The following is a 50,771-nucleotide window of genomic DNA, read 5'->3' on the forward strand; positions in this document are numbered from 1 at the left end:
CGCCCGCAGAGCGCCCCGCACGAGCGCCTGATCAGCTTCGTCACCGACCGCCCCGGGCATGACTGGCGCTACGCCATCGACGCCCGCAAGATGCGTGAACGCTTGAGCTGGGGACCGCAGGAGACCTTCGATACCGGTATCGTTAAAACCGTCGATTGGTATCTGAGTCGTGCATGATGGACAAAGCGGCGGTTGTTCTCACGGCGCTTGAAACCGCAAAGACGGCCTTAGCTGTCCAGGCCTCCGCCGTCCAGGCGCTGGTTCCGCGTATTGCCGAGCCTTTTGAGGCTGTGGTCGAACTGCTGCTGCACTGCGATGGCCGGCTGGTCGTGTCGGGAATGGGCAAGTCGGGACTGGTGGGGCGCAAAATCTCAGCAACGCTGGCCTCGACGGGCACGCCGAGTTTTTTCCTGCACCCGGCAGAAGCCCTGCACGGTGATCTGGGCATGATCTGTCCGGGTGATGTGATTCTGCTGATCAGCAACAGTGGTGAGACAGACGAGGTGCTGCGCTTGCTGCCGGCGCTGCGTCATTTCGGCAACACCGTGATTGCCATGACGGGGCATCTGGATTCGACGCTGGCGAAAGCCGCCCGCTGGACGCTGGATATTTCCGTCGAGCGCGAAGCCTGCCCGCTTAATCTCGCGCCGACGACATCGACGTTGGTGACGATGGCGATGGGCGATGCCTTGGCCGTCGCGCTGATGCAGGCACGTGATTTTCAGCCGCAGGATTTCGCCCGTTTCCATCCGGGCGGCAGTCTCGGTCGTCGTCTGCTGACCCGCGTCAGTGATGTCATGCATCGTGAATTGCCGTGCGTGCCGCTTGGCACCACGCTGCGCGATACGATGCTGACAATGACGGCAGGGCGGTTGGGGGTTGCACTTGTGCTGGATGAGCCCGGTCACCTGGCGGGAATCCTCACCGATGGTGATCTGCGGCGGGCATTCACCGAAAAAGCCGCCGAGCTCGAAGGGCATGTGGAGCGCTACATGACAAGCTCGCCAAAAATCATCGGGGCGGATGAGATGTGGTTCGATGCCGAGCAGCTGATGCATCAGCGCAAGATTAAATGCCTCGTGGTCGTGGACGATCAGCGTAAGCCGGTCGGGATCGTCGATATATTTGACCATTGAAACTGATATTCTGCGCTATTCATGCTGCAGCACAGTCTGTATCAAGTATCGAGGTCTCTGCTATGCCCACGGTTATCAAAGTCTGCGAATTAAGTATTTCCAACGATGCGCCGCTGGTGTTTATCGCAGGTCCGTGCGTGATTGAGGGCAGGGCCTTCGCGCTTGAAACGGCATCTCGTCTGGCCGAGATATTTGCTGGCCTAGGTGTGGGATGGATCTATAAATCATCTTTCGACAAAGCCAATCGCAGTTCCGCTGATTCATTTCGCGGGGTCGGTTTGGCCGAAGGTCTGGATATTCTTGCTGAAGTTCGCGATCGTGTCGGTGTTCCTGTTCTGACGGATGTACACGAGAAAGAGCAGGTAGCAGACGTAGCGCGGGTGGTCGATATGTTGCAGACGCCTGCATTTCTTTGTCGACAGACTGACTTTATTCAGTGCGTTGCTGGTGCAGGTAAACCTGTCAATATAAAAAAAGGGCAGTTTCTATCACCTTGGGATATGCGCAATGTGCTGGCAAAAGCTGTAGCGACCGGCAATGATCAAATCGCTCTGTGTGAGCGAGGAGCGAGTTTCGGTTACGGCAATCTCGTTGTTGACATGCGTGGTTTGCCCATCATGGCAGCAACTGGGCACCCAGTCGTCTTTGATGCTACGCATTCAGTTCAATTGCCTGGAGCCCAGGGTAATGCCAGTGGTGGGCAGCGCGAATTCGTACCCGCGCTTGCCCGGGCTGCAGTCGCAACCGGGGTTGCGGCGGTGTTCATGGAAACACATCCATCGCCGGATGAGGCTCCGTGCGACGGCCCGAATATGGTGCCATTCTCAGAGTTAGCACCCTTGGTGAAACAGTTGCAGTCAATTGATCGTGTGATCAAGATGGGTAGTTAGTTGTGTTTTATAGCGTATTGTAAATGTTGGGTTTGCAGATGAATGCGTTTTTTATTACTGTCTGTAAGGCAGTATAACTAAGCATGCTGTTTATTTATCTATAAAGGTCGAGTGAAATAGTCCTTGATCTAGATTCAGTGCGATGTTCTCCGTATCTAAACCGTTGACTAAATCGAATGCTATGCTGACGTTAATGCCTCGTCGGTCAGACGAGTTATGAATAAAACGGGGTTTTAAGTGGAAATAAAATATATTTTTAAATTTAAAAAACAAAATCTGAACGCAATAGCTTGGGGTTTTTGATGTTGGTTTTTATATAAATTGATGGCTTGTGCGCTATTGTAGTTAGAGTCGATGTGCTCGCTATTTTAAATGGCGCTGTAATGATGAATTTCCCAGTTGAATTGAGCGAGTGATTTGAAATGAGTGTCGTTTTTCGCGACTTTGCGAATTCTTTGCGTTCTTGGCTGCGTGCAAATGGGCGGCGTATTTATCGGGCGATGCCGTTGTCAGAAGGGGCCAAGTTGCATTTGGTCGGTATCCTGTATCGGATAGCTGGTCCATTGTTTGAAGGAACAGTTCATTATGCTGCTTGGAAACGACGGAGAGATGGAGCTGCGCAGCTAGATGAAAGCATTGCCTTGGGTGTGGTGCGGGCTGAAGATATTGACTCAATTATCGCAGAACTTCATTTTGATGAAGTGTCTGATCCGATAGTGACGATCGCTATTCCTGCTTATGGTAATCTTCCTGTTACTTTAACTTGTCTGCGGTCTATTTTTAGACACCGGCCGGCAGTGTCTATAGAAGTGCTTGTTATAGAGGACTGCTCCGGGGATACAGAGATAGACAGGCTGTCAGAAATTCGTGGGTTGCGTTTTGAAAAAAACCCGCACAATCTCGGTTTCTTGTTGTCGTGCAATCGAGTTGCTGAATTGTCTCGTGGCCGTTACCTGTATTTTTTGAACAACGATACCGAAGTTACTAGTGGCTGGTTAGATGCGTTAGTCTCTGTTTTCGATAATCATGAGACGTGCGGTTTAGTTGGGTCTAAATTAATATATCCGGATGGCCGCTTGCAGGAAGCGGGTGGAATTGTATGGAAAGATGGTTCCGCGTGGAATTATGGGAGGTTGCAGGATCGGGACTTTCCAGAGTTTAATTATTTGCGACAGGTCGATTATTGCTCTGGTGCGTCAATTATGATTCCGCTGGAGCTGTTTAAGCAGCTGGGCGGTTTCGATGTGCGTTTTGTTCCGGCTTATTATGAAGATACGGACCTGGCCTTTTCAGTGCGGCACTTAGGTTACGATGTTTATTATCAGCCAGATTCCGTGGTGGTGCATTATGAAGGGGTTTCCCACGGCACTGACGTGGAACATGGTATTAAGGCCCATCAAACTGTAAATCAAGAACGATTTAAAGAGAAATGGAAAGAAGTGCTGGATGCTTTTCATTTTAATAATGCTGATAATGTTTTTTTGGCAAGAGATCGTTCAGGTTCAAAAAAAATTATTTTGATGCTTGATCATTACGTACCTCAGCCGGATCGCGATGCGGGTTCACGGTCAATGATGGCTATTATTCGTGAGCTGCTTTGCATGGGATATGTCGTAAAGTTTTGGCCGCATAATCATTGGTATGATCCTGTTTATACGCCAAAGCTTCAAGCCCTTGGAGTGGAGGTTGAGTATGGTGCCCGTTATATGGGGCAGTTTGATAAATGGATGCAAGAGCACGCTAAATATCTAAGTGCAGTGTTACTTTCACGTCCGGATGTGGCACTGGATCATATTAAAAGTGTCTTGAAATATAAAAATTTGCGAATCATGTATTATGGCCATGATATTCATTATTTGAGGCTAATTGAGCAGCTAAAGTACGAGCCAGATAATAGTACTGTTGCTAAAGAAGCAAAAAGGCTTGAGTTTGTTGAAAAAAAAATATGGAAAGAAGTCGATGTCGTTTTCTATCCATCTAATTTGGAGACAGAAGAAGTTACTAATTTTTTACGCCAGGAAAAGCATCCAGCTAAAGCAATAACGCTTCCTGTTTTTGCTTTCTCGACGTTCTCAGACGACGCTTGCGCTAATCTTGTGAATCGAGAAGGTGTCTTGTTTGTGGCTGGTTTTGGTCATCCACCAAATTCTACAGCAGCACGCTGGTTGGTAGAGACGATTATGCCGATGGTGTGGAGTGAATTGCCGGATATAAAACTCAAATTGGTTGGCTCCAATCCGTCGGAAGAGGTTCTTTTGTTGGCTGGTGAGCGTGTCGAGGTTGTCGGGTTCGTTTCTGATGAAGTGCTCGCGCAATATTATAAAAATGCTAGGGTTGCCACTGCGCCGTTATTATTTGGCGGGGGAATGAAAGGAAAGGTTATTGAGGCAATGAGGTTCGGATTGCCCATGGTAACTACATCGGTGGGTGCTCAGGGTTTGTCCGATGCCGGCAATGCATTATCAGTATCTGATGATGCAGAACGTATTGCTCAGGAAATTATCAAGCTTGCTGCAAGGGATGAGGACTGGAGTGTGCAATCTAAAGCAGGGCTTGCGTACGTTAAGAGGAATTTCTCTTTAGATGCAATGCACCGCGCATTGGTTGCTGGTCTTGCCGACTAGTTATTCAGCTATCTGAAAAGTTGATATTTTTTTATTCGTATTCGCTTGGGGCAAATGCTCTAGGTGGCGATGGTTGATAGGTGCCTGCTTCTATCATGCACGGGGTTAAACTGAGCGTTTCTGTTGTAGAGTATTTTTCGGCGCCGGATATTTTGGTGGAAACTTTGCGTCGGCTTGAGTCTGCAGTATTTTTTGCAAAAACAAGCGCGATTTTATATGTCATTAACAACCGGCCGAATCAAAGTTTGTCGCTGCCAGATTTGCAGAGCGACGTTTTTATGGAGTTGAGAGTAAAAAGTGGGCAGGGAAACGTAGGTTTTGGTCGAGGGCATAACATCGCTATCTCCGAGGTGGTGTCCGAGTATCATTTAATCCTTAACCCCGATGCCTTTTTGGAAGTGGATGCGATAGAAAAAGCTATAGCTTTTTTGGATGAGCATCCGGACGTTGGGTTGGTCGTTCCGGATGCGCTCGCTCCCAATGGGAACCGGCAGTATTTATGCAAACGTTACCCGACGTTATTGGATTTGATGCTGAGAGGGTTTGCACCTGCAGTGCTGCATCGGCTGTTTAGAAAGCGCTTGAATCGCTACGAAATGCAGGATGTCGTCGGGAGTGATGTTTTATTGGATCCTCCGATAGTTTCGGGCTGTTGTATGTTGTTTCGAACGGATGTATTAAAAAAACTGAACGGTTTCGATCCTCGTTACTTTCTTTATTTTGAAGACTTTGATCTAAGTTTGCGAACGGCACGCGTGACACATATTGCGTATTTGCCGAGTATGAAAATTATTCACTATGGCGGATATGCCGCGCGTAAAGGCTGGCGGCATGTGTATCTTTTTATGCGCTCTGCTATGACCTTCTTTCGTACTTATGGATGGAAGTTCTGGTGAGCGTTCTTGTTACAGGTGCGAGCGGTTTTATTGGCTCTCGGCTATTTAACGCTTTAGAGCGCGAGGGGGGGGATGTCGTTGCCTTGGTGCGGAATAATGGTGGCCAGAGTATCCGCGCGCGCATAGGTGACTTGACCCAGCCGCACACATTGGAAACAGCCTGTGCGGGGGTCGACACGCTTTATCATTGTGCAGGTTTTGCTCATGCCTGGGCAGGAGATGAGGCGCGGCTATCAGCGCGGCATTGGGCTGTGAACTTCGAGGGGACGAGAAATTTATTCGAGGCTGCCGGTCGCGTAGGCGTGCGACGCGCGGTGTTTCTTTCCAGCGTCAAGGCAATGGGGGAGCCAGGGGATCGTTGTGTTGACGAGGACTGGCCTGTAGAGCCGATGACGGCTTATGGCCAAGCAAAACGTGCTGCGGAGGAAGCGGTCTTATCTGCGGGGCATCGCTATGACATGCATGTCGTCAATCTGCGTTTGGCCATGGTTTACGGTCCTGGTGGGCGGGGTAATCTGGAGCGCATGGCTGCAATGATTCGCCGCGGCTTTTTCCCTGCTTTGCCGGAAACGGGCAATCGGCGTTCACTTGTGCATGTCGACGATGTCGTGGCTGCTGTTTGTCTCGTTGCTGAAGCTGCGGCGGCGGCTGGTCGAACCTATATTGTCGCGGATGAGCGGGCTTATTCAGGACAGGAGCTTTATGCTGCTTTGAGGTCAGTGCTCGGAATGCCGAAAGCGCGCTCGAATATTCCTAAAGTTGTTTTGCAAGGGCTTGCGCGGACTGGGGATTGCATTGAGAAGGTTTTAGCGCGGCGTTTACCATTTAATACGGAAGTGCTGGATAAACTGCTTGGATCTGCATGTTATTCACCGCAACGAATTCATCAGGAGCTGGGGTGGAAGGCGAGCGTTACTTTGCTGGACGGGTTGCGCAGCATGCTGGAGTGTGATGCTTCCCATTGAAGACTTCGTTCTGAGAATGCCTCAATGCAGAGATGTTGCGGTAGATTAAGCGGTCTCTTTGCTGCGATTCGAGGCATGCCCACCAGTGGCTCTGTTCCCCTTTCTGGTCGCGTTCGTGGTTGCTTTGTGGCTAACGCGTAGCCTGTGTGATCCGGCCTCCCGTTTTCGTTTACGCCTGATCGACCATCCCAACGAGCGTTCTTTGCACACTCTGCCCACACCGCGCAGTGGCGGCGTTGCCGTGCTCGGAGGGGTGGGGGCTGGATTGTCGATAGCGTTCATCCAGCAGCCAATTTTGCGGGCGGAAGATTTGTTCTGGTTGATTTTGCCTGCTGCATTGATTGCGGTGATCTCACTGCTTGACGATCGGAAAAGCATTGCTGCCCGTTGGCGTTTGCTTGTCCATTTTGTGGCAGCGATCGCATTTTTGCTGCTTGGTCCAGCTCCAGCTGATATCGGCATGCCGGGTGGAGGGGGGCTTTCCGCAGAGGGCTTGATGGTTGTATTTGTTATAATATTTTTAGTCTGGATGACTAATTTATATAATTTTATGGATGGAATGGATGGTTTTGCTGGTGGCATGGCGGCGATCGGGTTTGGCGCGTTTGCGTTGCTGGGGATGATGGCGGGTGCAGACGGCTTTTCCGTAGTAGCCGGTGTTATCGCCGCAGCGGCAACAGGTTTTTTATGCTTGAATTTCCCACCCGCACGAATCTTCATGGGCGATACCGGTTCTGCAACCCTGGGCTTCCTTGCGGGAGGCATGATCTTATGGGCCCAGCATGATGGCGTTTTTCCGTTCTGGATCGGCGTGCTGGTGTTTTCCCCATTTGCCGTGGATGCGACGGTTACGCTCATCAGGCGGGCAGTGCAGGGCGAGCGTGTCTGGGAACCACATCGCACCCATTTCTATCAGCGCTTGGTGCAACTTGGTTGGGGGCACCGCAAAACGGTGCTGGCCGAGTACACACTCATGTTGGCATGCGCAATAGCGGCATTTGTGGCTGGCAGGCTCGGTGTACTTGGACAGCAGCTTTTGGTTTTTGCAGTGGTCATTGTCTACGGGGTTCTGATGATTGTCGTGACGCGACTCGAACGTCGTGTAGGGGCGCATCAATGAAAATCTGGCTGCGTCGCTGGCAGCATCCGTTGACGGCATTTCTTTACGATCTGGCTGTGACACCGCTGGCGTGGTACGGGGCGCACTGGCTGCGTTTCAACTTTGAGCAGATCCCTCCCATTTACGTTTACAGAGCGACCTTGCTGCTGCCGCTGGTTTTGCTGGTGCATTCCGTCTGCTATTGGAGTTTCGGGCTTTATCGTGGCGTGTGGCGCTTTGCGTCGATGCCCGACTTCGTACGTATCGCGCAGGCCGTCTTTGCCGCAGGGACAAGCTGTTGGCTCAGCGTGGCGTTACTGGCTTACGCCGAGCTGCTGCCCCCCGTTCCGGTTCCACGCTCATCTTTTGCTTTGACGGCGTTGCTGCTGCTGGCATTTCTGGGGGGCGGGCGTTTTATCTACCGATGGGTGAAAGACCACCAGCTGTATGTAAAGCGCGGACATCGAGTTCTGGTTGTCGGGGCGGGGCGGGCAGGGGAAATGCTCGTGCGTGACCTGCTGCGTGATCCTGCCGCGGACTATTTGCCGGTGGCGTTCGTCGATGATGATCCAGCCAAGCGCGGGCGCGACATTCACGGCATCCGCGTTGCGGGAGACAGTCGCCACGTACGTAACATTGCTGACAGATTCAAAGCTGATTTGATCTTTATCGCCATGCCTTCCGCAAGCGGCAGTCAGATGCGCCGACTGGTCGCGGCTTGCGAAGCCAGCGGGCGCCCGTTCCGCACTCTGCCCAACCTGCAGGAGCTGCTCGACGGGAAGGCAGCGATCAAGCTGATGCGTGAAGTGGCGCTGGAAGATCTGCTTGGTCGGGATCCGGTTTCGCTCGACTGGGAGGCGATTCGTTCCGCACTGACTGCCCGCAGCGTACTGGTCAGTGGCGGCGGTGGTTCCATCGGTTCCGAGTTATGCCGACAGATAGCCCGACTTGGGCCGCGGCGATTGGATATCGTCGACGCCTGTGAATTCAATCTGTACCGGATCGATATGGAGCTGCGTCGGGAGTGGCCGTCGCTTGATCTGCAGGTGCATCTGCTCGATGTGCGCGATGCAGATGGTTTGAATCGCCTTTTTGGTGACTTGCATCCAGAACTGGTGTTTCACGCTGCTGCTTACAAGCATGTGCCGATGCTGGAGGCACAGCCCTGTGCCGCAGTCGGCAATAACGTGTTTGGCACGATGGAGCTGGCGCGTGCAGCCGATCGCTACGGTGCCCAGGTCTGTGTGCTGATTTCGACGGACAAAGCGGTCAATCCGACCAATGTGATGGGGGCGAGCAAGCGGTTGGCGGAAATGTTCTGCCAGAACTTCGCGGCGCGTAGCAGCACCCGTTTCATCACGGTTCGTTTCGGGAACGTGCTGGGTTCGGCGGGCAGTGTGGTGCCTTTATTCCGTGAACAGATCGCACGTGGTGGCCCGGTGACCGTCACGCATCCGGACATGGAACGTTACTTCATGACGATTCCGGAAGCCGCACAGCTGATTTTGCAGGCTGCCGCAGTCGGACAGGGGGGCGAAATCTTCGTCCTGGACATGGGGGAGCCGGTGCAGATCCGTTATCTGGCAGAACAGATGATCCGGTTGTCTGGCCAGGAGCCGGGGCGAGATATCGAGATCGTGTATACCGGGCTGCGGCCCGGAGAAAAGCTCTACGAAGAGCTGTTTCACGAGCGCGAGCGTTTAAGGCCAACCTCGCATGCCAAGTTGTTGCTTGCACAGGCGCGTCTGGTGCATTGGGCGGCTTTCCTTGAGGCGCTGGAAGTCTTGCGTGCCGATTGTCTGGCACACCGCGATGCGGTCGTGCTGACCAGAATGCACGAGCTTGTCCCGGAGTTCAGGCAGGACGGTGTGGCGGCGCTGACGCAGGAAAATCAAGCACCGCCTTCCCAGGCTGCTGCATCCTGATCGGGAACTGGCAGCGAGGACGTGGTTTGCTAGCTGTTCAGACGCGCGCCGACCCGCGCCGTTTTGACCCGGTTGCCAGCGACTTTGACGATCTCGACCGGGTGGCCGGCGATCAGCACGCTGGTTCCGGGCTCTGGAATGCTGTCGAGCGATTCCATGATCAGGCCGTTCAGCGTCTTCGGGCCGTCGGTCGGCAATTCCCAGCCGAGTTTGCGATTGATCTTGCGCACGGTGGCGACGCCATCGATCAGGTAGCCACCATCGGCGGTCGGCGTCATGCCGCGGCTGCCGGCGGTCGGGTCGGTGGTGAACTCGCCGACGATTTCTTCAAGGATGTCTTCCAGCGTCACCAGGCCGAGTAGATCACCGTATTCATCGACGACCAGACCGATGCGACGCTGCTCGCTTTGAAACGCGAGGAGCTGTGCATTCAGCGGGGTGCCCTCAGGAATGAAGTACGCCTCCCGCACCAGCGCTTCGAGGCCCTCACGATTCAGTCCCCCGGGCTGCTGCAGGAATGGCAGTACCTTGCGCAGATGCAAAAAACCGATGACGTGGTCGACGTCGCCGCGAAAGACCAGCAGTTTGGTGTACTGGCTGTGTGTGATCTGTTTGACGATGGTGTCCCAGTCGTCGTCGAGATCGATGCCGACGATTTCATTACGCGGCACCATGATGTCTTCGACGGTGACTTCCTCCAGTTCCAGAATGGAGAGCAGCATGCGCTGGTGCCGGCGTGGAATCACTTTGCCGGACTCAAGTACGACGCTGCGCAATTCTTCAGAGCTGAGCGCCTGGGCTGGCACTTCGGTATCGCGTATGCCCAGGGGGCGCAGTAGTACACTGGCCATCGCATTGATCAGCCAGACCAGCGGATAGAGCAGGCGCAGCAAAGGCGTCAGCACGAGTGTTGCCGGCAGCGCGATACGTTCAGGATGCAGTGCACCCAGTGTCTTAGGCGTGACCTCGGCAAACAGCAGAAAGACCAGCGTGATGACGGCGGTGGCGACGGCAACACCGGCTTCCCCCATCAATTCGACTGCCAGTACGGTCGCGAGTGAAGCGCCGAGGTTATTGACGAAATTGTTGCCGAGCAGAATGAGACCGAGCAGGCGATCAGGGCGCTTGAGCAGCTCAAGGGTACGGATCGCCCTCCGGTCCCCGCTGCGGGCGCGATGCGCCAGGCGGTAGCGATTCAGGCTCATCAGGCCTGTTTCTGCGCCGGAAAAGAAAGCTGAGCAGGCGACGAGCACGACGATGGCGATGATCAGAATCGCCAGGCGGGAATCATCCAAGTGGGGCGGCCCGGGTGTGACAGGAGCACTTCTTGTACGAAGCACCGCGCGGATGTGTCAAGTTCGACTTAGCCGCGCTGGAGGACCAGTTCGAGAACCAGCTTCGATCCGAAGTACGCGAGTACCAGTACGCCGAAACCGGCCAGCGTCCAGCGAATGGCGATGCGTCCGCGCCAGCCGAAGCGTGCACGTCCCCACAGCAGAATGCCGAATACGCCCCATGCAGCGATCGACAGCACGGTCTTGTGCACCAGGTGCTGGGCAAAAATATCGTCGAGAAACAGAAAGCCCGATAGCAGTGCCAGCGTCAGGGCGGTGAAACCTGCGGTAATCATCTGAAACAGAAGGGTTTCCATCGTGACCAGCGGTGGGATGCCGCGCAGAAATCCTCCTGGATGACGCCGGCGCAGGCGCCGGTCCTGAACGGCGAGCAGTATTGCCTGGACGGCGGCAAGAGCCAGCAGTGCGTACGCCGTCATGGAAATCAGGATGTGCAGTTCGAGTCGCCAGCGAGCGGCATCGGTCACGATGCGTGATGAAGGGAAGATAAGCGCCAGCACGACCGTGGTGGCGGCAAACGGCAGCAGTACGATGCCGAGATTTTCGACGGGTCGCACCAGCGAGCACAGCAGCAGCAGCACGGCGATCAGCCAGCCTGTGAACGACAGTGCATTGAAAAATCCCAGATTCATGCCGTCCGGCTGCACGATGCTCGTGCCAAGCACTGCGCCGTGCAGCGCAATGGCAACGAGGATCAAGGCGAGTATCGTGGCCTTCCCCGGGAGATTCGTCTGGCCTGCGCGCGCAAGCCGTATGCCGAGAAATGCGCCGGTAAGCAGGTAGAGGCAGGCGGCAAGACCGCCAGACGCTGCGCTGTACATAGAAAGTCGATCCGCGGAAATTGGCACGGGCAATGATCGCACATGCCGCCTTGGCCGGCAGGGCGCCGCTCAGCGATCGCGGCTGCGCCTCGATATACTGACGGCCTGATCGCACTGCCTTACCGGGAATCCCCATGTTCGAGAATCTCAGCGAGCGTCTGCTACGCACCGTCAAGCACTTACGCGGGCAGGCTCGCCTCACCGACGACAATATCAAGGATGCACTGCGCGAGGTGCGCATGGCACTGCTCGAGGCGGACGTCGCCTTGCCGGTCGTGCGCACATTCATTGAGCATATTCGTGAGCGCGCTGTTGGTCAGGAGGTCATGACTGCGCTGTCGCCGGGGCAGGTGCTGGTCAAGATCGTCAATGAGGAGCTCGTGCGCCTGATGGGCGAGGCCAATGCAGCGCTCGATCTGCGCGCGCAACCACCCGCCGTGGTGCTGATGGCAGGTCTGCAGGGCTCCGGCAAAACCACCAGTACGGCAAAGCTCGCTCGTTTCCTGCGTGAGCGGGAAAAGAAGAAGGTGATGGTCGTCAGTTGCGACGTGTACCGTCCGGCGGCGATCAAGCAGCTTGAGACGCTTGCCCGCGAGGTCCAGGTCGAGTGGTTTCCGAGCACGCCGGATCAGGCGCCCGTGGCCATCGCCCGTGCGGCGCTGGATCTCGCGCGCAAGCAGTTCTTCGATGTGCTGCTGATCGATACGGCAGGCCGCCTGCACGTCGACGCCGAAATGATGGATGAGATCCGCGCGCTGCATGCGGCGGTCGATCCGGTCGAGACCTTATTCGTCGTTGACGCGATGACCGGTCAGGATGCGGCGAACACGGCCAAGGCGTTCCATGATGCCTTGCCGCTGACAGGCGTGATTCTGACCAAGGCTGATGGTGATGCTCGCGGCGGCGCGGCTCTGTCGATTCGTGAAATCACCGGTAAACCGATCAAATTCCTTGGCGTCGGCGAAAAGACCAGCGCCCTTGAGCCTTTTCATCCGGACCGTGTGGCCTCGCGCATACTCGGTATGGGCGATGTGCTCAGTCTGATCGAGGAAGTCGAAAGCAAGGTTGACAAGGAAAAGGCCTTGAAGCTCGCGGAAAAGGTCAAGGCTGGAAAAAACTTTGATTTTTATGATTTTCGTGAGCAGATGGAGCAAATGATGGCGATGGGCGGCATGGCGGGCCTGCTCGATAAATTGCCGGGCATGGGCAATGTGCCTGATGACGTCAAAAAGCAGGTCAACGACAAGCAGGTCAAACGGCTGATCGCAATCGTCAATTCGATGACGCCACAGGAGCGGCGTTTTCCGGATCTGATCAAGGGTTCCCGCAAGCGGCGCATTGCCCTCGGTGCCGGCGTTCAGGTGCAGGAAGTCAACCGTTTGCTCAAGCAGTTCGATGAAATGCGTCGGATGATGAAAAAAATGTCCGGCGGTGGCCTCAACAAGCTGATGCGTGCGATGAAAGGCAAGCTGCCGCTCGGTGGTATGGGCGGCGGAATGCCGCCTTTGCGCTGAGGATGCGCCGACAGGCTTGAGAGCGCTGTATTTTCGCGTACAATCCGCGGTTTTCTCAGGCCGTGCCCGGGACTGTGGGCGCGGTCTTTTCGTCACTGCATGACCTTATACTGAATTCAACGAGGACTGTTATGGTCACCATTCGCCTGGCTCGTGGCGGCGCGAAGAAGCGTCCTTTTTACCATGTGATCGTCGCTGATAGCCGCAACCGCCGCGATGGTCGTTACATCGAGCGCTTGGGGTTCTTCAATCCGATCGCGAAGGGCGGTGAGCAGCGCTTGTCGCTGAACATCGAGCGTATCGGTTACTGGCAGGGCACCGGCGCCCAGGTCTCCGACCGTGTTGCTGCTCTGCTGAAAGAGCAGGCTAAATTGCAGCAGGCTGCCTGATTTAGAGTCTGGTTCGCGTGGAACAGGCGGCGGCGTCAAGTGACTGGGTCGTGCTCGGCCAGGCGACAGGGCATTACGGTGTCCGCGGCTGGATCAAAGTCTATTCGTACACGTCGCCACTCGACGGTATTGCTCGTTATTCGCCGCTTTACCTCAACTTCGGTGGTGAGTGGCGTTCCTGCCGTCTAGAAGGCGGACGGATGCAGGGCAAGGGCGTCGTCCTCAAATTCGAAGGGGTCGACGACCGTGATGCTGCGGCCGCTCTGATCGGTTGCGAAATCGGTATTCAGCGCGAGCAGTTACCGCCTCCCTCGCCCGGAGAGTACTACTGGACGGATCTGGAAGGCTTGCGGGTGCTGACGCTCGACGGAGTTGATCTGGGACGTGTGGATCATCTGTTTGAAACCGGGGCCAACGATGTGCTGGTCGTCCGCGGTGAGCGGGAGCGCCTGATCCCGTTTCTGCGGGAGCGGGTGGTCCGGGAAATTGATCTGGATGCCGGGCTGATGCGAGTCGACTGGGACCCTGATTTCTGAGTCGTACCACCATGCGGATTGATGTCGTCACGCTGTTTCCCGCTTTCTTCGAGGCGTTTCTTGCTGAAGGTGTGACGGGGCGTGGTGTACAGCGCGGGCTGCTGGAAGTGCATACCTGGAACCCGCGTGACCATGCACGCGATCGTCACGCCAGCGTGGATGATCGGCCGTATGGTGGCGGGCCGGGAATGCTGATGAAGCTGCAGACTTTGCGTGATGCCATTGGGCAGGCCCGCACGGCGGCAGGCAGTCGGGGGCGCACGATTTACCTGAGTCCGCAAGGTCGCAGGCTGGATCAGGCGGGTGTTGCGGAGCTTGCATCGGAACAGCATCTGCTGCTGGTGTGCGGTCGTTACGAGGGTATCGACGAGCGCATCGTCCTCAGCGAGATCGATGAGGAATGGTCGATCGGTGATTATGTGCTGTCGGGTGGTGAGCTGGCCGCCGCAGTGATGATCGATGCGGTTAGTCGACTGGAGCCGGGTGTGTTGGGGAACGAGGCTTCTCATCAGCAGGACTCGTTCATGGATGGTCTGCTGGATTGTCCGCATTACACGCGACCGGAAGAGATTGACGGATTGAGAGTGCCGCCAGTGTTGTTGTCGGGCGACCACGCGGCCATTGCGCGCTGGCGTCGGCAGCAGGCGCTGGGGCGTACATGGCTGCGCCGTCCCGATCTGCTGGCAGGTCGGGTTCTCGACAGTCAGGAGCGAACGTTGCTGGATGAGTTCATTCGGCAGCATGAACTTGAATCACAGGGTGTCGGCGCTGCGGCTCCGGACCCGACGGAACCGTAGGGGAGCATTCATATGAGCAACATCATTGATCAGTTGGAGCAGGAGCAGATCGCCGGCAAGGAAATCCCGGCGTTCGGACCGGGAGACACCGTAGTGGTGCAGGTCAAGGTCAAGGAAGGTAACCGTGAGCGTCTGCAGGCTTTTGAAGGCGTCTGCATCGCCCGCCGTAACCGCGGCCTGAACTCCGCTTTTACCGTGCGCAAGATCTCGCACGGTGAGGGCGTGGAGCGTGTTTTCCAGACCTACAGCCCGGCCATCGCCTCAATCAGCGTCAAGCGTCGCGGCGATGTCCGTCGTGCGAAGCTCTACTTCCTGCGCGGGCTCGAAGGCAAGGCTGCACGCATCAAGGAGAAGCTGGTGCGTTCGTCGTCCTGATTCGGGATGGCGGGGCTCTGCTCGCACAAACGTGTTTAGCGTAAAAAGGCGTCTCTCGGAGTGAGGGACGCCTTTTTCATTGTGTGTGCCTCCAGGGAGACTATGCGTGTTGCAATGCAGCGATGGCTGTATTGCAATGTTGTAAACCGCATATGAAAGAGGAAGCCTGCCGATGAGGTCTGATCCCGAACGCTGGCTGCAGCCCGTCCGGACGATTGCTGCCGCGGCGGCCGCGCAGATTCTGGCGATTTACGCCGATGAAATGAGTGTTGACGTCGATATCAAAGACGATGCGACACCTTTGACCCGGGCCGATCGTGTCGCTCATGAAGCTATTGTCGCGGGGCTGTGTGCGCTGACGCCTGATATTCCGGTGATCTCGGAAGAATCCGTGGCGCTGCCTTTTGCCCAGCGGCAGTCGTGGCCACGCTACTGGCTGATCGATCCGCTGGATGGCACCAAAGAGTTCATCAAGCACAACGGCGAATTCACCGTTAACATCGCATTGATCGAGCAGCATCAGCCGGTGCTCGGTGTCGTGCATGTACCCGTTACCGGTGCCAGCTACTTCGCGGTACGCGGCCGAGGTGCCTGGCGCGCGGATGCGGATGGTGTGGTGCAGCGCATTCGCGTGCGCAGCCAGTGCGGAGCGGTCGTGCGCGTGGTCAGCAGTCGCTCGCACGGCACGCCGGAGGTGGATGCCTTTATTCACCAGCTCGGCGATCACGCCTTCCTTGCTGTTGGCAGTTCGCTGAAATTCTGCCGGGTCGCCGAAGGTCAGGCAGATGTCTACCCGCGCCTGGGGCACACCTCGGAATGGGACACGGCCGCTGCCCAGTGCATCGTCGAGGCGGCCGGTGGGCATGTCATGCAGCTGGATGGCAGCCCGCTTGTCTACAACACGCGGGAATCGTTCATCAACCCGTATTTCATCGCCGTGGGGGATGGGTCGAGGGATTGGATGTCATTTGTTCCGGCCGAGGTCTGAAAATACCGCGCCTCGCAGACAACGGGCCTTGATGTGGCAAGGGTGATGCTGGCTCGATTTCATGAAATGGGCCGGGCATCCCGCTGCGAAGTTTCCTGCCCCTCGCGTGCTGGCGGGTGCTTGAAATCATCCTGAAGAGCCCCCATCTCGCGGCAGTCCGTATTTTCCGCGATGGAGCTTTTCCCACTATGACCGTCGATACGCACAAGGAAACCCTTGGCTTTCAAGCTGAAGTGAAACAGCTGCTTCAGCTGATGATCCATTCCTTGTATTCAAACAAGGAAATCTTTCTGCGTGAGTTGATTTCCAATGCCTCCGATGCCTGCGACAAGCTGCGTTTCGCGGCCTTGTCGGACAACTCGCTGTATGGAGACGATGGCGAGCTGAAGATTCACGTGAGCTACGATCCGGCCGCGCGCACGATCACCGTGCGTGACAATGGCGTCGGTATGGATCGTCAGGAAGTCATCGACAATATCGGCACCATCGCGCGCTCCGGCACGCGGGCGTTCTTCGAGCAGTTGAGCGGCGATCAGCAGCAGGATGCCCGCCTGATCGGCCAATTCGGTGTCGGTTTTTATTCGGCGTTCATCGTCGCCGATCGGGTGACGCTGAGTACGCGTCGCGCCGGTCTCGGTACCGAGCATGGCGTGCGCTGGGAATCCGCCGGCGCGGGCGATTACACGCTCGAAAACATTGAGCGTGCGGAGCGCGGCACGGAAATCGTCTTGCATCTGCGCGAGGGTGAAGACGAGCTGCTGAACGACTGGCGCCTGCGTTCGATCATTACCAAGTACTCGGACCATATCCAGCTGCCGGTCCTGCTCGACGTGCGCAAGCCGGCCAAGGACGATGAGCCGGAAACCATCGATGCCGAGCAGGTGAACAAGGGGTCTGCCTTGTGGGCGCGGCCCAAGAGCGAAGTCAGCGACGAGGAGTACCAGGCGTTCTACAAGCACGTCGCTCATGATTTCGAAGAGCCGCTGGCGTGGACGCACAACCGTGTCGAGGGCAAGCTCGAATACACGTCGCTGCTGTATGTGCCGGGTCGTGCACCGTTCGATCTCTGGGATCGTGATACACACCACGGCGTGAAGCTCTATGTGCAGCGTGTGTTCATCATGGATGATGCTGAACACCTGATGCCGCGTTATCTGCGCTTCGTGCGTGGCGTCATCGACTCGAATGACCTGCCGCTGAACGTCTCTCGTGAAATCCTGCAGTCGAACAAGGTCATCGATTCGATCCGGGCCGGCTCGGTCAAGAAAGTGCTGGGTCTGCTGGAGGATCTCGCCAAGAACTCCGCGGACAAGTACACCAGCTTCTGGGAAGCCTTTGGCCGCGTGCTGAAAGAAGGGCCGGCAGAAGACTTCGCCAATCGCGAACAAATTGCGGGCTTGCTGCGCTTTGCCAGCACGCAGACCGATACGCCGGAGCAGACGGTCAGCCTCAGCGACTACATCGCGCGGATGAAAGACGGCCAGGAGGCCATCTACTACATCACGGCCGATGGTTTTGCGGCGGCCAAGAACAGTCCGCACCTCGAAGTGTTCCGCAAGAAGGGCATCGAGGTGCTGTTGATGTCGGATCGGGTCGACGAGTGGCTGATGTCCCATCTCGAAGACTTCGAAGGCAAGCGCTTTGTCTCGGTCGCCAAAGGCGATCTCGATCTGGGGGCGATCGAATCCGAGGAGGACAAGGCTCAGCAGAAGGCGGTTGAGGACCGCTGCAAAGGCTTGGTCGAGCGGGTCAAGACAGCCCTCGGTGATGCGGTGCAGGAGGTTCGTGTATCACATCGCCTGACCGATTCACCGGCGTGCCTGGTGGTCTCCGAGCATGCGCTCAGTCCGCATTTCGAGCGCCTGCTGCGCGAGGCGGGGCAGGACGTGCCGGGCACCAAGCCGTCTCTGGAGCTTAACCCGGAGCACCCGCTGATCGCGCGGCTGGATGCTGAAGCCAACGATGCCCGTTTCTCGGATCTTGCCCAGCTGCTGCTGGGGCAGGCCATGCTGGCAGAAGGCGGACAGCTTGATGACCCTGCTGGTTTTGTCCGGCGCCTCAATGGCTTGCTGCTCGATCTGGCAGCCTGACACAATCGCTGTACGTAGCTGCCGTGGCATTGGTCAGCCCGCTTCGTGGTTGCTATCCTGCGGCGCATGGGTTTCGCCACGCATCGCTTTGGTGCGTGGCTGGCGCCAAGACGGAAGACCAAAAGGGGGTAGCACAATGACACTGAAGGATTTGCTGGCTGCAAAGAATGGCCGCACCATCACCGTTTCAGCGAGCGCATCGGTGGCTGAGGCGATTCGGGTGATGCACGACAACAAGGTTGGTGCGGTGCTGATCCCTGATGCGGGCGGCTGTCCGGTGGGTATCTTCACTGAACGTGACGTCGTCCGTGTCTACGCCGAAGGCGATGACCTGGCCGTGGTGCGGGTCGAAGAGCGCATGACCTGCTCGGTCGTGGTGGGCAAGCCTGAAGACACCGTGGACGAAGTGATGGCCCTGATGACCGAGCGCCGTTTCCGGCATCTGCCGGTCCTCGACAAGGGCAAGCTGATCGGTCTGGTATCGATCGGCGACGTGGTCAAGGCAAAGCTCGACGAAGCGGCCCGTGAAGCACAGACGCTGCGTGAGTACATCCATTCCTGATCGTGGTCTTGAGAACCAGGGCGCAGCGGATCATTCCGCTGCGCCCGCGTTCGTTTTGAGGAGCAAGCGATGACGGCGCCTTTCTGGCAGCACAAGAGGCTCGCCGACATGAGCGCCGCGGAATGGGAGTCGCTGTGTGATGGCTGCGGGCGTTGTTGCCTGCACAAGCTGGAAGACGAGAACACCGGGGCCCTGCATTTCACGCGGGTCGCCTGTCGCCTGCTCGATGTACACAGCTGCCGTTGCAAGCGCTACGCAAATCGCCGGCGCTGGGTCCGCGATTGCGTTCGCCTGACACCTCAGGACGTCGGGCGTTTCCGCTGGCTGCCGGAGACCTGCGCCTATCGTCGGCTGTCCGAGGGGCGCGAGCTGCCGTCCTGGCATCCGCTGATCAGCGGTGATCCGGAGTCCGTGCATCGCGCAGGCGTTTCGGTCAGAGGGTGGGCCATCAGTGAAGAACAGGTCGGCGATCTGCAGGATCACATCATCGATACCTGATCCTCAGGTGTGTGATGGGACGCTTTCATAAGCCTTGCCAGGACACGCAACATCATGAACGTACGTTGTTTCACCGTCGGCCAGTTTCAGGTGAATGCGTGGCTGATCGAAGATGTCGTCAGCCATGCGACCGTGCTTATCGATACCGGCGAGGATGATCAGCTCGCAACTCACCTGGAGCAGCTGAATCCGCCGCCGGCGCTGGATGCCATTCTGCTGACCCACGCGCATTTCGATCATGCTGGTGGACTGGTGCCCCTGCAGCGGCTGTTTCCAGCGGCGGTAACCGTATTGCCTGCACTGGAGCGGCCGATGTTTGACGTTTTACCGCGGCAGGGTGCGATGTTCGGCATGCCGCGTTTCTCGCGGCCTTGCGGCCGCATCGATCGCGAAGTGCATGAGGGCGATCGCGTCGATATCAACGGGCTGCAGGCCGAATTCGTGTCGACGCCCGGCCATACGCCGGGGCAGGGGTGCTGGCGCATCGGCTCCCATCTGTTTGTCGGTGACACCCTGTTCGCCGGCAGTGTGGGGCGCACGGATTTTCCGATGAGCGATCACGCGCAGGCGCAGCGCAGCCTGAGCCGGCTGCTCGAACTGCCCGGCGATCTGATCGTGCATCCGGGGCATGGCCCCGACACCACGCTGGCTGCCGAGTTGGCCACGAACCCGTATCTGGCGCATGTGCGCCGTGCGAAAGGTATTCCCGAGCCATCCGATGTCTATGGGGCGAGCGGTCGCTGGGGGTGAGCGATGTGCGAATTGCTCGGCATGAGCGCCAATGTGCCGACCGACATCTGCTTCAGCTTTACCGGTCTGATGCAGCGTGGCGGACGTACCGGGCCGCATCGTGACGGTTGGGGCATTGCCTTTTACGAAGGGCGGGGGGCACGCAGTTTCCATGACCCGCAGCCGAGCTGCGAGTCGGAAATCGCTGCGCTGGTGCAGCGTTATTCAATCAAGAGCCGCATCGTCATCAGCCATATCCGCCGCGCGAACCGCGGACGTGTCTGTCTCGAAAACACTCACCCGTTTGGTCGGGAACTCTGGGGGCGGCACTGGATGTTCGCACACAATGGTGAGCTCAAGGGTATCAAGCGGCGCACCACCGAGTTTTATACGCCGATCGGCAGCACTGACAGTGAACATGCTTTTTGCTGGCTGCTCGACAACATCCGCCGGCGTTTTCCGCTGGCGCCGCGCGATCCGAAAACCTTGTGGCGCTTCATTGCCGGCCTTGCTGAAGAACTCAACGCCCTGGGCATCTTCAACTTTCTGCTTTCCGACAGCCGTTATCTGTATGCGCACTGCAGCACCAGGCTGGCGTGGTTGACCCGGCGTGCACCCTTCGGCGAGGCACACCTGCAGGACGCGGACATGACGGTCGACTTCGTGCGCGAGACCTCACCGAACGACGTCGTCACCGTCATCGCCACTCAGCCCCTGACAGTGAATGAGGTGTGGCAGGTGATGGCACCGGGTGAGTTGGTGGTCTTCGAGGGCGGCGAACTGGCCTGGCAGGCGCTGAACGCTCAGCCGCCGATGTAGGACACACTGCCGAGCAGGTGTCTTTGCCAGTACGGCGTGCGCACATTGGTGCGAATGACGGCGCCGCGGTTGCTGGAGGCGTGAATCATCTGGTCATCGCCGGCGTAGATGCCGACATGCGAGGCCTGATGGGGATCGCTCCCCGAGAACACCAGCAGATCGCCGATTTCGGCATGGTCGCGCAGTTGCCCGTAGCGGAGCAGATCGGCGGCAGTGCGCGGAACTCTCAGCCCGGCCTGGGCATAGCTGATGTTCACCAGGCCGCTGCAGTCGAGCCCGCGTGACGAATTGCCGCCGAGGACATAGGGGGTTCCCAGCAGACGTTCTGCCGAGCGCACGACCTGCTGGCGCGTACCCTGATCCCCAACCGGCGCACTCGCACAGCCGGCCAGGAGGGTGAGCAGTAAGGCGGAGAGCACTGTCAGTATGCGCATGGCCGTCAGAACCTGGCAGAAAGGTGCATCGAAGGCACGAGTATATGTTGTGATGAGGCCAGTCGACGAAGTCGCCATGGTGGTTGGTTTTATTGGTTTGATTTTGATTGGAAATTTTGAATGCTGGATTTGAGCCACACGTACAGCCTTGCTCTCAATGCGTGATGCGGTTTATCGAAGGCTTTTAATTCAGCAACTTGACGCATTGAGTGCCGCGTGCCGTTGAGCGAAGAGGACGATGGCGACCGGAGTGTGACTGCTCTGCGTCAGGTGTTGGGCATGCTCATTCCGCGCAGTGTCAGCAGGATTGCCGCCCAGCCGTCGCGGGTGATCAGTGCCGCTCTTGGCCACGCGGCGGCGATGGCGGCCAAGGCTTGCCAGTCCTCGGGCTGGACTTCCAAGGCGGTATGCAGCGCGGTGCTGTTGGCCAGATCACGCAGACCGGCAGGTGCGGCGCACTGCTTGAGCAGGCCGGAGGGGCTGTGGCAGTCCGCGATGTCGAGGACCGGCGGCGGTTCGCGCAGATTGGGGCCAAGCAGTTCATGCAGCGGCACGTTGACTGCTTCGGCGATTGAGCTGAGTTGTCCGAGCGACGGTTCACGCTCGGCAGTCTCGAAGCGCTGTATGTACGACTGGCTGATACCTACCGCATCGGCCAGTGCCTGCTGGGTTAGGCGGGCATGCTGTCGCGCCTGACGAATACGGGCACCGATGAGCTGCTGATCCATTACAGAGTTCTCTGATGACTGGATGGCTTTACAGGCTGGGTCAGCACATCCGCGTGCTGTTCAGTCACTCATCCGCGGCAGTAGGCCCGCTGGTTGGGGCTATACGTCGTTGATGGCGTGTGCGGCTGGTTCATGGGGGCGATACTGGTTACGGCTGCAGATATAGGCTGCTCAGCGGTGTGCGCGTGCCTCAGATCTGTATCGGCGCCTGCCCGCGATCCGGAGAAGCGATGGGAACCGCCACGCGATGTCTGCCAAGTCTGCAAGGCTCGTACCCCGAAACCGCGCGCGCTGCGATCGCTCGCATCCCCGATGTGTCACATTCTGGGCACACTACTGCCGAGCCGCTTGAATGTGGAGTACAGGGGGTGATGGTATCTGTTTGATTTAAGTGTATAAATTTGGCGCCCCGGATACGATTCGAACGTACGACCTTCCCCTTAGGAGGGGGACGCTCTATCCAACTGAGCTACCGGGGCACGGGGTGAAAAAGCGCGTTGCGCGCCGGGGCGCATGGTAGCAGAGCAACGCTTGTCCGTGACACCCGCCGCAGCCCTCCATGGCCACGGCCAAGCGCCTCTCGGGAACACGGTCAGACGGCGTTGGTCGCCATTGCTGCGCGCAGTTCGGCGATCCAGCGCTTTTGCACCTGCTGCGCGCGCTCGCGGTTCAGTGCCAGGCGGATGCGCCCGGCGAGCGCCTCGAAGCTCGGCTCGTGGCCGGGCTCGATCTCTTCGCAGTAGATCAGGTGCAGGCCGAACGGTGATTCGAGCACCGGGCTCAGTGCGCCGGGTGTCAGGCTGAACAGCGCGGTGTCGAGTTCGGCATAGAGCTGGCCTGCCGGCAGGCTGCCGAGTTTGCCGCCTTCGAGTGCACTCGGACATTCCGAGTGACGCAGCGCGCATTCGGCGAAGCGTTCCACCTCAGGCTGTGGGCCGAGTTCGGCTGCGATCGCTTCCAGACGCGCACGGGCGGCCTGTGCGGTGTTTTCCGGGTAATCCGGATTGATCGTGATCAGAATCTGCCGGGCGACGCGTTTTTCCGGTCGTACCAGCTTGTCGCGGTTGGCGTCATACCAGGCGCGCACGTCCTGGTCTTCGACCGCGTCGGCCCGCGCACCGACGCGAGCCAGCACGGCTTCGACGCGCAATGCGTGGCGGATAGCGACGCTCAGGCCCGGCGGATCGAGGCCGATCTGCGCCAGCGCCAGGCGGTAGCTGTCACGATCCTCGTAGCGTTCGGCGATCTGCGCGCAGGCGCGGTCGATATCGGCCTGCTGCACGGTGACGCCGGTGGCTTCGGCCGTTTCCAGAATACGGCGTTCGAGCGCATAGCGGCGGCGTGCCGTTTCCTCGACCTTAGAGCGCTGCTCCACGTCCAGCTGCTCCGGACCGCACTGGTAGCGGGCCTGGGCGGTTTCGAGGGCGAGATAGGCGAGGATGGCCTGGCTCATGCCGGCGTCTCCGTATCGTCGGTCGTCGCATCCGCCTCAGCTTTTTTGTCGTGCGCGGTAAGCACGTCCTCGGGCACCTGCAGGAAGCCGCCGGGGAAGCTGACGTGGTAGATCGGCCCGGATTCGTGGCGCACGATCTTGATGACTTCACCGATGTCACCGACGCGCACGCGGATTTCGCCACCGACGGCGAGCGTGCAGGTGCAGCGCACTTTCTCGCGACTTTCGAACTTGCTCGGCGTCCACGGTGCATCGGCATCGATCAGTTCTTCCTCGCGACAGCCGACCATCAGGCCGCCGTTATCGAAGAAGTGCACGGTGTAGATGATCTGGTCCTGCAGGAAAGTGCCGATGTTGCGCACGTAACCGGTCGAGCCGCGACGGATCAGCAGCTCACCGACGTCCATGCCGGGAAAAGTGCCGTCGTTGCGGACGTTGCGGGTGACGCGCACGGTCTGGCCGATTTCGAATTGAGGCAGCATGGCGGATACCTGACGCGGGCGGGGAGGGCGGGCCATGATCTTGCGCCCGCCGCGGGGCGGGCGCCGGTTTCAGTTCGCGGGCTTGCCGAGATTGGAGGTGCCGAGCAGTGACTCCAGCGAGACGAAACCGTCGCCGGGATTCTCCGGCTTCTTGAATACCGCGAAGACCTTTTCCTTCAGCGCGTTGCTTTCAACGAAGTCCTGATAGGCTCGGTTGAGCAGCGACTGGCGATGGACGAAGGCCGCGCTGGATTCCTCCGGGCCCGGATTGCGTCCGAGGTAGTCGTGGAAGCGCTGCAGGATGTGCAGGCGGTTGACGTGCACCACGCTCGGCTCGTATGGCACACCGAAGAAGTCGAGGAAGTCCTCGGCGCTGGAGAGATCTTCGAGTGCGTCCTGCCAGTCGTCGGCGAGAGGGACCATGGTGTTTCTCCTGGGGCTGGGGGCTTGCGGGCGAGCGGAATTCAGGCGGTGGCGATGAGCGGCTCGGCGTCGTCTTCGGGATTGCAGGATTCGCGGGCGATCGCCAGCAGCGCCTGGGCACCGATGCGATCCTGCGGGTCGAGCTCGATCAGCTTTTCCAGCATGGCGATGGCTTCCAGCGGGTCGCCGCGGCGCAGCGTGAGAAAAGCCGCGGCCTTCAGGGCGAACAGATAGAAGCGGGTCAGGCCCATCGAGCGCATCACACCGAAACCGAGGTGCTGCGCGGTGAGCTGGCGCCACTGTTCAGGGAAGCCGAGGCGGGCACCGGAGACGCTCAGCGCGCGGCCGGCGACCAGGTTCGCCTCTTCCCAGCGGTGCTGATAGAAGTAAAAACGGTAGATGGCGACCAGCACCGTCAGATGTTCCGGCGCGAGGAAGTAGGCGCGCAGCAGGCTGTGCTCGGCGACGTCTTCGCCGTAGGTGGTGGCGGCAGTCAGCAGCAGCCCCTGTACCGTATTGGAGGTGGGTTGTTCGAAGTACAGCGGTGCATCGTCGATTTCCAGCAGGTCCATGGTTCAATCCTCCTCGGTCACGGCAACGGCGGTATTGCGAGCGGCTTCTTCTTCTGCACCGACACAGGCGCAGTTGGGGCCGCATTCCTTGGTGGTGATATCGACATGCCGCACTTCGGCGAGCTGGCTTTCCAATGAGCGGACCCGGTCGATCAGGCAGGCGATGGCGCGCCCGACCGGGTCTGGAATCAGGTGATGATCGAGATCGATGCCGTCCGGACCGGGGTCGCGCTCGACTTTGACGATGCGTGCCGGGATGCCGACGACGGTGCGCTCGGCCGGCACATCACGCACGACCACCGAGTTGGCGCCGACGCGGGCGCGATTGCCGACTTCGATCGGACCGAGCACTTTGGCGCCGGCGCCGACGACGACGCCGTGGCCGAGCGTCGGATGACGCTTGCCGCGCGTCCAGCGGGTGCCGCCGAGGGTGACGCCGTGATACAGCGTGCAGTCGTCACCGACCACGGCGGTCTCACCGATGACCACGCCGGTGGCGTGATCGATGAACAGCCGCCGGCCGATGGTCGCTGCCGGATGGATATCGACACCGGTGAACATCCGTGCGAGGAAGCCGAGCAGGCGGGCCGGGTAGCGCAGGTGGGCGTGCCACAGGCGGTGGGCAAAGCGATGCGTGATGACCGCATGCACGCCCGGGTAGGTGGTCAGTACCTCGAAGCGCGAGCGCGCCGCCGGGTCGCGGGCGAAGACGCAGTCGATATCCTCGCGGATCTGGCCGAACAGGCCGGGACGCTGCGTGTCGGTGACCGGCATCAGACTCTCCGTGGTGGCGTTCATCGGGCGGCTCCTGCGGTTCATGCACACAACGCCGAGGCGGAGGCGAGCAGCGCCAGCAGCGTGGCGGCGTCCGGCGTCTGCTTGCGTTCGGCGACATAGAGACGAATGGCGGTGAGCAGCTGCTCGGCGCGCGCGCGATCGAGCGTGATGCCCAGCTCGGCATAGGCGGCGATGACGCCGCGCGAGCCGGAATGCTTGCCGAGCACGATGCGGTGGCTGCGACCGACCCGGGCCGGATCGAGCCCCTGGTAGTTGCGCGGGTCCTTGAGCAGGCCGTCGACGTGGATGCCGGCCTCGTGGGTGAACACCCCTTCGCCGACGACACTCTTCTGCCAGCCGACCGGCCGGCCGGCGGCGCGAGCGACGTTTTCCGACAGCAGCGGCAGTCCGGTCAGCTCGATGCCCGTGCTGTAGCCGTAGAGCAGGTCGATGGCGACCGCGACTTCTTCCAGTGGCGCATTGCCGGCGCGTTCGCCGAGGCCGTTGACCGTGGTGTTGGCGTGCGTTGCGCCGGCACGGATCGCCGCCAGCGTGTTGGCGGTGGCCAGGCCGAGGTCGTCGTGGGCATGGATTTCCAGATCGATGTCGACGGCGCGGCGCAGGGCGCCGATCGCGTCATAGACGCCGAACGGTTCCATGATGCCGAGCGTGTCGGCCCAGCGCAGGCGGTCGGCGCCGGCGCTCTGGGCGATCTCGGCCACCTGCCGCATGAATGCGGGATCGGCGCGCGAGGCATCCTCGCAGCCGAGCGTGATCGCATAGCCGGCATCGCGGGCCTGCGGGATCAGCCGTCCGATTTCCGCCAGCGCCCAGGCGCGGCTGCGCCCGAGCTTGTGCGTCAGCATCTGGTCGGAGACCGGCATGGACAGGTTCAAGCGCGTCACGGCCAGGTGGCGGCTGGCGGCGAGATCGGTCTCGCATAGCCGGCCCCAGGCAACCAGCGCACAGGGCAGGCCGAGCGCGGCGATCGAAGCGATCGACTCGCGTTCCTCGGCGCCCATCGCCGGAATGCCGACTTCCAGCTCCGGTACACCCAGGCCGGCCAGGGCCTGGGCGATCGCGAGGCGTTCGTCGCGGGTGAAAGCCACTCCCGCCGACTGTTCGCCGTCGCGCAGCGTCGTGTCGTGGATCGTGACGCGCATGGCGGCAGCCTCAGGCGTAGACCGGGGCGAAGGCCTGATCCGGATTCTCGACCGGCCCGTTCTCTCCCCAGTACGGCGAGAGCTTGCGCAGGCGGGCGACGATCGGCGGCACGGCCTCGATGACGCGCTCGATGTCCTCGGCGGTGGTCTCGCGTGACAGCGAGAAGCGCACCGTGCCGTGAGCGGCGGTGTAGGGGATGCCCATCGCCTTCATCACGTGCGAGGGCTCCAGCGAGCCGGAGGTGCAGGCCGAACCGGACGAGGCAGCGATGCCGAGCTTGTTGAGCTGCAGCAGGATGCCCTCACCCTCGATGTACTCGAAGGCGATGTTGGCCGTGTTGGGCAGACGATCGTCCGGGTTGCCGGTGACGAAGCAGTTCGGCACCGCGGCGAGGATGCCGGCTTCGAGGCGGTCGCGCAGTGCCTTGACCGCGGTGTTCTCGTGCTCCATGTACTGCTGCGCGAGTTCGCAGGCGACGCCGAGGCCGATGATCGAGGCGACGTTCTCGGTGCCGGCACGCCGGCCGCGCTCCTGGTGGCCGCCGCGCAGCAGCGGGCGGTAGCGCACACCGCGCTTGAGGTAGAGCACACCGACGCCCTTGGGCGCATGCAGCTTGTGTCCGGAGATCGACAGCATGTCGATGGCGGTGTTCTTCAGATCGATCGCCACCTTGCCGACCGCCTGCACGGCGTCGGTGTGGAACATCGCACCGACTTCCTGCGCCATCGCCGCCATCTCGACGACCGGGAACAGCGTGCCGGTTTCGTTGTTGGCCCACATCACCGAGACCACCGCGGTATTTTCCGACAGCAGCGCTTTGTAGGCGTCGAGGTCGAGGCGGCCCTTGCCGTCGACCGCCAGGCGGTGGACGGTGTAGCCCTTCTTTTCCAGATGACCGACCAGCGTCAGCACCGCCGGGTGCTCGACCGCCGTGGTGATGATTTCCTTGCGCTCGGGCTGGCACTCCAGCGCCGAGAGGATCGCCGTCGAGTCGGACTCGGTGCCGCAGGAGGTGAAGATGATCTCCGAGTCATGCGCCGCACCGATCAACGCCGCCACCTGCTCGCGGGCCTTCTTCAGGGCCGCGCCGACCTTGTTGCCGAAGGCGTGCAGCGACGAGGGGTTGCCGAACTGCTCGGTGAAGTAGGGAAGCATCGCCTCCACGACGAGCGGATCGACGCGGGTGGTGGCGTTGTTGTCGAGGTAGACGGGCTGCATCGCGTTATCTCCCGGTTCAGGCGTGCGCGGCGGCGTGCACGGGCACGAGACGGATGAATTCGCCGGTGGCTTCCATCAGCTTCTGTTGCACGCCGGCCAGCGTGACGGCTTCCATCTGGCAGCCGCTGCAGGCGCCGACCAGGCGTACCTTGACAGTCTTGCCTTCGATGTCGAGCACCTCGATGTCGCCGTGGTCACGACGCAGGTTCGGGCGGATCGCCTCGATCGCGGCGAGGATCGTCTGCATGCGCTTGGCGGCGGCGAGCTTCTCCGGATCGGTGGTCAGCACCGGCGCGTTCGCGGCGGCCTTGCCGGCGGCATAGGCTTCGCCACGCTCGGCCATCACGCGGGTGAGGATTTCCTCGATGCCTTCATGGCAGGCGGCGCAGCCGCCGCCGGCCTTGGTGAAGTGGGTGACTTCCTGCACCGTGCTCAGGTTGTTGGCGCGGATGGTGTCTTCGATCAGCACGGCGTCGACGGCAAAGCACTTGCAGACCAGCGCGCCTTCTTCGTGATCGTCCTTCCACTCCTCACCGCGGTAGTTGGCGATGGCCGCGGCCAGCGCCTCGCGGCCCATCACGGAGCAGTGCATCTTCTCGGGCGGCAGGCCGTCGAGGTAATCGGCGATGTCCTGATTGGTGACCTTGAGCGCATCGTCGAGGGTCATGCCCTTGACGATCTCGGTCAGCGCCGAGCTCGACGCGATGGCCGAGCCGCAGCCGAAGGTCTGGAAACCGGCGTCGAGGATGACTTCCGTCTCCGGATCGACCTTCAGCGTCAGGCGCAGCGCGTCACCGCAGGAAATCGAGCCGACGTCGCCGGTGGCGTTGGCTTCCGTGACGGCGCCGGCATTACGCGGGTTGAAGAAGTGGTCCTGAACCTTGTCCGAGTATTCCCACATGGCGATAGCTCCCGAGATAGATGCTGGAGGCGAGGGATCAGGCGGCGCTGAACGACTGGCCGCAGGCGCAGGACTTCGCCGCGTTGGGGTTCGAGAACTTGAAGCCGCTGCCCTCGATGGAATCGACGAAATCGATGTTCACGCCATCGATCAGCGGCGCACTCAGCGGATCGACCAGCACGACGACGCCATCCATATCGAAGCGGGTGTCGTCATCAGCGGCGCTGGTTTCGAGCTTCATGGCGTACTGCATGCCGGAGCAGCCGCCCCCGGTGACGGAAACACGCAGGCCGGCGACCGGATCGGCCGAGGTCTGGATGAAGCGGCGGACTGCGTTGATGGCCGAGGGGGTGAGCGTAATCATGGGTGCGAAGCCTCCGCAGGCGGTGTTGGATGGGCTGACGAGGCTCTTCCAATCTCCGTGCCAGTCTTGAAAATTGCATTTAATTAATTGATTTGATTAAAATTAATTAGCTTGTGAGGAGGGCCGCAGGCGTACGAAGCCGTACATCGGGCGGCCGTCATGTCGGCTTGTCTACAAAAGTGCAGATGGCCTCGGACAGCGCTTGTCGCTCCGCGTGTGGATGCACCGATGTAGTGAAAGCGACAGAGACGTCGGGCGGCGACGGCTGCCGTCCTGAGCGGTCGGGTGGTCTGCTTGGTTGTCTCTTAAGCAGTCCTTAATATTTGTCAATTCAGTGGCTTGCCGTATCGCTGCAGCTGGCGGTCGCGTGTTGTAGCGTTTGTGACAAAGGCTGCCGGTTTGTGCGCTGCCGCACAGAAAAAATCCTCAGCCAGCACACCTTAAAGCCAGCTATTTCAGGCGCTTGCGTGTTTGGCACGGTGCCTGCTCAGGCCCGGTCATGGAGGTATGCGACCATGACTGAAATCCTGCTGGCGCTGGTGGGTGCCGCGATCGTCGAGAACGTGGTGCTGATGAAGTTTCTCGGCCTGTGCCCCTTCCTTGGCGTATCGCGCCAGGTCGACGGTGCGATCGGCATGGGCTTCGCGACCACCTTTGTATTGACGCTGGCTTCCGCCGCCGGCTGGGCGCTGGAGCATCTGCTGCTCGCGCCCTTCGGCCTCGGGGTGCTGCGCATCCTCAGTTTCATCCTGGTCATCGCCGCGCTCGTGCAGTTCGTCGAGATGGCGATCAAGAAGCTGAGCCCGCCGCTGTATCAGGCGCTCGGCATTTACCTGCCACTGATCACCACCAACTGCGCCGTGCTCGGTGTCGCGCTGCTCAACGTGCAGCTGCAGCGCAGCTTCGGCCAGAGCGTGCTGATCGGTTTCGGCTCCGGCCTCGGCTTCTCGCTGGTGCTGGTGCTGCTCGCCGGTCTGCGGGAGCGCCTGAGTCGTGCGGAAGTGCCGGCGGCGTTCGCCGGCATGCCGATCGCGCTGGTGCTCGCCAGCCTGCTGTCACTCGCTTTCCTGGGCTTCGCCGGCCTGCCCGTGCATTGACCGGCCGGTTTCGCGAAGGAGGAACCCGTCATGTTGCTCGCTCTTGCCGCCCTCACCACGCTGGGCTTGGGTCTGGGTCTGCTGCTCGGCACTGCGGCCCGCCTGTTGAAGGTGGAAGCCGAACCGATTACCGCTGAACTGGAAGCCATGCTGCCGGGTTCGCAGTGCGGTCAGTGCGGTTTCCCCGGCTGTGCCGGTGCTGCCGCGGCGCTCGCTGATGGTCGTGCGCCGGTGACGCTGTGCCCGCCCGGCGGCCGCGACCTGGCCCAGCGCCTGGCTGAGCGGCTCGGTGTCAGCGTCGATCTGTCGGGCATGGCCGATGCCGGTCCGCGCATCGCCGCGGTGGACGAATCGATCTGCATCGGCTGCACCCGCTGCTTCAAGGTCTGCCCGACCGATGCCATCGTCGGGGCCGTCAAGCAGATCCACGCGGTGATCCGCGATGCCTGCACCGGCTGCTCCAAGTGCGTCGACATCTGCCCGACCGAGTCGCTGCACCTGATCCCGATCCCGGTGACGCCGCAGACCTGGGCCTGGCCGAAGCCGGCGCATACGCCGGTACTGGCCAAGCCGGTGCTGGCCGACGCCGGCTGCCATTGAGCCGGTGTGGAGAGATTGCCATGCGCATTTTCGACTTCCTGTCCCGTCTGCCGTCCTGGGGCGTGCATCCGGATGACCATAAGCGCCCGGCGGCCGATCGCGCCCTGCGCGTCGTGACGTTGCCGGAGTTCCTGCACCTGCCGTTGACCCAGCATGTCGGTGGTATCGCGCGGCCGGTGGTGCGCATCGGTGACACCGTGCACAAGGGGCAGCTGCTGGCGCGCGCTCACGGCAATATTTCGGCGCCGGTGCATGCGCCGACCTCGGGGCGCATCGTCGCCATCGGTGACGTGCATTCGCCACATCCCGCCGGTCTGACGCTGCCGGGCATCACGCTGGCGGCCGATGGTGATGACCGCTGGGATGAGTCGCTGGAGGGGCTTGGCGATCCGTTCAACGCCGATCCGCAGCAGATCTCCGAGAAGGTGTCCGCCGCCGGTGTCGTTGGCATGGGCGGAGCGACCTTCCCGGCAGCGGTCAAGCTGGCGCTCGGCCGGCGCATGAAGGTGCAAACGCTGATCATCAATGGCGGCGAATGCGAACCTTATCTGTCCTGCGATGACCGGCTGATGCGCGAGCGCGCCGCCGACGTCGTCGATGGCGCCCGCCTGATCGCCTATGCGATCGGTGCGCGCGAGGTGCGTGTCGGTATCGAGAACAACAAGCCCGAAGCGATCGCGGCGATGCGGGCTGCGGCCGAAGGCTTTGCCGAAGTGCACATCGTGCCGGTGCCGGCGCGTTACCCGATGGGGTCGGACAAGCAGCTGATCTCGGTGCTGGTCAAGCGTGAAGTTCCGGCCGAGGGCCGTGCCGCCGACGCCGGCGTGCTGGTGCACAACGTCGGCACCGCCTGGGCGGTGCATGAGGCCGTGCGCCATGGCCGTCCGCTGGTGCGGCGCATCGTCACCGTGGCCGGCGGCGCCGTGCGCGATCCCGGCAACGTCGAGACGCCGCTCGGCGTGTCGGTATCACATCTGATCGAAGCCTGTGGCGGTCTGCTGCAGGCGCCGGCGCGGCTGGTGCTCGGCGGGCCGATGATGGGCACGGTGCTGCCGTCGCAGCAGGCACCGGTGGTCAAGGGCACCAGCGGCGTGCTGGCGCTGACGGCGGCCGAGGCGGGCGATCAGGCACCGGCGCCGTGCATCCGCTGCGCCAGCTGTGTCGATGCCTGTCCGATGGGGCTGGTGCCGCATGAGATGGCGGCGCACATCCGTGCCGGTGCGCTCGATCAGGCGGCCGATCAGTGGAGCCTGACCGACTGCATCGGCTGCGGTTGCTGCGCCTATGTCTGTCCGTCCCGCATCCCGCTGACCCACCATTTCGATTATGCCAAGGGCGAGCTGGCCGGCCGTGAGCGTATGCGCCTGCGCCAGGACGCCACCAAGCGCCTGACCGCCGAGCGTGCGTCGCGCCAGGAGCGTGAAGCGGCGGAAAAGGCCGCCGCCGCTGCTGCGCGCAAGGCGGCCAAGGCGGCGGAAAAGGCCGCTGCCGAAAAGGCCAAGGCAGAGAAGGCGAAAGCCGAGCAGGCTGCGGCCGAAGCGGCCGGCAGCAATGAGGGGGCGACGGCATGAGCAGCGTTCTGGTGCATGCCCCGCACGCGCACAGCGGCGCGGGGGTCGGTGGGGTCATGGCCACCGTCATGCTGGCGCTGGCGCCGGCGACCGCTTTCGGTTTCTGGGCCTTCGGCTGGCCGGCGATTTATCTGTGGACGGTGACGGTCCTCGCCTGCGTGCTCACCGAGGCTGTCTGCCTGAAGTGGCGCGGCCAGCATGCCTTGCCGCGACTGGCTGACGGTTCGGCGATCCTGACCGGCTGGCTGCTGGCCGTGTCGCTGCCGCCGTGGGCGCCGGCCTGGCTGGGGGTGGTCGGCGCGGTGGCGGCCATCGCGCTCGGCAAGCAGGTGTTCGGTGGCCTTGGGCAGAACCCGTTCAATCCGGCGATGGTCGGCCGCGTGTTGCTGCTGATCGCCTTCCCGGTGGAGATGACCACCTGGGTGGCACCGCATCCGCTCGGTTCCAGCGGTGCACCGGATCTGTGGGCCGCGGCCGGCATCACGCTGGGCGGCAACGGCTATGACGCCGTGACTTCCGCCTCGCTGCTCGGTGGCTTCAAGACTGAATTGACCCGCGGTGTCGAAGGCGCCAGCGCGATCGCCCACGCGTTTGCCCCCTTGAGCAACGGCCTGGCCGGCATGCGCGCCGGCAGTCTCGGCGAGACCTCGGCGGGCCTGCTGCTGCTCGGCGGTCTGTTCCTGCTCTGGCGCGGCGTCATCGGCTGGCAGGCGCCAGTCGGCATGCTGCTCGGCGTGCTGGTGCCGGCGGCGATCCTGCATACCACGCACCCGGACACCACGCTGCCGGTCAGTGCGCATCTGTTCGGTGGCGGCCTGCTGCTGGGCGCCTTCTTCATCGTCACCGATTACGTCAGTTCGCCGGGTACGCCGGCAGGGCGGCTGGTGTTCGGCCTTGGCTGCGGGCTGCTGACCTTCGTCATCCGCAACTTTGCCGGTTACCCGGAGGGCGTCGCCTTCGCCGTGATGCTGATGAATGCAATGACGCCGTTGATCGACCGGGCGATCCGCCCCCGTGTCTACGGGCGTGACCGTCGCGGACGTTCGCTGCCCCCGCTCGGAGGTGACAAGAAATGAGCGCGCTCGACGCCATTCGCGCCCGCCTGTTATGGCAGGCCGGTTCCCTGGCCGTCGTGGCCGCGGTCGCCACCGCCGCGCTGCTCGGAGCCAGTCATGCGACGCAGGCGGACATCGAAGCGGCGGCGGCCCGCGATCTGGCGGAATCGCTGGCGCAGGTGCTGCCCACCGGCTTCGCCAACAACGACCTGCTGAAGGATGTGGTGACCGTTCCCGGCGCCGACGGCAAGCCGCTGACGGTCTGGCGGGCGCGCAAGGACGGCAAGATCGTCGGCGTGATCTACCGCGTCAGCGGCACTGGCTATGCCGGCGCGATCCGCCTGGTGATGGCCGTCGACCCCGATGGCCGGGTGCTGGGCGTGCGCGTCGTCGAGCATCACGAAACCCCCGGGCTGGGCGACAAGATCGAGCGTTCCCGCACCGACTGGATCGAGGGTTTCAACGGGCATTCGCTGGGCGATCCGGGCGTCGATCGCTGGGCGGTGAAAAAGGACGGCGGCATCTACGACCAGTTCACCGGCGCGACCATTACCCCGCGCGGCGTGGTCAAGGCGGTGCGCAGTGGTCTCGAACTGTTTGCCCATGAACGCGGGCACCTGATCTCCGACGAGGGCTGAGGCGATGGACAGAGCACGCTGCGCCAACCTGGTGCGTGATGGCCTGTGGGACAAAAACGTGGTGTTCAGCCAGCTGCTGGCGATGTGCCCGACGCTGGCGGTGACGACTTCAGCCACCAATGGTCTGGGCATGGGGCTGTCGACGACGGCGGTGCTGGTGCTGTCCAACGTGCTGGTGTCGATGATCCGCAAGCTGGTCAGCCCGGAAGTGCGCATCCCGATCTACGTGGTGCTGATCGCCACGCTGGTGACGCTGGTCGACCTGTCGCTGAACGCCTGGCTGCATGAGCTCTACAAAGTGCTCGGCCTGTTCATCGCGCTGATCGTGGTCAACTGCGCGATTCTCGGGCGTGCGGAGTCCTTCGCTTCGCAGAATACCGTGGCCGAGTCGGCCATCGACGGTCTGGCGATGGGGCTGGGCTTCACGGCTTCGCTGGTGATCATCGGTGGCGTGCGCGAGCTGGTCGGCGGCGGGACGCTCTTTTCCGGGGCGCACCTGCTCCTTGGTGAACCTTTCCGCGCGCTCGAAATGACCATCCTTCCGGGTTATCGCGGCTTTCTCATTGCCATCCTGCCTGCGGGCGGCTTCCTTGTCGTCGGTCTGCTGCTCGCTGCCAAGACGCAGTGGGAGCGCAGCCGCGCCGAGCGCGCTGCACGGGTGGATGCTGTCACAGCCTGACGGAGGAACCTCCCATGCAGATCGGTGTGGCCTACAGCGAACTCTCGCAGCAAGCCTGGCTGCGGATCGAGGTGCCGGATGCCTGCACGGTGCGCGAAGCCATCGAACGCTCAGGCATTCTCGAACTGTTCCCGCAGCTCGATCTGGACGAGCGCAAGGTTGGCGTGTTCGGCAAGGTCGTGGCACTGGATGCCGCCCTGCGTGCCGGCGACCGGGTCGAAATCTATCGCCCGATCACCTGTGACCCGCGCACGGTGCCGCGTCGCAATGGTGGTGATGACGACGATTGATAAGACGAGGAGACGCTCAGGGTTGAGCACACTCCTTGCATGGTATTTCTGAGGGTCTGCGGCATCTCCTCCGAGTCACCGACGCCCCCCGAGGCGGAGACAACCCATGAACGATACTGACCGAGTGCCCGACGCCGAGACGCGGGACCAAGCGCCACAGGACGCGGATGAGCGCAGCGGCGCCAAAGTCCGCGTGCTTGAGAGCATTCGCGATACCCTGGCATTGGCGGGCGGTCGTCTGCCGCTGAAGGTGTTTCTGGAAGCCGTCGAGCAGTCCTCGGTGGCGATCTCGATCACCGATGCCAGTGCGCAGATCATCTATGCCAATCCGGCGTTCGAGCGCACCACCGGCTATGCGCCCACTGAAGTGCTCGGCCATAACGAATCGATCCTCTCCTACAAGACCACGCCGCGGGCGGTCTATCAGTCGATGTGGGCGGCCCTGTCGGCTCACCGGCCGTGGAGCGGGCGGCTGGTCAACCGGCGCAAATCGGGCGAGCCCTACATCGCCGAGCTGACGATCACGCCGGTGCTGGATGTCGACGGCTCCGTGACGCATTACCTCGGCATGCATCGTGATGTCACCGAGGTGCACCGGCTGGCGCATGAAGTCGCCAATCACAAGGCGCTGATGGAAGCCGTCGTCGATGGGGCGCCGGTGGCGATGGCGCTGGTCGACGAAAGCGGCCGGGTGGTGCTCGACAACCATGCTTACAAAGCCCTGATCGGCGATCTGGGTGAGCCTGAACCCGCACGTGCGGCGTTTCGGGCGCTCGGCGCAACGATGGGCACCGCCTGGGACCTGGCCTGGCAGGAGCGGCGTGGCTTCAGTGAGCGCGAGATTGTCTTTGAGCGTCCCGGTCCGCGCCCGGCGCGCTGGTTCACCGCCTCGGGCGTGTGGATCGGCACGATGGCGACCGAGGCGGGGGCCTTGTTCCAACCGCACCGCACGGCGCACATGCTGTTGATCCTGCAGGACGTCAGTGCACTGAAGCGGCGCCAGCAGGAGCAGAGTCTGGCGGCGGTGCGTCAGCTGCTCGCCGATCAGGAGCTGGTGCACAGCCTGCGTGAAGCGCTGCGCGGGGCGGCCTATCAGCTCGAAGCGCCGCTGAACATGATCGGAGCAGCGCTGCGCCTGCTGGAGCGGCGCGGGGCTCTGACTGACGCGCAGGCGCTCGCCGGCGTGCTGCGCGATGCGCTCGATACCGGTCGCGATGCGCTGGAGCGTCTGCAATCGGCGCTGCCGGTCGAGCATGAGGAAGCGCTGACACCGCTGAACTTCAACGAGTTGGTACGTGACGTGCTGATGCTGGCCACCGAGCGTTTGCTGGCCACCGGCGTCACCGTCAGCTGGGAGCCGGAGCCGACGCTGCCGAGCTATCCGGGGCGCGCGATTGCCTTGCGCAACGCGCTCAAGCAGCTGGTCGATAACGCAATCGAGGCCATGGACGTGCGCGGGCGCAGCCAGCGTGAACTGCACATCGTCACCGCAGCCGAAGGTGACAGCATTCTCGTCACCATCGAGGACACGGGGCCGGGCATTCCGGACGAACTGCGCCTGAAGGTCTTCGAGCCGTTCTTTACCACCAAGCGCGCCAGTGCGCGCAACAGTGGCATGGGATTGCCGATCGCGCAGGACATCGTCACGCGGCACGACGCAACTCTGGACATCAGCAGCGGCGAGCGCGGCGGTTGCCGCATCGATCTGCGCTTCCCGCTGCATGGTGTGATGCGAACGATGGAGGTGGTTCGTGATGCCGGAAACGATGCACCTGACGCCCGCTGACGTCAGGGATGATCCGGCGCGCCTGAACGCGCGGCTTGAGACACTGTATCGCGTCGGTCGGGTCCTCGCGCATTCCCTCGACTTCAACGAGACCTTGCGCGAATTGCTGGTGGTGCTCAGTGAAGGGGTCCAACTCGACTCCGGCATGGTGGCGCTGTTCGATCCGGATACCGAATCGCTGCGTGTCAGTTCTGCGCTCGGTGCCGATGCGGCGCGTGCCGAGGCGGTGATCTATCGCGCCGACGAGGGCATCATCAGCGCGGTGCGTCGCGAGAATCGGGCGATCGTGCTGGCGCGGGTGCGTGACGACTCGCGTTTTCTTGATCGTCTCGGTCTGTATGACCAGGACCGCCCGTTCATCGGTGTGCCGATTCGCTATGGCTCGACAGCCATCGGTGTTCTCGCGGCGCAACCGCCGTACAGCGATGTCGACGTGCTCGCCGGGCACAGCCACTTCATGGAAATGGTGGCCAGTCTGGTCGGGCAGACGGTGCGTCTTGCGCTCGGAGTCGAACAGGAGCGCAAACGGCTGACGGAAGAGCGTGACCAGCTGCGCCGCACCGTGCGCGGGCAGTTTGGCTTTTCCAACATCGTCGGCCACACCGTGGAAATGAAGCGGGTGTTCGAGCAGGTGCGGCAGGTTGCCAAATGGAACACTACCGTGCTGCTGCGTGGCGAGACGGGTACCGGTAAGGAGCTGATCGCCTCGGCGATCCACTTCAACTCACCGCGGGCTCAGGGCACGTTCGTCAAGCTCAATTGCGCGGCGCTGCCGGAAAACCTGCTGGAAAGCGAGCTGTTCGGCCACGAGAAAGGGGCGTTCACCGGCGCGATGACCCTGCGCAAGGGGCGCTTCGAGCTGGCCGATGGCGGCTCGCTGTTCCTCGACGAGATCGGTGAAATTTCCCCGGCGTTCCAGGCCAAGCTGCTGCGCGTGCTGCAGGAAGGCGAATTCGAGCGTATCGGCGGCACACGGACGCTGCGCGTCGATGTGCGCGTGATTGCTGCCACACACCGTGATCTTGAATCGCTGGTCGCCGAAGGCAAATTCCGTGAGGACCTTTATTACCGCCTCGCGGTCATGCCAATCCAGTTGCCGGCGCTGCGCGAGCGCGTCGAAGACATCCCGGAGATTGCCCGCTTCCTCGTCGAGCGCTTGAGCAAGGCGCAGGGGCGGCCGATCTCGCTGACCGACAGTGGTATCCGCCTGCTGATGCATCACGACTGGCCGGGCAACGTGCGTGAGTTGGAGAACTGCCTTGAGCGCGCGGCGGTGATGTCGGAGACCGGCGTCATCGACCGCGAGGCGGTCGAGCAGGCCGGCATCGTCGAGCGGGTCGCGCGGCCGCGGCCTGCACAGAACGTGGCTCGTGCCGACCTTGATGATCCCGAGCTCGACGAACGTGAGCGGGTCATCGCGGCGCTTGAACAGGCCGGCTGGGTTCAGGCCAAGGCGGCACGCCTGCTGGGCATGACGCCGCGTCAGATCGCGTACCGCATCCAGACGCTGGACATCAAGGTGAGGCAGATCTGATGGACGAGCGATATATTCAGCCGGATACTACGCGAGATACCACAAGTGGTGAGCGAGAAGGCGTATGGCCGGCAACCGTCTGGTCTGCAGGTGGCGTCCCAGGGCGCGAACTGCGCATGCGCGTCAGTGCACGCAACCATTTCGTCGGTCTGGTGCAGGCGCGCAGCCGCGGAGCGATCAATACCGAAGTGCTGCTGTCGCTGGATGGCGGCGAGTATCTGACGGCGACGGTGACCAATCGCGCGGCTGAGCATTTGGGCATCACGCTCGGCCAGCAGTGCCATGCCTTGTTCAAGGCGAGCAGTGTGCTGGTCGGCACGGGGGAGGCCCGGCTGAGCGTGCGTAATGTCTACTGCGGTACGGTGGTCGATTTGCAGCGCGGCCCGGTGAATGCCGAGCTGACCCTGCGTACCGCGGGCGGTCTGGAACTGACCGCGATGCTGACTGCGGCGGCGGTGGACTCGTTGGGGATGGCTGTCGGAGTCGAGGCCTTCGCGCTGGTCAAGGCGAGCGCCGTGATTTTGGCCGTGGAGTAACCAGTCGACTGGAGGGGTGTGGATGGAGCGTGCCGAGCGGGCGGAAGCACTGTTTTCGCGGCTGTACACAGTCGCGACGCCAGCTGGCGCGTTACGTATATTCGCCCGCCTGATGGCTTGGCGTGCAGCGGGCGGGCTCTGCGCCGTGGCGCCGCGCGCGGAGTTACCCGACGTGTTGCGGCGACATTTCCCGCAGGCGCTGGACTGGGCGGATGAGCTGGATGGCCCGACTCGCGCGGAAACCCTGCCGCAACGTGCTGACGAAGTGATCGACGTCGTCGAACTGCTGCGGGAGTTTCAGTCGGCCGAGGATCCTGATGCTTCGTGGGTGGCGCATGTCGTCGCCGAAGCCTGCCTCGAAGAGGATCACCTCTGGCAGGATCTGGGGCTTGAAACGCGCGGGCAGCTCGGTGAGTTGCTGGAGACGCATTTTGCTTCGCTGGCCCGGCGCAACACGCAGGACATGAAGTGGAAGCGGTTCCTGTACAAACAGCTCTGCGATCGCGAGCAGGTGCCGTGTCGCGCGCCCAGCTGTGCAGTCTGCACGGACTTCGCCAAATGCTTCGGCCCTGAAGACGGCCGTGCGCCGATCGCCTGGATGCGCCCGGAGCCGGATGCGGCGGCGCCCTCGGTGTCTGGCCACGATGACAGCGATACCGAGAGGATGTGATGGAGTTTGCCACGCTGACGATGCTGGACTGGGACCCTTTATGGCTGACGTTGCGTGTGGCGACGCTGGCGACGCTGGTGGCTTTGGTCCTCGGTACGGCATCAGCGCTGTTGTTTGCCCGGGTGCGTTTTCCTGGTCGGGATGTGCTCGATGCCATCCTGACGCTGCCGATGGTCATGCCTCCGACCGTGCTCGGTTATTACCTGATCGTCGTGTTCGGCCGTAACGGCTGGTTCGGCCCCTGGCTTGAACAGACTTTTGGCATACATCTGATCTTCACCTGGCAGGGTGCCGTCGTCGCCGCAGCCATTGTGGCGTTTCCGCTGGTATTCAAATCGGCCCGTGCCGCTTTTGAAAACATCGAGCCGACGCTGGAGCGTGCAGCGCGCACGCTGGGCTCGACTGAGCCGGCGGTGTTTTTTCGCGTCACGTTACCGCTGGCGACTCGTGGCATCGTCGCCGGTACGCTGCTGGCTTATGCGCGGGCAATGGGTGAATTCGGAGCGACCCTGATGATTGCCGGCAACCTGCCGGGACGTACGCAGACACTGTCGATGGCCGTATATGACGCGGTGCAGGCCGGCGATCAGGCGCGCGCCGACATGCTGGTGGTCGTGATTTCTGTGACGTGTGTGTTGATTCTTGTGGTCTCCGGGCGCCTGCTCGGGCCGCGGCACCATTGAGGGGGCCGCGATGAGGCTTTCGATTGATATCGATGTGCGCCTGCAGTCGCGCGAGCGCGTCTTCCTGCTCAACGTCAAGTTCGACTCCATCGACGATCGGCTGGTGATCTTCGGTCCGTCGGGAGCTGGCAAAAGCGTCACCATTCAGGCCATTGCCGGACTGATCCAGCCCACGCGCGGGCGTATCGAGCTGGGCGGTCGGGTGCTGTTCGATTCGGCGGCGGGGATCAACCTGCCGGCACGCGAGCGTCGCGTCGGCTACCTGTTCCAAGACTACGCGCTGTTTCCCCATCTCAATGTCGTCGAGAACGTTGGCTATGCGCTGCGCCGCTGGCCGTGGCCACTCGGCGTCGCCGAGCGCAAACGCATCGAGGACATGCTCAAGCTGTTCGGACTGCAGGGCTTGGCGAACAGCCATCCGCGCGAGCTTTCCGGCGGTCAGCGCCAGCGTGTGGCGTTGGCGCGCGCGCTGCTGCGCGAACCGGATGTGCTGCTGCTCGATGAGCCGTTCGCGGCGATGGATATCCTTCTGCGTGGCCGTATGCGCCAGGAACTGACCGATATCCAGGGCCGTTTCGGTGTGCCGATGGTGGTCATTACGCATGATCTGGAAGACGTGCAGGCGCTGGCCGACACCCTGGTGGTGTATGACCTCGGCCAGGTCGCCCGCACCATTCCCTGTGCCGAATGGCGGCGCCGGGAAGGTGAGGTGCGGGCGCGTGAACTGATCGCCGAGGTGTGTGCCGGGCAGTACGCAGAACTCTGATCCCGGCGGCACGTTGACGCCGGGCCGGAGCGCCCCCCCGACTAGGACCCGGCCGCTGTCTGCGGTCGGCCCCCTTGACGATGGCCGCGCGGCCGCATGGAGATTTGCCCGTGAACGAATTGCATCTGGACGAGGACCTTGTCGATTTCGGTCCCCTGCCGCCGAGCGTCAATGCCCTGCTGCAGCAGGGGGTGGCAACGTACATCACCGATCCGCCGCGTGCCGAGGCCTGCTTCCGCGCCGCGATCGATCTGGCGCCGAATACGCTGACGGCCTACCGCTGCCTGGTGAAGTTCTTTAACCGCCACCGGCGCTTTGAGGAAGGGCTCGAAGCCGTTGCCGACGGCATGCATGAGGCCGCACGTCAGTCCGGTATCGGCCTGAACTGGCCGGCGTGGCGGCCGGAGGAACTGCAGCCGGGGTTTCCGGCCCAGCGTTTCCTGCTGATGTCGCTGAAGGCGCTGGGCTTTCTTGAGCTGCGCCGCGGTAACCCGGCAATCGCCCAGCGTGCCGTCGCCAAGCTGATGGAGCTCGACCCGCAGGACGGTATCGGCTGGTCGGTGGTCGCCTCTCTACTGCCAGACGAGAACGATGCTGAATGAATGCGCCAGAGGCGGTATTCAGTGTCGAGCCGGTCGTGCATCGTGCCCTGGGACCGTTGCGGCGACTGCGTGTCGGCGACTTCGTGGATCTGCGCCTGACGCCTCAGGAGGCGAGCACACTGGCGCTGGCGCTGCATGCCGTGCGTGAGGGGCGCAGCGCCGAGCGCCAGTTGTTCCTCAGCCCGATCGCCAGTGATGGACATTTCAACGGCATCGTCGGGCCGGATGGCCTGACCATCACCTGCGTCCAGGGGCAGCAGCAGGCCGATGTCTGGCTGGACTGGGGTTCGGTCGAATCACTGGCGCTGGCGCTGGCGGCCTGAGCGTACCCCTTCAGGGGCGCAGCTCGATTGGCGTGCCGTCGGCGACGACACGCCAGATTTCGGCAATCTCGGTGTTGGTTACCGCGATACAGCCCTGTGTCCAGTCGCTCAGGCGGTGCAGGCGGCCGAGCCAGCCGGAACCGTTGCGCAAGCCGTGAATCATGATCGCACCGCCCGCTGGATGACCGGCGGTGCGGGCGCGGGCTTCATCATCGGTGTCCGGATACGACACGTGCAGCGACAGGTGGAAACGGCTGCGCGGGTTGCGCCAGTCGAGCCGGTAGAGCCCCTCCGGCGTACGGCCGTCGCCTTCCCGCTGCTTGTGACCGCGGGGCTGCGGCCCGAGCGCGACGCGGTACTCGCGCAGCACGGCGCCGTCCTGCAACAGCAGCAGCCGACGTTCATGCTTGAGCAGCAATACCTGATCGGCCCGGGCATCCGCCGGCAGCGGCCGGCGCGGCAGGTGTGCCCACAGCGCCACCGACAGCGGCGCGAGCAGGCCGAGACCGAGCAATACGCTGATCGCGGTGTTCATGCGCCATCCAGCAGGCGGATCTGCAGAGAAACCCGTTTCGTTCCCCCGTTGAGCCACTGCTGACCGACCTCGCGAAAGCCGTAGCGGGCATGAAAGCGTTGCGAGGCCGGGTTGGGCGGTTCGTCATCGATTTCGCAGGCGAGCAGGGGATCGCCTGCAGCCACGGCGAGTTCGATCAGCTCATCGTAGAGCCGGCCGGCAAGGCCATCACGGCGGGCCGATGCCGCGACGACGATGCGGTCGACGTAGGTGAAGCGTGGGTAGCGCGCGGCAAACCAGCGGTAGTTCGGGCTGTCGTAGGCGGTGCCGGCGCGCAGCGCGAGCAGAAAGGCGGCGATCGTGCCGTCGTCGCGGCTCACGGCAACCTGATGGCTGGCTGCCAGGCTGTCGAGCCAGGTCAGCCGCGCAGTATCGAGCGGGCTCAGATAACGCACGGATTCGGCATTGAGCGTAAGGATCGCCGGAAAGTCGGCGGCGGTGGCTCGGCGGTACAGATATCGAGGCATGGACGGAGCGCATTCCTGCGTGGTGGGGGCTTATGCGTGTGTGGCGCGTCCCAGCTGTCGCGTGCCGTACAAAACACCGCGCCCGAGGCTGTCACGAACACTACAAACTGCATGGTTGCAGGGATTTAAAATCATTTAAATCATTTGCTTATTCAACTGGCACGGCTCTTGGAACTGCTTCTTCGTCCGCCACTAACGAGTTGCGCGAGGGAGAACACGATGGAACTACCCGTGCTGTCCAATGTTTACGCCGAACCCGAAGCTTCTGAGTCGGGCGGCTGTGCTTCCCACAGCTGCGGCTCGACCAATGACCAGATGGGTCACCTGCCCGAACACATCCGCCAGAAGGTGTTCGACCACCCGTGCTACTCGGAAGAGGCACATCACCACTTCGCCCGCATGCACGTCGCCGTCGCGCCGGCGTGCAATATCCAGTGCAACTACTGCAACCGCAAGTACGACTGCGCCAACGAATCGCGTCCCGGTGTGGTCTCCGAACTGCTCTCTCCGGAGCAGGCGGTGAAGAAGGTGCTCGCCGTCGGCGCCGAGATTCCTCAGCTGTCGGTGCTCGGCATCGCCGGTCCCGGCGATCCGCTCGGCAACCCGGAGCGCACCTTCGAGACCTTCCGCCTGCTGCAGGAGAAGGCCCCGGACATCAAGCTGTGCGTGTCCACCAACGGTCTGGCACTGCCGGAACTGGTCGACGAGATCGCCAAGTACAACATCGACCACGTCACCATCACCATCAACTGCATCGACCCCGACGTCGGCGCGCAGATCTACCCGTGGATCTACTGGGAGAACAAGCGCATCCGCGGTCGCGAAGGGGCGGCGATCCTCATCGAGCAGCAGCAGAAGGGCCTGCAGATGCTGACCGACCGCGGCATCCTGGTGAAGGTCAACTCGGTGATGATCCCGGGGGTCAATGACAAGCACCTGGCTGAAGTCTCCAAGGTGGTCAAGGCCAAGGGCGCGTTCCTGCACAACGTCATGCCGCTGATCGCCGAGGAAGAGCACGGCACCTACTACGGCATCATGCACCAGCGCGGTCCGACCCACGACGAGCTCAACGAGCTGCAGGACGCCTGCTCCGGTGACATGAACATGATGCGTCACTGCCGCCAGTGCCGTGCCGATGCCGTCGGTCTGCTTGGCGAGGATCGTGGTGAGGAGTTCAGCATCGATCTGGTCGAAGAGATGGATATCGACCTGGAAGCCGCCGCCGCCCGCCGCGCCGCAATCAAGGCTGGCATCACCGAGATGCTCGAAGAGCAGCGCGCGGCCAAGGCTGCCAAGGCGGCGACGCTGGTGCAGCTCGACCTGCCGCAGACGCGCGCCGTGAAGATGGCGATCGCCACCACCGGCGGTGGCGTCATCAACCAGCACTTCGGTCACGCCACCGAGTTCCTCGTCTACGAGGTCACGGCGACCGCGATCCGCTTCCTCAGCCATCGCAAGGTCGAGGCCTACTGCTCGGGTGGCGACACTTGCGGTGAGGCGGAGACGGCGCTGCAGCGCACCGTGCGCACGCTGGAAGGTTGCGAGACGGTGCTGTGCGCCAAGATCGGCTTCGAACCCTGGGGCATGCTCGAAGCGGCCGGTGTCATGCCGAACGGTGAGCACGCCTACGAGCCGATCGAGGAAGCGCTGCGCGCGGTGTACGACGAGATGCGCGCGGCCGGCAAGCTCGCCACGCCCGCCGAAGCTCGGATGACGGCCTGAGAAGGAGGCGCCCCCCATGTCCCTGACCATCACGAACGTCTGCGTCGGCTGCTATGCCTGCGAACCCGTCTGCCCGAACAAGGCGATCAGCTCCGGCAATCCGGTGTTCACGATCGATCCCGATCTGTGCACTGAATGCCTTGGCGATCATGACGCGCCGCAGTGTGCCGAGATCTGCCCGATCGAGTGCGCAATCATCGACGAGTACGGCGAGTCGCTGAACCCGCCGGGTTCGCTGACCGGGATTCCGGTGGAGCGTCTCCACGAGCTGGGTCTGGTTCCGGACTTCGCCTGAGGTCCGCCCGATGGCCACGATCGTGTTCTGGGGCAAGCCGGGCTGTCTGACCAACGGCGAGCAGCAGAAGCTGCTGCGCGCCGCCGGTCACGCGCTTGAAGTCCGCGACCTGTTGACGGAAGCCTGGACGCCGGCCTGGCTGGCGTCCTTCCTCGATACCCGCTCGCCGGTGGCGAGCTGGTTCAATTCTTCCGCGCCGAAAATCAAGTCGGGCGAAGTCGATCCCACGGCCTTCAGCGCCGAGCAGGCGCTGGCGCGTTTGTGCGCCGAGCCGTTGCTGATCCGCCGGCCGCTGCTGGAGATCGATGGCTCGCTGCGCCTGCAGGGCTTCGATGCCGCACGTCTGCAGACCTGGCTGCCACAAGCGAAGTCGCTGCCGGACGGCTGTTCCAGCGCGACGATGGAGCCTTGCCCGACACCGAGTGCCGAAGAGGGGTTCACATGATAAGCCCCGCGTCGGCGATTCCCGATGGTGAAGCGGTCGAACTCGCACCAGGAGTGCACTGGGTCGGCGCGTTCGACCCTTCTCTACGTCGTTTCGATCTGATCCTGAGCACCGCCAACGGCACCAGCTACAACGCCTACGCCGTGCGCGGCAGCGAGGGCGTCGTCGTCGTCGATACGGTCAAGAGCGAGTTCGCCGACGTGTTTTTTGCGCGGCTCGAAACCATCTGCGACTACAGCGAAATCCGCGCGATCGTGCTCAACCATCTGGAGCCGGATCACAGCGGTGCCCTGCCCGAGCTGCTGCGCCGCGCGCCGCAGGCCGAGGTGCTGCTGTCGACGCGCGCGCAGTCGATGCTCAAGGCGGTGACCAAGGCCGACGGCGTCGAGTACAGCTACCGGCCGGTTGCCACCGGCGACACGCTGTCGCTCGGTGATCGCACGCTGCGCTTCATCTCGACGCCGTTCCTGCACTGGCCGGATACGCAGTGCACTTACCTCGAAGAGCTCAGCGTGCTGTTCTCCGGCGATGTGTTCGGCTGCCATTTCTGTGACCAGCGGCTGTTCAACGACCGCGTCGGCGATTTCCGCTACGCCTTCGAGTACTACTACCGGCACATCATGCGGCCGTTCCGCTCGCATGTGATCGAAGCCCTTGATCTGCTCGAACCGCTTGAGCTGGCGCTGATCGCGCCGGCGCACGGCCCGGTGTTGCGCGATGGTCCCCGCGACTACGTCGACCGCTACCGCACGCTGGCACAGCCGACGCTGCAGGCGGAAACCTGCGCCGGTGAGAAGACCCTGCTGATCTTCTACCTCTCGGCTTACGGCAACACCGAGCGTATGGCGCAGGCGGTCTACGCCGGTGCCGAAGGCGTCGAGGGCTGCCGGGTATCGCTGTTCGATCTCGAAGGCTCGGAGCCGTCGCTGTTCGTCGATCTGATCGAGGAGGCCGATGGCTTCGTCATCGGCTCGCCGACGATCAACGGTGATGCCGTCAAGCCGGCCTGGGATCTGCTGTCCTCGCTGACCCTGGTCAAGCTGCGCGGCAAGCTCGGCGGAGCCTTCGGTTCCTACGGCTGGTCCGGCGAGGCGGTGCAGATGCTGGAGGACCGCCTGCGTGGTTTGAAGCTGGTGGTGCCGCGGCATGGCCCGAAAGTGAAGCTGATCCCCACAGAAGAAGAGCTCGACGAATGCCGTGCCTTTGGCCGGGCGCTCGCCGAGCACCTGACCGGTGTCGCGAATCAGGCGCGTGTCGTCGATTTCGCGGACCTGATTCGTCCCTGACCCCAGCGGAGAGCCCCCCATGCCCAAAGCGGAAGTGCTGTTTGAAGACATCGGTGTGACCGTCAAAGTCCCCGCCGGTACCCGACTGATCGAGATCTCGGAACGAGTCGGTGCCGGCATCACCTACGGCTGCCGCGAGGGCGAGTGCGGCACCTGCCTGACACGCATCGTCAAGGGACAGGAGCATCTCGCTCGCCCCTCGGTGCTGGAAGACAAGGTGCTCAAGGAACAGATGGCCGGCCCCCACGAGCGGCTCGCCTGCCAGGCGCAGGTGCTGGGCGGCACGATCGTCGTGCGGCCCTGAAGAACCCGAGGATCGGGCGGATTGGTCCGGTCCGGGTTTTCCGAGAGAGGTAGTACACGCATGCCCAACATTACGTTTTCCAGTCCGATTCACAAGGACAAGACGGTCTATGCCGTTGCCGGCAGCTTCACCAAGACCGTGCTGACCATTGCCCAGGAGAACCACATCCCGATCGACTTCAGCTGCGGTGACGGCGAGTGCGGCACCTGCCTGGTCAAGGTCACCAGTCTGGAGAAGAAAGGCCGCATGGCCGGCCCGCTGACGCTGAAGGAAGTGGATGTACTCAAGGATCTGCACAAGGTCACCCGCGAAGAGCTGGAGAAGATGTACGTCGACGACCTGCCGGTGCAGTGGCGGCTGGCCTGTCAGCTGCAGGTGCGCGATGAGGATCTGCTGATCGAATACGGTCAGGAGGACAAGGTGTTCGCCTGAGGCTTAGACTCGGGTCCGGCACGGCTGGCCTGCAGGGCAGGCTGGCCGTGTGTTCGCACCGGCGGGCACGAGGAGGAGTTCCATGCATTACATCAGTGACCTTCAGCTGCAGCGTCTGATCGAAGAAGATCTGCCGTCCGGCGATCTGACGACACAGACTCTGGGCATCGGCACCGCAGCGGCGCGCATGGAGTTCTTTGCTCGTGGCGATATGACCGTGGCAACGATCGAAGAGGCCGCGCGCATCCTCGAAATGCTTGGGGTTCGTGCCCGAGCGGCCTGCTGCAGCGGCGCACAGGTCAGCGCCGGTACACGCCTGCTCAGTGCCACAGGCCCGGCCGGTGCAATCTTTGCCGGTTGGAAAGTGGCGCAGAACCTGGTCGAGTGGGCCTCCGGCATTGCCAGCGAGGCACGCAGCATCGTCGACGCCGCGCATGCGGTCGATCGTTCCGTCGTCGTTGCCTGTACCCGCAAGGCGCCGCCCGGCACGCGGATTCTGGCGCAGAAAGCGGTGGTTGCCGGTGGTGCGTCGATTCATCGCATCGGTCTGTCGGACACGGTGCTGCTGTTTCCGGAACATCGTCAGTTTGGTGGTAACGAAGCACTGCGCGATCAACTGGCCCGTCTGCGCATGAGCTGCCCCGAGCGCAAGCTGGTCGTCGAAGTCAAGAACATCGGTGAGGCGCTGATTGCCGCGCGCAATGGGGCCGATGTGCTGCAGCTGGAAAAATTTTCCCCGTCGGGCGTGACCGATACCATCGCCATGCTGCGTGAACTCGGTCATGCAGGACCGCTGATCGCCGTTGCCGGTGGCATCAATGCGCGTAACGTCGCTGACTACATCAGGGCGGGGGCACGCATTGTGGTGACTTCATCGCCGTATACCGCGCGTCCTGCCGATGTGCAGGTGGTCATCGACGCTGTTCCCGAGCGCTGAGCCGGGCAAATCCCTGCCTCTTTCGTTGACGTGCCCTGATCGCTGCAGGGCAGGCCGGTGATATCCGACCTGCCCGCTGGGCACGCGAAACAATAAATCCCCTCATCCCGCCCCTCGCCGAGGATCGAGGGGACGCGACCGGCTTGCCTCCCCCCGAAGGCAAGCGGCCGGGGACGAGGGGGTGAACTTTGCCTCAGGCGGTTTCGGTCTCCGGGGAGAGTGCAGCGCGCAGATCGGCTTCCATGATTTCCAGCCCCAGGCGTGCGCAGAAGTTGCGTGCCTTGCGTGTCGGAGCCTTGATCACGGCGGTGCCGCCCGCCGCGCCATAGAGCAGATCGGTGAGCATCATGCGCTCGGTGTCGTTGTCGAGTTCGAAGCCGAGCAGCAGGTAATGCTTGCCCATGCGCTGTGGCTTGAGGAATGCCGGCACCGCGAGCCCGCCCATCAGCTCGGTCAGGTAATCGACGTAGTCGGCGTCCGAAGCGAGAAACAGCGGTTTCGGCAGCGGGCTGCCCGCAGGTTTGAAGAGGATCGGCTGACCATCTTCGGGTTCGGCATCGATCGGCAGCGGACGGCAGAGCCCTTCCTCGCAGCGCCACAGCTCATAGCGCACGGCCGGTCCGGCCATGCGCGCCAGCCCGCGGATCAGGAAATAGGAGCTGGTGGTTGAGCGCATCAGCGTCTGCATGCCTGCGTCGCGGTTGAGGTCGAGCAGATAGGGCGGGGCGAGTTCGGCGAGCTTGGTATGGAGTTGTGCCGTGCTCCAGCGCTCCGGCCGATGCAGTTCGGTGAGGAAGCGCTCGACAGCGGAACGGCCGCGCTTGAGTTCGACGTTCATCGCCGCGCGGGTGAATTCGCAGGCGAGTTTCGGTGCCATCGGACGGCCGTTGTTGAGCGCCGTCGACAGCGGGCCCGGGTCGATCGGCAGGGCCTCACCGGTTTTCACGTCGCGAACGTCGGCGAGTACGCCAGGGCCGAGGACCGGAACGAGGGCGCCGCTGCGGATCGCTTCGGCATGGCGGTCTAGAAGGGCGAGTGGCATGGCGGGGTACTCCGCAAGGCGGGCTGGGGGCCGGATATTTGAGTGTTGCCATTGCACTTTCAATACCCGGGCCAACTTGTCATATTATTGATTTAAATCAATTTACGTACCTTTTTGAGTGCTCGTGAGGCGACACATCCCTGCGCATTGTAGGGATTGCGACAGACAGGGATATGTGTGCCTTGTCGACTTGTCGCCATGACCCAGTGCCCTGGAGAGAGTCGAATTCCGTCAGCCGTCAGTGCCGTCCGTATGCGCTGAAAAAGGGCTCTTTTCCGTCCCTATAAGGAGGGGAGGCGGGTGGATGTCGGCAGGGCGTATTCGGTTTCACTGTCAATCGGAACCATGACCGCAAAAACAGTGTGGTCATCACGACAGGAAGCACAGGATTTTTGTAGGGAACGACACGTTCGTTTGAGTTTTGTACGTATCGCTTTTTTTGTTTTAAAACAATGTGTTATGAGTGTTATTCAGTGTTGGCACGGGGTTTGAAGATGTCTTTGGTCGAGCGAGACCGCAAATCGCTTCCGACCGGCACAAACCCACACAGGAGAACACCCATGGCACTGCGTCAATGCGCCATTTACGGTAAAGGTGGTATCGGCAAGTCCACCACTACCCAGAATCTCGTTGCCGCCCTCGCTGAGGCTGGCAAGCACGTCATGATCGTCGGTTGCGACCCGAAGGCCGACTCCACCCGCCTGATCCTGCACTCCAAGGCGCAGACCACCGTCATGCACCTGGCCGCGGAAGCCGGCTCGGTCGAAGACCTCGAACTCGATGACGTGCTCTCCGTCGGCTTCGGCGGCGTCAAGTGCGTCGAGTCGGGCGGCCCGGAGCCGGGCGTCGGCTGCGCCGGCCGTGGCGTCATCACCGCCATCAACTTCCTCGAAGAGGAAGGCGCCTATGACGA

57 protein-coding genes, 1 tRNA gene and 1 pseudogene are annotated in these 50,771 nt (G+C 61.9%); 42 read left to right on the forward strand and 17 right to left on the reverse strand.

Features of this window, described 5'->3' with window-relative positions; translation table 11 throughout:
- From C7443_RS18460 to C7443_RS18495, 8 genes and pseudogenes are all read left to right on the forward strand, one after another.
- Positions 1 to 177, forward strand: a pseudogene (locus C7443_RS18460) (GDP-mannose 4,6-dehydratase); the annotation flags it as partial.
- The gene (locus C7443_RS18465; protein ID WP_281279429.1) at positions 174 to 1,136 is read left to right on the forward strand and encodes a KpsF/GutQ family sugar-phosphate isomerase; all 963 of its coding nucleotides are present in this window, start codon (positions 174 to 176) and stop codon (positions 1,134 to 1,136) included. The pseudogene C7443_RS18460 and the gene C7443_RS18465, both read left to right, overlap by 4 nt.
- A gap of 62 nt (positions 1,137 to 1,198) precedes the next feature.
- The gene (gene kdsA / locus C7443_RS18470) at positions 1,199 to 2,026 is read left to right on the forward strand and encodes a 3-deoxy-8-phosphooctulonate synthase (protein WP_110020354.1); all 828 of its coding nucleotides are present in this window, start codon (positions 1,199 to 1,201) and stop codon (positions 2,024 to 2,026) included.
- Between the two features lie 422 nt (positions 2,027 to 2,448).
- Positions 2,449 to 4,650, forward strand: coding sequence for a glycosyltransferase (locus tag C7443_RS18475; protein WP_110020356.1), 2,202 nt, complete (start codon positions 2,449 to 2,451; stop codon positions 4,648 to 4,650).
- An 80-nt stretch (positions 4,651 to 4,730) separates the two neighbouring features.
- Positions 4,731 to 5,546: a glycosyltransferase gene (locus tag C7443_RS18480; RefSeq protein ID WP_246004719.1), complete on the forward strand. Its 816-nt coding sequence runs from the start codon at positions 4,731 to 4,733 to the stop codon at positions 5,544 to 5,546.
- Entirely contained in the window at positions 5,543 to 6,511 is a 969-nt protein-coding gene (locus tag C7443_RS18485) for an NAD-dependent epimerase/dehydratase family protein (protein ID WP_170123693.1), read from the forward strand. Before C7443_RS18480 ends, C7443_RS18485 begins: the two co-directional genes overlap by 4 nt.
- Positions 6,512 to 6,596: 85 nt before the next feature.
- On the forward strand, positions 6,597 to 7,631 hold the full coding sequence (locus tag C7443_RS18490) for an MraY family glycosyltransferase (RefSeq protein WP_170123694.1): 1,035 nt from the start codon (positions 6,597 to 6,599) through the stop codon (positions 7,629 to 7,631).
- Entirely contained in the window at positions 7,628 to 9,535 is a 1,908-nt protein-coding gene (locus C7443_RS18495; protein ID WP_110020363.1) for a polysaccharide biosynthesis protein, read from the forward strand. The genes C7443_RS18490 and C7443_RS18495 overlap by 4 nt, the downstream gene beginning before the upstream one ends.
- A gap of 29 nt (positions 9,536 to 9,564) precedes the next feature.
- Here the strand turns inward: C7443_RS18495 and C7443_RS18500 are convergent, their stop codons facing one another.
- Entirely contained in the window at positions 9,565 to 10,830 is a 1,266-nt protein-coding gene (locus tag C7443_RS18500) for an HlyC/CorC family transporter (RefSeq protein WP_110020364.1), read from the reverse strand.
- A gap of 68 nt (positions 10,831 to 10,898) precedes the next feature.
- A complete protein-coding gene (locus C7443_RS18505) occupies positions 10,899 to 11,711 on the reverse strand; it encodes a cytochrome C assembly family protein (protein ID WP_110020366.1) in 813 nt (270 codons plus the stop codon).
- Between the two features lie 134 nt (positions 11,712 to 11,845).
- Between C7443_RS18505 and ffh the strand changes: the two genes are divergently transcribed.
- The 11 genes from ffh (at position 11,846) to C7443_RS18560 (ending at position 21,008) form a co-directional block, all read left to right on the forward strand.
- Positions 11,846 to 13,225 (forward strand): signal recognition particle protein, encoded by a 1,380-nt coding sequence (gene ffh, locus C7443_RS18510; RefSeq protein WP_110020368.1) that lies wholly within the window; start codon positions 11,846 to 11,848, stop codon positions 13,223 to 13,225.
- Positions 13,226 to 13,356: 131 nt separating this feature from the next.
- The gene (gene rpsP, locus C7443_RS18515; protein ID WP_110020369.1) at positions 13,357 to 13,614 is read left to right on the forward strand and encodes a 30S ribosomal protein S16; all 258 of its coding nucleotides are present in this window, start codon (positions 13,357 to 13,359) and stop codon (positions 13,612 to 13,614) included.
- 17 nt (positions 13,615 to 13,631) lie between these two features.
- Positions 13,632 to 14,150, forward strand: coding sequence for a ribosome maturation factor RimM (gene rimM, locus C7443_RS18520; protein ID WP_110020371.1), 519 nt, complete (start codon positions 13,632 to 13,634; stop codon positions 14,148 to 14,150).
- Between the two features lie 11 nt (positions 14,151 to 14,161).
- Positions 14,162 to 14,947: a tRNA (guanosine(37)-N1)-methyltransferase TrmD gene (trmD, locus tag C7443_RS18525; RefSeq protein ID WP_110020373.1), complete on the forward strand. Its 786-nt coding sequence runs from the start codon at positions 14,162 to 14,164 to the stop codon at positions 14,945 to 14,947.
- A 12-nt stretch (positions 14,948 to 14,959) separates the two neighbouring features.
- Positions 14,960 to 15,322, forward strand: coding sequence for a 50S ribosomal protein L19 (rplS, locus tag C7443_RS18530; protein WP_110020374.1), 363 nt, complete (start codon positions 14,960 to 14,962; stop codon positions 15,320 to 15,322).
- Positions 15,323 to 15,494: 172 nt separating this feature from the next.
- Positions 15,495 to 16,310, forward strand: a complete 816-nt coding sequence (gene cysQ, locus C7443_RS18535; RefSeq protein WP_211346205.1) for a 3'(2'),5'-bisphosphate nucleotidase CysQ — start codon at positions 15,495 to 15,497, stop codon at positions 16,308 to 16,310.
- A gap of 188 nt (positions 16,311 to 16,498) precedes the next feature.
- Positions 16,499 to 18,400: a molecular chaperone HtpG gene (htpG, locus tag C7443_RS18540; protein ID WP_110020378.1), complete on the forward strand. Its 1,902-nt coding sequence runs from the start codon at positions 16,499 to 16,501 to the stop codon at positions 18,398 to 18,400.
- Positions 18,401 to 18,536: 136 nt separating this feature from the next.
- A complete protein-coding gene (locus C7443_RS18545; protein WP_170123695.1) occupies positions 18,537 to 18,962 on the forward strand; it encodes a CBS domain-containing protein in 426 nt (141 codons plus the stop codon).
- A 69-nt stretch (positions 18,963 to 19,031) separates the two neighbouring features.
- Positions 19,032 to 19,460 (forward strand): YcgN family cysteine cluster protein, encoded by a 429-nt coding sequence (locus C7443_RS18550; protein ID WP_110020381.1) that lies wholly within the window; start codon positions 19,032 to 19,034, stop codon positions 19,458 to 19,460.
- A gap of 54 nt (positions 19,461 to 19,514) precedes the next feature.
- Complete coding sequence (locus C7443_RS18555; RefSeq protein WP_110020383.1) at positions 19,515 to 20,210, forward strand: MBL fold metallo-hydrolase; 696 nt, start codon at positions 19,515 to 19,517, stop codon at positions 20,208 to 20,210.
- 3 nt (positions 20,211 to 20,213) lie between these two features.
- Positions 20,214 to 21,008 carry a class II glutamine amidotransferase gene (locus C7443_RS18560; RefSeq protein WP_110020385.1) on the forward strand — a complete coding sequence of 265 codons (795 nt, stop codon included), beginning with the start codon at positions 20,214 to 20,216 and terminating at the stop codon, positions 21,006 to 21,008.
- Here C7443_RS18560 and C7443_RS18565 read toward each other — a convergent pair.
- From C7443_RS18565 to C7443_RS18620, 12 genes are all read right to left on the reverse strand, one after another.
- The gene (locus tag C7443_RS18565) at positions 20,993 to 21,442 is read right to left on the reverse strand and encodes a C40 family peptidase (protein ID WP_170123696.1); all 450 of its coding nucleotides are present in this window, start codon (positions 21,440 to 21,442) and stop codon (positions 20,993 to 20,995) included. The two genes, C7443_RS18560 and C7443_RS18565, sit on opposite strands and share 16 nt — an antisense overlap.
- A gap of 266 nt (positions 21,443 to 21,708) precedes the next feature.
- Positions 21,709 to 22,170, reverse strand: a complete 462-nt coding sequence (locus C7443_RS18570) for a helix-turn-helix domain-containing protein (RefSeq protein WP_110020388.1) — start codon at positions 22,168 to 22,170, stop codon at positions 21,709 to 21,711.
- Positions 22,171 to 22,572: 402 nt separating this feature from the next.
- Positions 22,573 to 22,649 (reverse strand) — tRNA-Arg (locus C7443_RS18575).
- A gap of 113 nt (positions 22,650 to 22,762) precedes the next feature.
- Positions 22,763 to 23,623 (reverse strand): nitrogen fixation protein NifM, encoded by an 861-nt coding sequence (nifM, locus tag C7443_RS18580; RefSeq protein WP_110020390.1) that lies wholly within the window; start codon positions 23,621 to 23,623, stop codon positions 22,763 to 22,765.
- Positions 23,620 to 24,105, reverse strand: a complete 486-nt coding sequence (locus C7443_RS18585) for a nitrogen fixation protein NifZ (protein ID WP_110020391.1) — start codon at positions 24,103 to 24,105, stop codon at positions 23,620 to 23,622. Before C7443_RS18585 ends, nifM begins: the two co-directional genes overlap by 4 nt.
- 69 nt (positions 24,106 to 24,174) lie before the next feature.
- Complete coding sequence (nifW, locus tag C7443_RS18590) at positions 24,175 to 24,528, reverse strand: nitrogenase-stabilizing/protective protein NifW (protein ID WP_110020393.1); 354 nt, start codon at positions 24,526 to 24,528, stop codon at positions 24,175 to 24,177.
- A 41-nt stretch (positions 24,529 to 24,569) separates the two neighbouring features.
- Complete coding sequence (locus C7443_RS18595; protein ID WP_110020395.1) at positions 24,570 to 25,100, reverse strand: hypothetical protein; 531 nt, start codon at positions 25,098 to 25,100, stop codon at positions 24,570 to 24,572.
- 3 nt (positions 25,101 to 25,103) lie between these two features.
- Positions 25,104 to 25,874 carry a serine O-acetyltransferase gene (cysE, locus tag C7443_RS18600; RefSeq protein ID WP_246004722.1) on the reverse strand — a complete coding sequence of 257 codons (771 nt, stop codon included), beginning with the start codon at positions 25,872 to 25,874 and terminating at the stop codon, positions 25,104 to 25,106.
- Positions 25,875 to 25,915: 41 nt separating this feature from the next.
- Positions 25,916 to 27,040 carry a homocitrate synthase gene (nifV, locus tag C7443_RS18605; RefSeq protein WP_110020398.1) on the reverse strand — a complete coding sequence of 375 codons (1,125 nt, stop codon included), beginning with the start codon at positions 27,038 to 27,040 and terminating at the stop codon, positions 25,916 to 25,918.
- 10 nt (positions 27,041 to 27,050) lie between these two features.
- Entirely contained in the window at positions 27,051 to 28,259 is a 1,209-nt protein-coding gene (nifS, locus tag C7443_RS18610) for a cysteine desulfurase NifS (RefSeq protein WP_110020400.1), read from the reverse strand.
- Between the two features lie 16 nt (positions 28,260 to 28,275).
- A complete protein-coding gene (nifU, locus tag C7443_RS18615) occupies positions 28,276 to 29,160 on the reverse strand; it encodes a Fe-S cluster assembly protein NifU (RefSeq protein ID WP_110020402.1) in 885 nt (294 codons plus the stop codon).
- Positions 29,161 to 29,197: 37 nt separating this feature from the next.
- The gene (locus C7443_RS18620; RefSeq protein ID WP_110020403.1) at positions 29,198 to 29,524 is read right to left on the reverse strand and encodes a HesB/IscA family protein; all 327 of its coding nucleotides are present in this window, start codon (positions 29,522 to 29,524) and stop codon (positions 29,198 to 29,200) included.
- Positions 29,525 to 30,039: 515 nt separating this feature from the next.
- On the opposite strand from C7443_RS18620, the gene rsxA reads away from it, so the two are divergent.
- The 15 genes from rsxA (at position 30,040) to C7443_RS18695 (ending at position 42,354) form a co-directional block, all read left to right on the forward strand.
- Positions 30,040 to 30,621 (forward strand): electron transport complex subunit RsxA, encoded by a 582-nt coding sequence (gene rsxA / locus C7443_RS18625; RefSeq protein WP_110020405.1) that lies wholly within the window; start codon positions 30,040 to 30,042, stop codon positions 30,619 to 30,621.
- A 30-nt stretch (positions 30,622 to 30,651) separates the two neighbouring features.
- Positions 30,652 to 31,221, forward strand: coding sequence for an RnfABCDGE type electron transport complex subunit B (locus C7443_RS18630; protein ID WP_110020407.1), 570 nt, complete (start codon positions 30,652 to 30,654; stop codon positions 31,219 to 31,221).
- 20 nt (positions 31,222 to 31,241) lie between these two features.
- Complete coding sequence (gene rsxC / locus C7443_RS18635; protein ID WP_110020409.1) at positions 31,242 to 32,792, forward strand: electron transport complex subunit RsxC; 1,551 nt, start codon at positions 31,242 to 31,244, stop codon at positions 32,790 to 32,792.
- Positions 32,789 to 33,868, forward strand: coding sequence for an RnfABCDGE type electron transport complex subunit D (locus C7443_RS18640; protein ID WP_110020410.1), 1,080 nt, complete (start codon positions 32,789 to 32,791; stop codon positions 33,866 to 33,868). The genes rsxC and C7443_RS18640 overlap by 4 nt, the downstream gene beginning before the upstream one ends.
- Positions 33,865 to 34,485, forward strand: coding sequence for an electron transport complex subunit RsxG (rsxG, locus tag C7443_RS18645; protein WP_110020412.1), 621 nt, complete (start codon positions 33,865 to 33,867; stop codon positions 34,483 to 34,485). Before C7443_RS18640 ends, rsxG begins: the two co-directional genes overlap by 4 nt.
- Positions 34,486 to 34,489: 4 nt before the next feature.
- A complete protein-coding gene (locus tag C7443_RS18650) occupies positions 34,490 to 35,164 on the forward strand; it encodes an electron transport complex subunit E (protein WP_110020414.1) in 675 nt (224 codons plus the stop codon).
- 14 nt (positions 35,165 to 35,178) lie between these two features.
- Complete coding sequence (locus tag C7443_RS18655) at positions 35,179 to 35,454, forward strand: RnfH family protein (RefSeq protein ID WP_110020415.1); 276 nt, start codon at positions 35,179 to 35,181, stop codon at positions 35,452 to 35,454.
- Positions 35,455 to 35,560: 106 nt separating this feature from the next.
- Positions 35,561 to 37,240 carry a nitrogen fixation negative regulator NifL gene (gene nifL / locus C7443_RS18660; RefSeq protein WP_110020417.1) on the forward strand — a complete coding sequence of 560 codons (1,680 nt, stop codon included), beginning with the start codon at positions 35,561 to 35,563 and terminating at the stop codon, positions 37,238 to 37,240.
- On the forward strand, positions 37,209 to 38,774 hold the full coding sequence (gene nifA / locus C7443_RS18665) for a nif-specific transcriptional activator NifA (protein WP_246004720.1): 1,566 nt from the start codon (positions 37,209 to 37,211) through the stop codon (positions 38,772 to 38,774). The genes nifL and nifA overlap by 32 nt, the downstream gene beginning before the upstream one ends.
- Positions 38,774 to 39,310: a TOBE domain-containing protein gene (locus C7443_RS18670; RefSeq protein WP_246004721.1), complete on the forward strand. Its 537-nt coding sequence runs from the start codon at positions 38,774 to 38,776 to the stop codon at positions 39,308 to 39,310. The genes nifA and C7443_RS18670 overlap by 1 nt, the downstream gene beginning before the upstream one ends.
- A gap of 22 nt (positions 39,311 to 39,332) precedes the next feature.
- Positions 39,333 to 39,980: a nitrogen fixation protein NifQ gene (locus C7443_RS18675; protein WP_110020420.1), complete on the forward strand. Its 648-nt coding sequence runs from the start codon at positions 39,333 to 39,335 to the stop codon at positions 39,978 to 39,980.
- 20 nt (positions 39,981 to 40,000) lie between these two features.
- Entirely contained in the window at positions 40,001 to 40,663 is a 663-nt protein-coding gene (modB, locus tag C7443_RS18680; RefSeq protein ID WP_211346209.1) for a molybdate ABC transporter permease subunit, read from the forward strand.
- A gap of 10 nt (positions 40,664 to 40,673) precedes the next feature.
- Positions 40,674 to 41,429, forward strand: a complete 756-nt coding sequence (locus C7443_RS18685; RefSeq protein ID WP_110020424.1) for an ATP-binding cassette domain-containing protein — start codon at positions 40,674 to 40,676, stop codon at positions 41,427 to 41,429.
- A gap of 110 nt (positions 41,430 to 41,539) precedes the next feature.
- Complete coding sequence (locus C7443_RS18690) at positions 41,540 to 42,031, forward strand: tetratricopeptide repeat protein (RefSeq protein ID WP_110020426.1); 492 nt, start codon at positions 41,540 to 41,542, stop codon at positions 42,029 to 42,031.
- Positions 42,028 to 42,354 (forward strand): hypothetical protein, encoded by a 327-nt coding sequence (locus C7443_RS18695; RefSeq protein WP_110020427.1) that lies wholly within the window; start codon positions 42,028 to 42,030, stop codon positions 42,352 to 42,354. Before C7443_RS18690 ends, C7443_RS18695 begins: the two co-directional genes overlap by 4 nt.
- A gap of 10 nt (positions 42,355 to 42,364) precedes the next feature.
- On the opposite strand, the gene C7443_RS18700 is transcribed toward C7443_RS18695, so the two are convergent.
- Entirely contained in the window at positions 42,365 to 42,889 is a 525-nt protein-coding gene (locus C7443_RS18700; protein ID WP_110020429.1) for a L,D-transpeptidase family protein, read from the reverse strand.
- Positions 42,886 to 43,395 (reverse strand): GNAT family N-acetyltransferase, encoded by a 510-nt coding sequence (locus C7443_RS18705; protein WP_211346206.1) that lies wholly within the window; start codon positions 43,393 to 43,395, stop codon positions 42,886 to 42,888. Before C7443_RS18705 ends, C7443_RS18700 begins: the two co-directional genes overlap by 4 nt.
- A gap of 219 nt (positions 43,396 to 43,614) precedes the next feature.
- Between C7443_RS18705 and nifB the strand changes: the two genes are divergently transcribed.
- From nifB to modD, 7 genes are all read left to right on the forward strand, one after another.
- Positions 43,615 to 45,117, forward strand: coding sequence for a nitrogenase cofactor biosynthesis protein NifB (gene nifB, locus C7443_RS18710; protein ID WP_110020431.1), 1,503 nt, complete (start codon positions 43,615 to 43,617; stop codon positions 45,115 to 45,117).
- Between the two features lie 16 nt (positions 45,118 to 45,133).
- Entirely contained in the window at positions 45,134 to 45,412 is a 279-nt protein-coding gene (locus C7443_RS18715; protein WP_110020433.1) for a 4Fe-4S binding protein, read from the forward strand.
- Positions 45,413 to 45,422: 10 nt separating this feature from the next.
- Positions 45,423 to 45,857, forward strand: a complete 435-nt coding sequence (locus C7443_RS18720) for a thioredoxin domain-containing protein (protein ID WP_110020434.1) — start codon at positions 45,423 to 45,425, stop codon at positions 45,855 to 45,857.
- Positions 45,854 to 47,143 (forward strand): FprA family A-type flavoprotein, encoded by a 1,290-nt coding sequence (locus C7443_RS18725; RefSeq protein ID WP_110020436.1) that lies wholly within the window; start codon positions 45,854 to 45,856, stop codon positions 47,141 to 47,143. Before C7443_RS18720 ends, C7443_RS18725 begins: the two co-directional genes overlap by 4 nt.
- Before the next feature lie 19 nt (positions 47,144 to 47,162).
- Positions 47,163 to 47,447 (forward strand): 2Fe-2S iron-sulfur cluster-binding protein, encoded by a 285-nt coding sequence (locus C7443_RS18730; protein WP_110020437.1) that lies wholly within the window; start codon positions 47,163 to 47,165, stop codon positions 47,445 to 47,447.
- Positions 47,448 to 47,507: 60 nt separating this feature from the next.
- Positions 47,508 to 47,879 carry a 2Fe-2S iron-sulfur cluster-binding protein gene (locus tag C7443_RS18735; protein ID WP_110020439.1) on the forward strand — a complete coding sequence of 124 codons (372 nt, stop codon included), beginning with the start codon at positions 47,508 to 47,510 and terminating at the stop codon, positions 47,877 to 47,879.
- A gap of 82 nt (positions 47,880 to 47,961) precedes the next feature.
- Complete coding sequence (modD, locus tag C7443_RS18740; RefSeq protein WP_110020441.1) at positions 47,962 to 48,816, forward strand: ModD protein; 855 nt, start codon at positions 47,962 to 47,964, stop codon at positions 48,814 to 48,816.
- Positions 48,817 to 49,009: 193 nt separating this feature from the next.
- Here modD and C7443_RS18745 read toward each other — a convergent pair whose 3' ends face one another.
- Positions 49,010 to 49,858 (reverse strand): SIR2 family protein, encoded by an 849-nt coding sequence (locus tag C7443_RS18745; RefSeq protein WP_110020442.1) that lies wholly within the window; start codon positions 49,856 to 49,858, stop codon positions 49,010 to 49,012.
- Positions 49,859 to 50,418: 560 nt separating this feature from the next.
- Here C7443_RS18745 and C7443_RS18750 point away from each other — a divergent pair.
- A partial coding sequence (locus tag C7443_RS18750; RefSeq protein ID WP_146213345.1) for an AAA family ATPase occupies positions 50,419 to 50,771 on the forward strand: 353 nt, incomplete at its 3' end.

This window comes from Plasticicumulans acidivorans, assembly GCF_003182095.1.
Classification (GTDB): Bacteria; Pseudomonadota; Gammaproteobacteria; order Competibacterales; family Competibacteraceae; genus Plasticicumulans; species Plasticicumulans acidivorans.

Excerpts from the sequence above, each read along its gene's own strand:
- C7443_RS18465 (WP_281279429.1), top strand. The coding sequence starts at position 174 with ATGATGGACAAAGCGGCGGTTGTTCTCACGGCGCTTGAAACCGCAAAG.
- kdsA (WP_110020354.1), top strand. The coding sequence starts at position 1,199 with ATGCCCACGGTTATCAAAGTCTGCGAATTAAGTATTTCCAACGATGCG.
- C7443_RS18475 (WP_110020356.1), top strand. The coding sequence starts at position 2,449 with ATGAGTGTCGTTTTTCGCGACTTTGCGAATTCTTTGCGTTCTTGGCTG.
- C7443_RS18495 (WP_110020363.1), top strand. The coding sequence starts at position 7,628 with ATGAAAATCTGGCTGCGTCGCTGGCAGCATCCGTTGACGGCATTTCTT.
- C7443_RS18505 (WP_110020366.1), bottom strand. The coding sequence starts at position 11,711 with ATGTACAGCGCAGCGTCTGGCGGTCTTGCCGCCTGCCTCTACCTGCTT.
- ffh (WP_110020368.1), top strand. The coding sequence starts at position 11,846 with ATGTTCGAGAATCTCAGCGAGCGTCTGCTACGCACCGTCAAGCACTTA.
- rpsP (WP_110020369.1), top strand. The coding sequence starts at position 13,357 with ATGGTCACCATTCGCCTGGCTCGTGGCGGCGCGAAGAAGCGTCCTTTT.
- trmD (WP_110020373.1), top strand. The coding sequence starts at position 14,162 with ATGCGGATTGATGTCGTCACGCTGTTTCCCGCTTTCTTCGAGGCGTTT.
- rplS (WP_110020374.1), top strand. The coding sequence starts at position 14,960 with ATGAGCAACATCATTGATCAGTTGGAGCAGGAGCAGATCGCCGGCAAG.
- cysQ (WP_211346205.1), top strand. The coding sequence starts at position 15,495 with ATGAGGTCTGATCCCGAACGCTGGCTGCAGCCCGTCCGGACGATTGCT.
- htpG (WP_110020378.1), top strand. The coding sequence starts at position 16,499 with ATGACCGTCGATACGCACAAGGAAACCCTTGGCTTTCAAGCTGAAGTG.
- C7443_RS18545 (WP_170123695.1), top strand. The coding sequence starts at position 18,537 with ATGACACTGAAGGATTTGCTGGCTGCAAAGAATGGCCGCACCATCACC.
- C7443_RS18550 (WP_110020381.1), top strand. The coding sequence starts at position 19,032 with ATGACGGCGCCTTTCTGGCAGCACAAGAGGCTCGCCGACATGAGCGCC.
- C7443_RS18555 (WP_110020383.1), top strand. The coding sequence starts at position 19,515 with ATGAACGTACGTTGTTTCACCGTCGGCCAGTTTCAGGTGAATGCGTGG.
- C7443_RS18560 (WP_110020385.1), top strand. The coding sequence starts at position 20,214 with ATGTGCGAATTGCTCGGCATGAGCGCCAATGTGCCGACCGACATCTGC.
- C7443_RS18565 (WP_170123696.1), bottom strand. The coding sequence starts at position 21,442 with ATGCGCATACTGACAGTGCTCTCCGCCTTACTGCTCACCCTCCTGGCC.
- C7443_RS18570 (WP_110020388.1), bottom strand. The coding sequence starts at position 22,170 with ATGGATCAGCAGCTCATCGGTGCCCGTATTCGTCAGGCGCGACAGCAT.
- nifM (WP_110020390.1), bottom strand. The coding sequence starts at position 23,623 with ATGAGCCAGGCCATCCTCGCCTATCTCGCCCTCGAAACCGCCCAGGCC.
- C7443_RS18585 (WP_110020391.1), bottom strand. The coding sequence starts at position 24,105 with ATGCTGCCTCAATTCGAAATCGGCCAGACCGTGCGCGTCACCCGCAAC.
- nifW (WP_110020393.1), bottom strand. The coding sequence starts at position 24,528 with ATGGTCCCTCTCGCCGACGACTGGCAGGACGCACTCGAAGATCTCTCC.
- C7443_RS18595 (WP_110020395.1), bottom strand. The coding sequence starts at position 25,100 with ATGGACCTGCTGGAAATCGACGATGCACCGCTGTACTTCGAACAACCC.
- cysE (WP_246004722.1), bottom strand. The coding sequence starts at position 25,874 with ATGCCGGTCACCGACACGCAGCGTCCCGGCCTGTTCGGCCAGATCCGC.
- nifV (WP_110020398.1), bottom strand. The coding sequence starts at position 27,040 with ATGCGCGTCACGATCCACGACACGACGCTGCGCGACGGCGAACAGTCG.
- nifS (WP_110020400.1), bottom strand. The coding sequence starts at position 28,259 with ATGCAGCCCGTCTACCTCGACAACAACGCCACCACCCGCGTCGATCCG.
- nifU (WP_110020402.1), bottom strand. The coding sequence starts at position 29,160 with ATGTGGGAATACTCGGACAAGGTTCAGGACCACTTCTTCAACCCGCGT.
- C7443_RS18620 (WP_110020403.1), bottom strand. The coding sequence starts at position 29,524 with ATGATTACGCTCACCCCCTCGGCCATCAACGCAGTCCGCCGCTTCATC.
- rsxA (WP_110020405.1), top strand. The coding sequence starts at position 30,040 with ATGACTGAAATCCTGCTGGCGCTGGTGGGTGCCGCGATCGTCGAGAAC.
- C7443_RS18630 (WP_110020407.1), top strand. The coding sequence starts at position 30,652 with ATGTTGCTCGCTCTTGCCGCCCTCACCACGCTGGGCTTGGGTCTGGGT.
- rsxC (WP_110020409.1), top strand. The coding sequence starts at position 31,242 with ATGCGCATTTTCGACTTCCTGTCCCGTCTGCCGTCCTGGGGCGTGCAT.
- C7443_RS18640 (WP_110020410.1), top strand. The coding sequence starts at position 32,789 with ATGAGCAGCGTTCTGGTGCATGCCCCGCACGCGCACAGCGGCGCGGGG.
- rsxG (WP_110020412.1), top strand. The coding sequence starts at position 33,865 with ATGAGCGCGCTCGACGCCATTCGCGCCCGCCTGTTATGGCAGGCCGGT.
- C7443_RS18650 (WP_110020414.1), top strand. The coding sequence starts at position 34,490 with ATGGACAGAGCACGCTGCGCCAACCTGGTGCGTGATGGCCTGTGGGAC.
- C7443_RS18655 (WP_110020415.1), top strand. The coding sequence starts at position 35,179 with ATGCAGATCGGTGTGGCCTACAGCGAACTCTCGCAGCAAGCCTGGCTG.
- nifL (WP_110020417.1), top strand. The coding sequence starts at position 35,561 with ATGAACGATACTGACCGAGTGCCCGACGCCGAGACGCGGGACCAAGCG.
- nifA (WP_246004720.1), top strand. The coding sequence starts at position 37,209 with ATGCCGGAAACGATGCACCTGACGCCCGCTGACGTCAGGGATGATCCG.
- C7443_RS18670 (WP_246004721.1), top strand. The coding sequence starts at position 38,774 with ATGGACGAGCGATATATTCAGCCGGATACTACGCGAGATACCACAAGT.
- C7443_RS18675 (WP_110020420.1), top strand. The coding sequence starts at position 39,333 with ATGGAGCGTGCCGAGCGGGCGGAAGCACTGTTTTCGCGGCTGTACACA.
- modB (WP_211346209.1), top strand. The coding sequence starts at position 40,001 with ATGCTGGACTGGGACCCTTTATGGCTGACGTTGCGTGTGGCGACGCTG.
- C7443_RS18685 (WP_110020424.1), top strand. The coding sequence starts at position 40,674 with ATGAGGCTTTCGATTGATATCGATGTGCGCCTGCAGTCGCGCGAGCGC.
- C7443_RS18695 (WP_110020427.1), top strand. The coding sequence starts at position 42,028 with ATGAATGCGCCAGAGGCGGTATTCAGTGTCGAGCCGGTCGTGCATCGT.
- C7443_RS18700 (WP_110020429.1), bottom strand. The coding sequence starts at position 42,889 with ATGAACACCGCGATCAGCGTATTGCTCGGTCTCGGCCTGCTCGCGCCG.
- C7443_RS18705 (WP_211346206.1), bottom strand. The coding sequence starts at position 43,395 with ATGCCTCGATATCTGTACCGCCGAGCCACCGCCGCCGACTTTCCGGCG.
- nifB (WP_110020431.1), top strand. The coding sequence starts at position 43,615 with ATGGAACTACCCGTGCTGTCCAATGTTTACGCCGAACCCGAAGCTTCT.
- C7443_RS18715 (WP_110020433.1), top strand. The coding sequence starts at position 45,134 with ATGTCCCTGACCATCACGAACGTCTGCGTCGGCTGCTATGCCTGCGAA.
- C7443_RS18720 (WP_110020434.1), top strand. The coding sequence starts at position 45,423 with ATGGCCACGATCGTGTTCTGGGGCAAGCCGGGCTGTCTGACCAACGGC.
- C7443_RS18725 (WP_110020436.1), top strand. The coding sequence starts at position 45,854 with ATGATAAGCCCCGCGTCGGCGATTCCCGATGGTGAAGCGGTCGAACTC.
- C7443_RS18730 (WP_110020437.1), top strand. The coding sequence starts at position 47,163 with ATGCCCAAAGCGGAAGTGCTGTTTGAAGACATCGGTGTGACCGTCAAA.
- C7443_RS18735 (WP_110020439.1), top strand. The coding sequence starts at position 47,508 with ATGCCCAACATTACGTTTTCCAGTCCGATTCACAAGGACAAGACGGTC.
- modD (WP_110020441.1), top strand. The coding sequence starts at position 47,962 with ATGCATTACATCAGTGACCTTCAGCTGCAGCGTCTGATCGAAGAAGAT.
- C7443_RS18745 (WP_110020442.1), bottom strand. The coding sequence starts at position 49,858 with ATGCCACTCGCCCTTCTAGACCGCCATGCCGAAGCGATCCGCAGCGGC.